The organism is Dyadobacter sp. HNCC25DJ183 (genome assembly GCF_056895175.1).
Window position 1 is genome coordinate 1 of record NZ_JBXHAP010000012.1, and the last position, 44,553, is coordinate 44,553.

37 protein-coding genes are annotated in these 44,553 nt (G+C 45.5%); 14 read left to right on the forward strand and 23 right to left on the reverse strand.

The window, feature by feature from the left end; translation table 11 throughout:
• Positions 1–114 precede the first annotated feature (114 nt).
• Together pdeM and AC1XTG_RS25240 are read right to left on the reverse strand one after the other, a co-directional pair.
• On the reverse strand, positions 115–756 hold the full coding sequence (gene pdeM, locus AC1XTG_RS25235; RefSeq protein ID WP_484843855.1) for a ligase-associated DNA damage response endonuclease PdeM: 642 nt from the start codon (positions 754–756) through the stop codon (positions 115–117).
• Entirely contained in the window at positions 746–3,250 is a 2,505-nt protein-coding gene (locus AC1XTG_RS25240; RefSeq protein ID WP_484843856.1) for a ligase-associated DNA damage response DEXH box helicase, read from the reverse strand. The genes pdeM and AC1XTG_RS25240 overlap by 11 nt, the downstream gene beginning before the upstream one ends.
• A 93-nt stretch (positions 3,251–3,343) precedes the next feature.
• Here AC1XTG_RS25240 and AC1XTG_RS25245 point away from each other — a divergent pair, with 93 nt between their 5' ends.
• The gene (locus AC1XTG_RS25245) at positions 3,344–3,532 is read left to right on the forward strand and encodes a hypothetical protein (RefSeq protein WP_484843857.1); all 189 of its coding nucleotides are present in this window, start codon (positions 3,344–3,346) and stop codon (positions 3,530–3,532) included.
• 89 nt (positions 3,533–3,621) lie between these two features.
• Here AC1XTG_RS25245 and AC1XTG_RS25250 read toward each other — a convergent pair whose 3' ends face one another.
• Both AC1XTG_RS25250 and AC1XTG_RS25255 read right to left on the reverse strand, forming a co-directional pair.
• Positions 3,622–5,220 (reverse strand): ATP-dependent DNA ligase, encoded by a 1,599-nt coding sequence (locus AC1XTG_RS25250; RefSeq protein ID WP_484843858.1) that lies wholly within the window; start codon positions 5,218–5,220, stop codon positions 3,622–3,624.
• Positions 5,217–6,362 carry a ligase-associated DNA damage response exonuclease gene (locus tag AC1XTG_RS25255; RefSeq protein ID WP_056291868.1) on the reverse strand — a complete coding sequence of 382 codons (1,146 nt, stop codon included), beginning with the start codon at positions 6,360–6,362 and terminating at the stop codon, positions 5,217–5,219. Before AC1XTG_RS25255 ends, AC1XTG_RS25250 begins: the two co-directional genes overlap by 4 nt.
• A 156-nt stretch (positions 6,363–6,518) precedes the next feature.
• Here AC1XTG_RS25255 and AC1XTG_RS25260 point away from each other — a divergent pair, with 156 nt between their 5' ends.
• Genes AC1XTG_RS25260 through AC1XTG_RS25270 form a run of 3 tightly spaced genes read left to right on the forward strand, consistent with a single transcriptional unit; the run spans position 6,519 to position 8,105 of the window.
• Positions 6,519–7,127 (forward strand): Uma2 family endonuclease, encoded by a 609-nt coding sequence (locus AC1XTG_RS25260; protein ID WP_056291865.1) that lies wholly within the window; start codon positions 6,519–6,521, stop codon positions 7,125–7,127.
• Between the two features lie 8 nt (positions 7,128–7,135).
• On the forward strand, positions 7,136–7,663 hold the full coding sequence (locus tag AC1XTG_RS25265) for a hypothetical protein (RefSeq protein ID WP_056291854.1): 528 nt from the start codon (positions 7,136–7,138) through the stop codon (positions 7,661–7,663).
• Between the two features lie 43 nt (positions 7,664–7,706).
• Positions 7,707–8,105 carry a DUF5618 family protein gene (locus tag AC1XTG_RS25270; RefSeq protein ID WP_056291850.1) on the forward strand — a complete coding sequence of 133 codons (399 nt, stop codon included), beginning with the start codon at positions 7,707–7,709 and terminating at the stop codon, positions 8,103–8,105.
• A 377-nt stretch (positions 8,106–8,482) separates the two neighbouring features.
• On the opposite strand, the gene AC1XTG_RS25275 is transcribed toward AC1XTG_RS25270, so the two are convergent.
• From AC1XTG_RS25275 to AC1XTG_RS25285, 3 genes are all read right to left on the reverse strand, one after another.
• Entirely contained in the window at positions 8,483–8,728 is a 246-nt protein-coding gene (locus AC1XTG_RS25275) for a hypothetical protein (RefSeq protein WP_056291848.1), read from the reverse strand.
• Between the two features lie 74 nt (positions 8,729–8,802).
• Complete coding sequence (locus AC1XTG_RS25280) at positions 8,803–9,012, reverse strand: hypothetical protein (RefSeq protein WP_056291846.1); 210 nt, start codon at positions 9,010–9,012, stop codon at positions 8,803–8,805.
• 110 nt (positions 9,013–9,122) lie between these two features.
• Complete coding sequence (locus tag AC1XTG_RS25285; protein WP_056291839.1) at positions 9,123–10,883, reverse strand: discoidin domain-containing protein; 1,761 nt, start codon at positions 10,881–10,883, stop codon at positions 9,123–9,125.
• Positions 10,884–11,045: 162 nt separating this feature from the next.
• Between AC1XTG_RS25285 and tyrS the strand changes: the two genes are divergently transcribed.
• Positions 11,046–12,341, forward strand: a complete 1,296-nt coding sequence (gene tyrS, locus AC1XTG_RS25290; RefSeq protein ID WP_484843872.1) for a tyrosine--tRNA ligase — start codon at positions 11,046–11,048, stop codon at positions 12,339–12,341.
• A 181-nt stretch (positions 12,342–12,522) separates the two neighbouring features.
• A complete protein-coding gene (locus AC1XTG_RS25295; RefSeq protein ID WP_056291829.1) occupies positions 12,523–13,143 on the forward strand; it encodes a DinB family protein in 621 nt (206 codons plus the stop codon).
• Between the two features lie 3 nt (positions 13,144–13,146).
• Here the strand turns inward: AC1XTG_RS25295 and AC1XTG_RS25300 are convergent, their stop codons facing one another.
• Positions 13,147–13,962, reverse strand: coding sequence for a metallophosphoesterase family protein (locus AC1XTG_RS25300; protein WP_484843859.1), 816 nt, complete (start codon positions 13,960–13,962; stop codon positions 13,147–13,149).
• A 111-nt stretch (positions 13,963–14,073) separates the two neighbouring features.
• Between AC1XTG_RS25300 and AC1XTG_RS25305 the strand changes: the two genes are divergently transcribed.
• On the forward strand, positions 14,074–14,532 hold the full coding sequence (locus AC1XTG_RS25305) for a regulatory protein RecX (protein ID WP_484843860.1): 459 nt from the start codon (positions 14,074–14,076) through the stop codon (positions 14,530–14,532).
• Between the two features lie 6 nt (positions 14,533–14,538).
• On the opposite strand, the gene AC1XTG_RS25310 is transcribed toward AC1XTG_RS25305, so the two are convergent.
• Positions 14,539–15,534, reverse strand: coding sequence for a ribonucleoside-diphosphate reductase small subunit (locus AC1XTG_RS25310; protein WP_056291821.1), 996 nt, complete (start codon positions 15,532–15,534; stop codon positions 14,539–14,541).
• A 245-nt stretch (positions 15,535–15,779) separates the two neighbouring features.
• Here AC1XTG_RS25310 and AC1XTG_RS25315 point away from each other — a divergent pair, with 245 nt between their 5' ends.
• Positions 15,780–16,664 carry a glycosyltransferase family protein gene (locus tag AC1XTG_RS25315; RefSeq protein WP_484843861.1) on the forward strand — a complete coding sequence of 295 codons (885 nt, stop codon included), beginning with the start codon at positions 15,780–15,782 and terminating at the stop codon, positions 16,662–16,664.
• A gap of 9 nt (positions 16,665–16,673) precedes the next feature.
• Positions 16,674–18,092 (forward strand): hypothetical protein, encoded by a 1,419-nt coding sequence (locus AC1XTG_RS25320; protein WP_484843862.1) that lies wholly within the window; start codon positions 16,674–16,676, stop codon positions 18,090–18,092.
• A 2-nt stretch (positions 18,093–18,094) separates the two neighbouring features.
• Here the strand turns inward: AC1XTG_RS25320 and corA are convergent, their stop codons facing one another.
• On the reverse strand, positions 18,095–19,039 hold the full coding sequence (gene corA / locus AC1XTG_RS25325; protein ID WP_056291813.1) for a magnesium/cobalt transporter CorA: 945 nt from the start codon (positions 19,037–19,039) through the stop codon (positions 18,095–18,097).
• 166 nt (positions 19,040–19,205) lie between these two features.
• Here corA and AC1XTG_RS25330 point away from each other — a divergent pair, with 166 nt between their 5' ends.
• Both AC1XTG_RS25330 and AC1XTG_RS25335 read left to right on the forward strand, forming a co-directional pair.
• Entirely contained in the window at positions 19,206–20,393 is a 1,188-nt protein-coding gene (locus AC1XTG_RS25330; protein WP_484843863.1) for an MFS transporter, read from the forward strand.
• Positions 20,383–20,988 carry an IMPACT family protein gene (locus AC1XTG_RS25335; protein WP_056291807.1) on the forward strand — a complete coding sequence of 202 codons (606 nt, stop codon included), beginning with the start codon at positions 20,383–20,385 and terminating at the stop codon, positions 20,986–20,988. The genes AC1XTG_RS25330 and AC1XTG_RS25335 overlap by 11 nt, the downstream gene beginning before the upstream one ends.
• A gap of 1 nt (position 20,989) precedes the next feature.
• Here the strand turns inward: AC1XTG_RS25335 and AC1XTG_RS25340 are convergent, their stop codons facing one another.
• The 3 genes from AC1XTG_RS25340 to AC1XTG_RS25350 form a co-directional block, all read right to left on the reverse strand.
• Positions 20,990–21,154 (reverse strand): hypothetical protein, encoded by a 165-nt coding sequence (locus AC1XTG_RS25340; RefSeq protein WP_200942872.1) that lies wholly within the window; start codon positions 21,152–21,154, stop codon positions 20,990–20,992.
• A 102-nt stretch (positions 21,155–21,256) separates the two neighbouring features.
• Positions 21,257–23,020 carry a RagB/SusD family nutrient uptake outer membrane protein gene (locus tag AC1XTG_RS25345; RefSeq protein WP_056291803.1) on the reverse strand — a complete coding sequence of 588 codons (1,764 nt, stop codon included), beginning with the start codon at positions 23,018–23,020 and terminating at the stop codon, positions 21,257–21,259.
• A gap of 36 nt (positions 23,021–23,056) precedes the next feature.
• The gene (locus tag AC1XTG_RS25350) at positions 23,057–26,317 is read right to left on the reverse strand and encodes a SusC/RagA family TonB-linked outer membrane protein (protein WP_484843864.1); all 3,261 of its coding nucleotides are present in this window, start codon (positions 26,315–26,317) and stop codon (positions 23,057–23,059) included.
• Between the two features lie 329 nt (positions 26,318–26,646).
• On the opposite strand from AC1XTG_RS25350, the gene uvrA reads away from it, so the two are divergent.
• Positions 26,647–29,499 (forward strand): excinuclease ABC subunit UvrA, encoded by a 2,853-nt coding sequence (gene uvrA / locus AC1XTG_RS25355; RefSeq protein ID WP_484843865.1) that lies wholly within the window; start codon positions 26,647–26,649, stop codon positions 29,497–29,499.
• On the opposite strand, the gene AC1XTG_RS25360 is transcribed toward uvrA, so the two are convergent.
• A complete protein-coding gene (locus tag AC1XTG_RS25360; RefSeq protein ID WP_484843866.1) occupies positions 29,500–30,234 on the reverse strand; it encodes a LytR/AlgR family response regulator transcription factor in 735 nt (244 codons plus the stop codon). It abuts the gene before it with no gap.
• Positions 30,231–31,301, reverse strand: a complete 1,071-nt coding sequence (locus AC1XTG_RS25365; RefSeq protein WP_484843867.1) for a sensor histidine kinase — start codon at positions 31,299–31,301, stop codon at positions 30,231–30,233. Before AC1XTG_RS25365 ends, AC1XTG_RS25360 begins: the two co-directional genes overlap by 4 nt.
• Before the next feature lie 354 nt (positions 31,302–31,655).
• Here AC1XTG_RS25365 and AC1XTG_RS25370 point away from each other — a divergent pair, with 354 nt between their 5' ends.
• On the forward strand, positions 31,656–34,562 hold the full coding sequence (locus AC1XTG_RS25370; RefSeq protein ID WP_056291789.1) for a TonB-dependent receptor: 2,907 nt from the start codon (positions 31,656–31,658) through the stop codon (positions 34,560–34,562).
• A 100-nt stretch (positions 34,563–34,662) separates the two neighbouring features.
• On the opposite strand, the gene AC1XTG_RS25375 is transcribed toward AC1XTG_RS25370, so the two are convergent.
• The 8 genes from AC1XTG_RS25375 to AC1XTG_RS25410 all read right to left on the reverse strand — a co-directional run bounded on the left by AC1XTG_RS25375 (position 34,663) and on the right by AC1XTG_RS25410 (position 41,355).
• Entirely contained in the window at positions 34,663–35,151 is a 489-nt protein-coding gene (locus AC1XTG_RS25375) for a hypothetical protein (protein WP_484843868.1), read from the reverse strand.
• Positions 35,152–35,230: 79 nt separating this feature from the next.
• Positions 35,231–36,163, reverse strand: a complete 933-nt coding sequence (gene hemC / locus AC1XTG_RS25380) for a hydroxymethylbilane synthase (protein WP_484843869.1) — start codon at positions 36,161–36,163, stop codon at positions 35,231–35,233.
• Between the two features lie 22 nt (positions 36,164–36,185).
• Positions 36,186–37,088, reverse strand: a complete 903-nt coding sequence (gene rimK, locus AC1XTG_RS25385) for a 30S ribosomal protein S6--L-glutamate ligase (protein ID WP_056291784.1) — start codon at positions 37,086–37,088, stop codon at positions 36,186–36,188.
• 16 nt (positions 37,089–37,104) lie between these two features.
• Positions 37,105–37,590 (reverse strand): ATP-dependent zinc protease family protein, encoded by a 486-nt coding sequence (locus AC1XTG_RS25390; protein ID WP_056291781.1) that lies wholly within the window; start codon positions 37,588–37,590, stop codon positions 37,105–37,107.
• A complete protein-coding gene (locus AC1XTG_RS25395; RefSeq protein ID WP_484843870.1) occupies positions 37,587–38,705 on the reverse strand; it encodes a DNA polymerase III subunit in 1,119 nt (372 codons plus the stop codon). The genes AC1XTG_RS25390 and AC1XTG_RS25395 overlap by 4 nt, the downstream gene beginning before the upstream one ends.
• A gap of 36 nt (positions 38,706–38,741) precedes the next feature.
• Positions 38,742–39,935, reverse strand: a complete 1,194-nt coding sequence (locus AC1XTG_RS25400) for a putative sugar nucleotidyl transferase (RefSeq protein WP_484843871.1) — start codon at positions 39,933–39,935, stop codon at positions 38,742–38,744.
• Positions 39,936–40,062: 127 nt separating this feature from the next.
• Entirely contained in the window at positions 40,063–40,314 is a 252-nt protein-coding gene (locus tag AC1XTG_RS25405; RefSeq protein ID WP_056291772.1) for a type B 50S ribosomal protein L31, read from the reverse strand.
• Positions 40,315–40,443: 129 nt separating this feature from the next.
• Complete coding sequence (locus AC1XTG_RS25410) at positions 40,444–41,355, reverse strand: sugar phosphate isomerase/epimerase family protein (RefSeq protein WP_056292310.1); 912 nt, start codon at positions 41,353–41,355, stop codon at positions 40,444–40,446.
• Positions 41,356–41,795: 440 nt separating this feature from the next.
• Here AC1XTG_RS25410 and AC1XTG_RS25415 point away from each other — a divergent pair, with 440 nt between their 5' ends.
• A complete protein-coding gene (locus AC1XTG_RS25415; RefSeq protein WP_056291769.1) occupies positions 41,796–44,240 on the forward strand; it encodes a ribonucleoside-diphosphate reductase subunit alpha in 2,445 nt (814 codons plus the stop codon).
• Positions 44,241–44,553 lie beyond the last annotated feature (313 nt).

Consider the following 44,553-nt stretch of genomic DNA (forward strand, 5'->3'; position numbering starts at 1 on the left):
CAAACTTAGGTCTGCTACTGTTTCAAAACTTTAATTTATTTATCCCAAACCTGTATCGGGTTTTCAGGACTAGTCACCCCCTCCTTTCTCCCTTTCCTCCTTACTCCTCTTCCTTCAACACACCGAAAATACCTTTGTTTCAGTCGTGATAAATATCTTCCGGTTTTTGGTTAAATCCATTTGAAACCCGCCAGTGAAAACGCCGAAACTGGGAAGAATAGCTTGGTGGTTATCGACTACAAAACAAGGTAAGCGCACGCTCTGTCGGCCTTTTCCATAAGTAGTAAAAACGGGATGCACGTGTCCGGCGAATACAAATTTATCCTCCACAGCCTCTGTTTTAGGGTGGTGGGTAAAAACGAAATTACCTTCCTCGTAATTATTTAAATGTACTTCCAGATCGGCTTCAAGGAAGAGGCTCACGGGCAAGATGTCGTGGTTGCCGATCACGATCAGCATTTCAATGTAATGATGCGTTTGCCGCCAGTCGCGGAAAAGCTCCCATTCTGCATTGTATTGACTGTGAAAAAGATCTCCGAGAAATATAATGCGGGCGGCGCCGGTGTTTTTTACGAGCTCATTCATTCTCGCAAAATTATTGTCAATCGCATTGGGAGGCAGTGCAATTCCCTCTTTTCTGAAATGAGTTATTTTGCCTAAATGCAGGTCCCCAATTAATAATGTCTGCGTTTCCTCCCAAAAAATGGCCTTTTGTGTTAATAACTGAAAATGTTCCCCTCTGATTTCAATCTGCATTACTGTACTGTTTGATCATTTTCTGGATTCTGTCTTCCAGCTTTTCCGAAGTTAATTGTTCTCTCAGCCGATCCACCATAATCGGGAAAGAAAATGGTGTCGGTTTCGGTGTTTTTTTTACGATAATTTTCTGCGTCGCAATCCGGTCCAGCGCCTGCCGCATCCGTACTTCTTCCAGCTGGTAGGTCAATACTTCCTGGTAAGCTTGCTTGATCAGCAGGTTATTGTCTTCGTATTTGGTCATTACCGTAAATAGCAACGAACTGGAAGCCTGCAATTGTTTTGTTTTGACATTTTTTCCCGGGTAACCCTGAAACATCAGTCCTGAAATCGCAGCAATCTCTCTGAATTTTCGCTTTGCCATTTCAGTTGCATTCACGCTCTGGTAAATATCGTCCACGAGGTTTTTGGTAGAAAACAGATCGTGATTCTGCAAGATACTTTCAAGGTCAACATACTGGTCACTAAGTAGTTCAAATCCATAATCATTCATCGCGACAGAAAACGTGATCGGGCTGAGTTTTGATAGCCGGTATGCAAGAATGATCGACATTCCTTCATGCACAAGGCGGCCTTCAAATGGAAAAATGAAAATATGGTGACCCTCCCGCGTTTCACATTGCTCGATCAGCAGTTCGTCTGTCTTCGGGATCATGGAGCGTTCGGCCTGCAATTCTAAAAGCGGCTGCATTTTGGCAAGCTCTTTTTCCTTGAATGGGTTTTCAATGGCGTCAGCCAGGCGCTCACGGATAAATGCCGATAACTGCGAAGAGAGTGGCATTCTTCCTCCCGCCCAGCGAACCAGAAATCCTTTCTTACCCTCCGCTTTTTTTACCGAAACCGTCATTTCGTGAATCCTGATAAACTCCACGGTCATACCCGCAAACGTAAATACGTCGCCAGGCTTCATCCAGGTTACAAAAGACTCTTCGACCGTACCCAGATACTTCCCGCTTTGCAGCTTCACCTTAATGCCCGTTTCTGAAACGATCGTTCCCATACTCAGCCGGTGGCGCAATGCGATACGCCTGCTGGTAACTACATAGCGCCCATTAACGCGCTCCACTTTTTTATATTCATCGTAGACCAGCAGGGAAGAGCTGCCGGTGGTGATATATCCCAAAAGCCACTCCCATTCCTGCCGGTTGATATACTGATAACCGTAACTGTCGCGTACTTCTTCAAATAATTCCGCTTCATCAAAACCTTCTCCCACTGCCAGCGTTATCATCCATTGAGCCAAAACATCAAATGCATGAGCCACCGGGGGGCGGTCTTCCAATATGTTTTTGGCAACACCTTCCCGGAGCGAAACCGCCTCGATCAGTTCCAGTGCATTGGTCGGACAGAAATAGATCTTGCTATCCACACCCGGCCGGTGGCCACTGCGTCCCGCCCGCTGGATAAACCGCGCAATGCTTTTCGGGCTGCCGACCTGAATTACCGTATCTACCGGCCGGAAGTCCACACCCAGGTCCAGACTCGCCGTGCAGATGACGAGCTTCAACCTTTCATCGTGCAAAGCCTCTTCCACCCAGTCGCGTATTTCACGGTCAAGTGACGCGTGGTGCAATGCCATAATGCCGGCAAACTCAGGATATTTTTCAATGATAGTCCGGTACCATATCTCGGTACCCGATCTGGTATTGGTAAAAAGCAATGTCGTGCTGCTCTGATTCACAATTTGAACCACCTGGTCCACCAACCGCGTGCCCATATACCCCGACCACGGCAGCGTTTCAACGCGATCCGGAATAATACTTTCTACTAAAATTTTCTTGTCGGTATTTGCCTTGATGGTCACCGCCTGCTCTTGCGGAAAACGCATTCCCAGCAGCACTTGTCTGGCTTCGTTCAGGTTTCCGATGGTCGCCGAAATCCCCCAGGTTTGCAAAGCAGGGTTCATTTTCCTTAGCCGGGCGAGTGCGAGCTCTGTTTGTGTGCCCCGTTTGCTGCCCATTAACTCGTGCCACTCGTCTACGACAACGGTATGCAGGTTTTTGAACAGCTCCGAATTGTTTTTTTGAGCAAATAAAATATGCAGACTTTCGGGTGTAATAATCAGCGCATCAGGCATTTGTTTTTTCTGCTCGCTGCGGTCTTTGGCATTAGTATCTCCGGTCCGCATTCCGACGCGCCAGGTCAGGTTCATTTCCAGCGCCGCCATTTCCATATTGCGGAACAAATCTTTGGATAAGGCACGCAGCGGCGTGATCCAGAGCACTTGCAGCCCTTTCTTAACTTTCGGCTCCTTTGATTTAGCTTTTGGGTCTTTCGCATTAGCTTTCGGTTCTTTACCAGGAAGAGAATTAATGTGCCTTATGAGAATGGGTACCCAAAGTGAATAGGTCTTTCCGCTCCCGGTAGGCGCATTCACCAAGCCGCTCTTTCCATCCAAATAAGCAGCCGCCGCTTCCTTTTGAAAATCCGCCCATTTCCAGTTTTTGGACTTAAACCATTGCTCAGCGATAATATGTCCACGGGATTTTGGCAAGGAGGTTCGGGTTGTTGTCAGTACTTATTGAATAATGTTTAGATTTAGCAAGCTAAATGAACGTTCTGTCTAATCAAATAAAACTATACCAATATGTGGACGACGATCGAAGGAGTTTATGAAAATGGTCAGGTAACATTAAGTGAGGAACCGCCGGTGAGGGATAAGGCGAAGGTTTTGATTACTTTCATTGAGGAAAAACATAGTTCCATTCACAGCGATCGAGAGCTGGGCACAATAAAAGGCACAATCAGAATGTCAGATGATTTGATGTTCCGCTAGACGATTTTAAAGAATACATGTAAATGCGATATCTTGCCTACTGGAGTTTCGCGAATATGGAGGTTATGTGAATGTGGTTTGTTAATTAATCATTTATACATCTCCAAAATCCCTTTCAAATTCTCCAAAGTATCTGCCTCTTCGGCTTTTTTATCTTTCCGCCATCTCAAAATCCTGGGAAAGCGCACAGCAATACCTGACTTATGCCGGGTGGATTCATTGATGCCCTCAAAGCCGATCTCAAAAACCAGCTCAGGCTTCACCGTCCTTACCGGGCCGAATTTTTCAAGTACATTTCTCTTAATAAAATAATCAACCTGCCCGATTTCCTGGTCTGTCAATCCGGAATACGCTTTGGCAAACGGTACCAGCTTCCCGTCTTCGCCCCACACTGCAAAAGTGTAATCGGTAAACAGCTCCGCTCTCCGGCCGGAGCCTTTTTGGGCATAGATCAAAACGGCATCAACGCTCAGCGGATCAATTTTCCATTTCCACCAATCGCCTTTTTTTCGTCCTACCTGGTAAGTACTGGCTTTTCTTTTGATCATAAACCCTTCTGCATTTTGCTCGCGGGAAAGTGAATGCAGGTTGGCCAACTCCTCCCATTCTTTGAAATCAATCAGCGGAGAAAGATTGAATATCCGTTGTGCTGGCATTTGGGCATGCAGTGCTTCCAGCTCTGCCCGGCGCTGCTGCTGCGAGTGACTGCGAACATCCACGCCATTTGCTTCCAGAATATCGTAAGCCAGAAATGCGACCGGCGCTTCTTCGAGTACCTTTTTAGATAAATTTTTCCGACCAATGCGCGTTTGCAGCACATTAAAAGGCATCGGGCGATCGTCCTGGTAAGTCACAATTTCACCGTCGAGCACAGTTCCATTCGGTAGCACATCCGCCAGGAAATGCAGCTCAGGGAATTTTTCAGTCGAAAGCTCTTCTCCCCGCGTCCAAATGAACAGTTCGTTATTCCGGTAAATGATCTGTGAGCGGATTCCGTCCCATTTCCATTCTGCAAACCAGTCTTCCGGCTGGCCCAGGTCGGCCACGGTTCCTTCAATGGCATAAGCAAGGAAAAAAGGGTAGGGGCGGGAAGCGTTGTCGTTTTCACCTTTGTCCAATATAAGCTTTTCAAAAGTCGTATCCGCCGGGTCCCACTGACCCATGACGCGGTGAGCGATTACATTGGAGTCAATTTCAGTCGCCTCTGCCAAGGCCCGCACTACAAGCGTTTGTGAAACACCGATGCGGAAACTGCCCATTAAAAGTTTGTTGAATACGAAGGTCTCGTGCTGCGAAAGCTGCATCCAGGCCTGAATAATGTGGTCGCGCTTTTCTTCGTCCGTCATGCCTGGCAACATACCGAGGTAGTGAAACCAGTCAGTCAGGGTTTTGTCAGAGTCAAAAGTCTGGTTTTTAGGTAAAAGCAAAGAGATGGTCTCGCCCAGGTCGCCCACGCTCTGGTAACTTTCCTGGAAAAGCCACATCGGGATATTTGCTTCCTGCGCAGCCCATTCTTTTACCATGGTCCGGTTGACCTTAAATGAAGGTCTCCGACCGGTAAAAAGGGTCAATGCCCATATTTTATCTTCGTCTGAGGCTGTCAGGAAATACTGTTTCAGCAACTCCACCTTTGCATTGGTTTTGTTGGTACGGTCGAGGTTCATGAAAAGTTCTGCGAATTGTTTCATAGTTCGCGGCCTCCTTCCACCCCTAAATCCCCTGTTGGGGACTTTTCTTTTGATGTATTTTCGATTTCATCGTCCAGTTTGGCTTTGTGTTGTTCGTAACTTTCACTTGCGACTGCTGCGTCCTGAACTACTTCTTCCTCTTCGTTTTCGTCCTCATTTCCATACATAGTGTGTACTTCTCCGGCTTCAATGCCATTTTCGTTCAACCACCGCGAAAAAATACTGGTATATCCGTGCGTTACAAACACTTTTTCGGCGCCTGTTTCTTTTACTGCCCTGTTCAGGTCAGGCCAGTCGACGTGATCGCTTAATACGAAACCCTGATCCACGGCGCGGCGGTTCTTGGCACCGCGCAGCGCCATCCAGCCCGAACAATAACCTAGGGAATAAGGATTGAATTTCTTGATCCACGTGCTGCTGTCTACCGAAGGCGGGGCTAGTACGAGTGCGCCGCGGAATAGCTTGCGGTCCGTCTCTTTGGTGACTAATGTTAATTCAGGTAAGTCGAAGCCTGCCTGACGCAGCCTGTCGTTTAATGTATAAATAGCTCCGTGGGCGTAAATAGGCTCGTCGGGTAACTGTATGTTCTTCAATATCCGCTGCATTTTACCCAAAGAATAGCCCATTAAAACACTGGCTTTTCCTTCGGCTTTATTCTGGGCAAACCAGGTATCTATCTCGGACATAACTTCATGTTGCGGCTGCCACTTGTATATGGGGAGGCCAAATGTAGATTCCGTTATAAAAACGTTGCATTTCACGGGTTCGTAAGGCACAGCAAAATGGTCGTCTTCCAATTTATAATCGCCGCTGGCAACCCATACTTCGCCTTTATGTTCCACTCTGATCTGCGCTGAGCCGATAATATGTCCGGCGGGGTATAGGGAAAAAGTAACGCCATTGATCACGAATTTCTCACCGTATTCAACAGTTTGCAAAGAAATATCCTGTCCCAATCGTAGCCTCAAAATAGGCTCACTGTCTTTGTGCGCAAGATAATGCTTGCTACCCCAGCGCGCATGGTCGCTGTGCGCGTGTGTTATAATCGCCTTATCGACCGGTATCCACGGATCAATGTGCGCATCGGCGACGGAGCAGTATATACTTTTCCCGGTAAATTGAAGTAGTGGTTGTGATGGCATGACTCTGAAATTATGAAAATTGTGCCAGCCTGATTAATGCTTTCGCAGGTGCATTGACTGCTTCTTCTTAAAAGTTAAGCCGCATGATAATCGGATTTGATTTACTAAATTGTGTTAGTGTAAATTGTTGAATCACTATAAAAACACTTTACACACATGGGACTCGCTCAAATGGCAACAAACACCTACACCGTACCTGAATATCTCGAATTGGAAGAGAAAAGCGAGATCCGTCATGAATATTATGACGGGGAAATCTTTGCTATGGCCGGCACAACACTGAATCACAATCGGATTGTTGATAGTGTCAGGACGCTCTTGAAGGGCATCTTCAAGCCAAGAGGCTGCGAGACATTTGCTGAAAACGTGAAAGTTGAATGCACTCCAAATTTCACTTATTGTTATCCAGATGCCATGGTCACCTGTTCAGCTGAGGATCTTGCCAGTACATATATTGTTCGCAATCCCAGTATTTTGGTTGAAGTTTTGTCCAAAAGCTCCGTCAGCTATGACCAGGTCTTTAAGCTAAAACTCTACAAGCAAATCGCCTCGCTGCAATATTACCTTCTGGTCACACAATATGAATGTTATGTGCAATTGTACACCCGGTCTGGCGACAGTGATATCTGGAATTACCAAACTTTTGCTAACCCGACAGACCAGGTTCCATTTGACAATCTGGGATTTTCATTATCTGTTGCCGCGATTTACGAGGGCATTACTTTTTTGCCGGAAGAGGCGGAAACCACGCTTCCGCGGGATTAGGCCTTTAAATGAAAAAGATCGAATATTCAGATATTCTGCATGAGCACGTTTACCTCTATTACAAAGGCGACCGCCATTATCCTGTCAGCATCATTTCAGATCAGGATCGCTGGCTGGCAGATTGGGTAAAGTGTACGCGCTATTATGTGCAGGGATCATTTGGAGAAAGCTACAATGACTTGTTAGCGGAAGCACTTCAAGATTTAAGGAGTGTTTTGTTCGATGAAGTTGCAGGCTTCAAGTACCTCGTTTTAATGAATACCCAGCGCGTCGAACCTTTGGATGCCACGAATTTCTGTACACTCGCCAGCCATTTGGTTGATTCCAGAAATGCACTTATTGTAATTGCCGGGGAAGATTTGTTGAAAGATGTACAGAATGTTCCGGTTGAATATGACAAAGCAACTGGCTCAGGTAACATCGATTATCTCAGACTGATTTTAGATTTATGCCCTTTGGGCGCATCTGTTTGCAAAATGAGTGGAGATGGTGGTGATGATTATATCGCCTTTGATCTCTTCTCGAAGAATAAATAATTTGTCCAGTAAGAATGGACGGTTTGTCACACCATTATCATTTATGTCAGCAAAAACACACGAAGAAAGATCCGCTGCGGAGGAAGCGCAGCGCTATTTGGAGAATGCACGCACCATTCTCAGCGAAAAGGCTGGGAAGAAAGACGGATTGTATGCCGATGTAAAATACGTCAAAATGGCCTCGGGCACGGCTTATTCAGCGGCGCTGCTTATTTTGGATGAATTTCTGAAGCAAAAAGAAGGTATTCATTTCAAGAAACCGACCAGCATTGAAGATTATATTGTAGGAGTTGGCAAGTATGATAAAAAATTGCTTAGACTTTTAGTAGATGTTTATGACGAACTGCATTTGGCTGGCTACTATCACGGTACTAAATCCGTTAATACAATCCAGCTGGGTCTTAGCAATGTGACTAAGATGTTGAACTACATCGCACAATAATCGTTTTTCTATAAACAGGAGGCCCCTCTGGGGCCGCTATTTACGCCGTCCACATTTTTCTATAAACAGGAAGCTCCTCTGGAGCTGTGATTGCCGTATCCACATTTCACAAAGGTTCCTGAGGAGCCGCCTGTTTTCAATTACTGAATGCATTTGAGATGGTCGCTAGCAAGTCATATTTAGCTTAGTTACAGGGGGCTCCTCCGGAGCCGCGATTTTCACGTTAGCACATTTTCTATAAACAGGAGGCTCCGCAGGAGCCAATGCACTTGCTAAGCGCGAAAACCGTTCCGGAGGAACGCCCTGTTTATAGAAACAACATATTCCTATAAGCACAAAAGGCTCCTGAGGAGCCTCCTGTTTACAATGATTGTGAATTATACAACGCACTTGCAAGTTGTGTCCAGTTTCGTCAGCATAGTCGCAACTCTCAGCTGGTTCACAATATGCACGCGCATCTCAGAAGTAACATTTTCCAGATCTGAACTGAACAAGAAGCTTTCAACCATATAGTGCATTGATTCCACCATTTCACTGACATGGTCGGTTGCGAAAAAATCACGAATGATCTCGTTTTGTTTAACTAAGGCTTCGTCCGATAAGCTGGTTTTTAGTGTGTTCATAGTTTTAAGTTGTTTATAGTAAATAACTGAATTTGTAGGATTCTCGATTAATTTTAGGCAAATAAAAAGCCGCTTTACGGCTCATAGACAATCAAAGTCTCAATTCTAAAATTTCCGAATTCAATTAAAATGTCTCGCATTCGTTTTTCGGAAATTCCCTGATTATAGGTATAGTCTCTCCAAGCCACAACAGGTTTGCCCTTTTTCACTGCTGGCGGTAATGATGGATATACATTCTTTATCCACCAATCAAACGCTTCCGGGATAGTTTCGAACTTCTTCATGTAAATGTAATCAATAATCGAGTTTCCTACAAAAACTTTGTTATTTATTTTGGTGAAAATAGTGAAAGATATCTTTGCATATGTTAGTCGCTGCTTACCATGTTGATTTGCTACCTAATCCCAACAACCTTACTCACTCCGGAAACCCCATTCTCATTAAAAGCTTCAATATTGAAATAATAAGGCACCCCTACATTCAATGCGCGCAATTCAAATGCATTCGGCTCGTCGTGCCAGAACTGGTAGGTTTGGTATAATTTATCTGGTGAGATTCCCCAAAGAACATTGTATCCAATCGCGCCGGGCACTTTTTCCCATTTCAAATCCACATTCCGGGCGTCTTTTTGGCGAACAGCTGTAAAGCTTTTTGGAGTAGCGGGCGCTTTTCCAAAACCATTTCCAAACACACGAAACTCGCTGATTGCGAGAGTGGGCGAGGCTACGTAAATGTGCTCGTAGCGCACATATCGGGCTTTTACGGGTTTTGCGAGTTCAATGTAAGCTACTGGCCGGTCGCGTTTTGGTTCGTTGGAAAGATCTGCCGCTGGCTCCCATTTCTTGCCATCTTTCGAAGTCAGGATCTTGAATTGCGTGTAAACTTTTTCGGGTTTGTTGTCAAAGATATTGGATTTATAATCGGTGTAATTTACCTGAATTGCCTTTACTTCCTGTTCGGCTCCGAGATCGATCGTTAGGTTTTCCCCGGGCTTGTTTTGCTTTGCAGCCCAGAATGTACGCGGGTTTTCATCGGTAATCTTCGCGGCCGACATTGAATCTATTGTCGATGAGGCTGTTACTGGTTTTTTGTAGGATAAAAGCATCCAGCCCGTGAACTGTTCGTCGCCTTTGCCGGACCAGGTTTTGGTCGTCATTTTGTGCGGGAAATCGCCGAAACGCGTGTTGGCGAACATTTGTCCGTCTTTGTCAAAGCCTGCCGGGTACATCACAATGCGCCGCTCCATTCCCCAGTTCAGCCCGATCCAGGTGGTGCCGGTATTCCAGTAATTTCCGTAGTTATCCTGAAAAGTATTCCCGTGACCGGCGCCAGTCGCGAAGCCGCCTGGCTTGTAGGAAACGGGGTTGTAAGGCGCGTAAGTAAACGGCCCAAGCGGATCGTCGCCCACGTAAGTACCATTTGCATATACATTGTATTCCGTGCCTGGCGCGCCGTATTGGAGGTAATATTTGCCTTTATGCTTCGTCATCCAAGCGCCCTCGGTGAAGGGTTTAAATGGATCCGAGTGGTTTGGCCCAAAACGTTCCCAGCCGTGATCGTACTGATTTAACCAAAACATCGCTTTGTAATCACCTTTGAATGCAAGTCTTTTGGAATAATCGAGCTCGGAGCCGAAAATTGGGTACACATTCGACGAGCCCCAGTACATATACCATTTATCAGTGTCGGGATCATGAAAAAGCGCGGGGTCCCACGGGCCAATATCTTTCGGCAGTCTCGGCGTCCAGCGGTTGTAAAACTCCCAAATGCCTTTTTCCGGCGCTACTGAGTACAAAATAGGTCTGGATTCGAATGTGGATTGGAACAAAAACAAGGTATCCCGCACCGAAACGGCTGCGGGCGCGCACATATCTTCAAAAGGCCAACGATTGGCAGTGAGGTACTTCCAGGTTAGCATATCTTTCGAATGCCAATAGCCGCCGGAAATGGTGACGAACAGGAAATATTCGCCTTTGTGGTTGATTATCACGGGATCAGCGCCGGAGCGGTAGCTGATATTTTCGTTGAGCTGCTCGAAATTGTATTTGTAATCGATATCCATCGGGTTGCAGTAGGTGGTCTGCGCCAGCACTTGCCGTGCACACAGCAAGGCCAGAGAGAAGATCAATAGTGTGGTAGTCAGTTTTTTAAGCATGTGAGGATATTGCATTTAAATCTTTTATCAATACCAAAATAACAGTTTTTGGGGGAAATATGAGGTGCGACTTCCAAAACCTTGTGGATAGCGCAGCATTTCAAGTCTATAAATTTTACCTTTGCGCTTCGATTTGAAAATGTACTTGAACTCACAATGGAAATTGATTTTATCGAGGAACTGCGCTGGCGCGGAATGCTGCACGACGTCATGCCGGGCACACAGGAGCAACTGAATAAGGAAATGACTGCCGGTTACATTGGTTTCGATCCCACTGCTTCCTCTCTGCATATTGGCAACCTGGCAACAATTATGCTGCTTGTGCATTTCCAACGTGCTGGTCACAAGCCGTTTGCACTTGTAGGTGGCGCGACCGGGATGATCGGAGACCCTTCTTTTAAAGCAGCTGAGCGTTCGTTTCTGGATGAAGATACATTGCGTTTCAATCAGGAAGGGATCAAAAAACAACTGGAACAATTCCTTGATTTTGACTGCGGCGAAAACTCTGCCGAAATGGTCAATAACTATGATTGGTTCAAAGATATTGGCTTTTTACAATTCCTGCGCGAAGCTGGTAAGTACCTGAGCGTTAATTATATGATGTCCAAAGATTCGGTTAAGAAACGTCTGGAAACGGGCATTTCCTTTACCGAGTTTTCGTACCAGCTTTTGCAGGGTTACGATTTTTACTATTTATATAAAACCAAGAATATCCGTCTGCAAATGGGCGGCTCCGATCAGTGGGGTAACATCACGACCGGCACCGAAATTATCCGCAGAAAAGAAGGCGACGAAGAAGGTTATTTCAAAGCCTACGCGCTTACCACGCCACTTTTGACGAAATCCGACGGTTCAAAATTCGGTAAATCCGAAGGCGGAAACATCTGGCTCGATCCTGAAAAAACGTCTCCTTACGAGTTCTACCAATTCTGGCTCAACCAGGCAGACGAAGATTTGCCACGTTACCTGCGGGTATATTCATTCAAAGGCCGCGAGGAAATCGAAGCCCTCGAAAAAAGCCACGCCGCCGAGCCGCATTTGCGCATTATGCAAAAAGCATTGGCCGAAGAGCTGACTACACGCGTGCATTCTGAGAAAGCATATCAGCTGGTGATCAAAGCTTCGGAAGTTTTGTTTGGAAAAGCTACGCTGGAAACTTTGCAAAGCATTGAGATCGATGAGTTTGACACGATTTTTAACGGCGTACCGCAAACTGAAATTAGCCGGGAGGAATGGAATGGAACAGCAAATATTCTGGATCTGGTTTCAATAGTTACCAGAGCCGAGATTTATCCTTCAAAGGGCGAAGCCCGCCGCGCGATCCAGCAGAATGCAGTGAGTGTAAACAAGGTAAAGGTTACGTCTGAGGCGCAGGCGCTGAGTGACTTTTCGTTATTGCAGGATAAGTTTTTGTTGATTTCCAAAGGGAAAAAGAATCATTTGATTCGGGTGGAGTAAAGTCTCTTTACGAACGATCATTTTAGTAAAAGAAGCTCTTCCCGAGCTTCTTTTTTTGTTTGGAGAAACTTACTAAAGTTTTTTGAGCCGATAAAAAGACGACCGCTACCGATAGGTCAATCTCCAAGTAAGCGAATGTGCGAATTACTACCTTGATAGCTTTCGAAACGAGAAGCAAGCTATGAAACATATCTTAATTGTACTTACGCTGTTGTTAAGCGGAACATCATTTGCTCAAACCAAAAGCCCAATCTGGACGGAGCAGGAGCGGCAAATTTTGTTGGAAGGGTTACAGTCTTCGCAAAATGACCTTCTTAGTGAGGTAAATGGCTTAACCAAGAAACAAATCCGTTTCAAGCCCGACAGTGTAGGTTGGTCTGTTGCGGAAATCATAGAGCATTTGGCTATCTATGATGAGTTGCTTTACTGGGATTTGTTGAACAAACAATATTCACCAGAAATGCCTGAGTGGGTTGATAAGGTGAAAGGTCTTGATTCGGTGATGACAGCGTATACCGACGATCCGATCAAGTTGAAGGCTCCGTTTATCGCTCAGCCCCTAGGTCGTTTTGAAAATGAAAGAGATCTGATAGCCTATTTCAATCGTTTTCGAAATGAATTGATCGCGCTTATCAGAGAAACCAAAACTGATTTTAGATTACATTTTGTTTTTCGTTCAAAAGATGCAGGAGTGTGGCGGGTTAGGGATCTGCAACAATATACATTACTCTGGATTGCGCATACGCAGCGGCATACCAATCAGATTAAGAGCGTAAAGGCGCATCAGAACTATCCCAAATAGAACTTAGCTTTTCCCCGAAAACGTATTCAAAACCGGCGCAGCCGTAGGGTTATATTGGTACGATTGCCAGGTGTGATCTTCATAAATTTCCACGACGCGGTAGCCTTTGTAAGCTGTTCCCCAGTTGCCGCCGAAGTGGGCATCGAAGAAATAGGGTTTTTTGCCGTATTGTTTTGTGCTGTCCTGGTCGTGGTCGTGGCCGTTGAAAATGGCTTTTACGTTGGGGGTATTTTCAAAAAGGTCGATTACTTCCTTGCATTCAATTCCATTCACGGTCCATTTGGCCGGGGTAATGTGCAGGAAGACGAAAATGCCCTTCTTTTCTTTGTATTTGGCAAGTTCCGTCCTTAGCCAGGCAGCGTCGGGACAAACGTATTCACCCTTTTCGTTGGAAGTATCACCTACCACAAATGCGTATTCGCCTTTGGCAAAACTGTGATTGGTAGGGTAGCCCCAGGTGCTTTCCCAAACATCGAGTCCTACTTTATCGTGGTTACCGCGACTCACAAAAAAAGGTACACTAAGCCCGGAAATGGCTTTTTTGAAGTCGTATAACAATGTCGGCTCGTCGTGGATCAGGTCGCCGTTGATAAAAAGAAAATCAACACCTTTCTGCATTTTTTCCCGGTTTATCCAGCTGATCAGGTCACTGTGGAATTTCTGAAATTCAGTGTTTGGCTGACCGTAATGCCCGTCAGAAGCGACGATAAACCGCATTGCAATTCTCGCTTTTGGAGCGGCGTTCAAACTATTAGAAAAGAATGGGAGCGTGGAAACAGCAGGTACAAGTTTCAGAAATGACCGTCGTTCGAGATTCATTGGTAGCCGGGTTTAATAAGTAGGTCGGGGTGTTATTAGTTTCAAAAATAGTTATTGATCGGAGATATTTTCTTTATTCTTGCATTGCATTAACAATAATTAATATTCACGATGGACCGCCTTATTCTCCAAAAAGCAGCTTCCTATTGCGCCTATCAGGAGCGGACGCAGGATGAAGTGCGCCAGCGGCTGCGAAAATGGAATGTGTGGGGCGACGAAGCCGATGAGATCATCGCAGAACTGATTTCACAAAACTACCTCAGCGAGGAGCGTTTCGCCAAGACTTTTGCTGGGGGTAAGTTTCGCGTGAAAAACTGGGGCAGGATCAAGATCAAACAAGAATTGCAGCGCCGCGGAATCAGTAAGTACAGCCTCGATCAGGGAATGGCGGAGATCAAGGATGAAAGTTACCTGGCAACTTTAAAACAGCTTCTTGAAAAGAAAAAGACTTTACTGGAAAGAACCGAATCAAATCCGTTGGTCCTGAAACAAAAATTGGCCAGATATGCTCTGGCCAAAGGGTATGAGGGAGAATTGGTCTGGAAAGAAATAGAGGCTTTGTCAGCATGACAAACCTTAGAAGTCCGAATCGAACGAAATTCTGTGACCTGAATCTTTGTCTTTCACGCCGCTCATTACGCCGGCTTTCTGATATTCTCCTACGCGTTTTTCGAAGAAGTTAGTCTTACCAGGAAGTGAGATCAACTCCATGAAATCGAATGGGTTAGCCGAACCGAATTGCTTTTCGCAGCCCAGTCTTTCAAGCCAGAAGTCGGCGATGTATTCAATATATTGTTTCATCAGATCAGCATTCATTCCGATCAGGGAAACTGGTAACGCTTCGGTAATGAATTCTTTTTCAATCTCCACCGCGTCCAGCATGATTTCGATTACTCTTGCGGGATCGAGCTGGTTGACGATGTGTCTTGTGTAAAGGAGACAAGCAAACTCACAGTGCAGACCTTCGTCTCTGGAAATCAATTCATTGGAGAAAGAAAGTCCGGGCATTAAGCCACGCTTTTTCAGCCAGAAAATAGAGCAGAATGAGCCTGAGAAGAAGATACCTTCTACTGCTGCAAATGCAATGATTCTTTCCGCGAAAACCGGACTATTGATCCATTTCAACGCCCATTCTGCTTTTTTGCCTACGCAAGGAACAGTTTCAATTGCGCGCAAAAGGCGGTCTTTTTCAACTGCATCTTTAATATAAGTATCAATCAGCAGCGAGTAAGTTTCGGAGTGGATGTTTTCCATTGCAATCTGGAAACCATAGAAACACTTCGCCTCCGCATATTGGACTTCACTGAGGAAATTAACTGCAAGGTTCTCATTTACAATGCCGTCTGAGGCTGCAAAGAATGCAAGTACGTGCGAAATGAAGTGGCGTTCCCCATCGTTAAGATTTTCCCAGTCCTTCATATCCTGCCCCAGATCAATCTCCTCGGCAGTCCAGAATGAAGCCTCATGTCTTTTGTACATTTCCCAGATATCGGAATGTTTAATAGGAAATAAAACAAACCGCAATGGATCTTCTATCAGCAGGGGCTCCTGACGCGCAAGTTCTTGTGACATAATTAGTTTGAGTATATACGGGGATAAATTTTGAACAACCCGCTGTGTGTCGCTGGCCAGAGATAGCAGCAGCCGGGATTAACAAATCTACATGCTTTGGCCCGAAAACTCAAGGACGGACAAGTCAAATGGATAGACTTATTTCTCACTATACTTGCCGGGAATGACTTAACTTTGCCTTTTTCAATACCTTAATTGTCGGTAGAAAAGCTGCGGATCGTTAGTCAATTTAAACCTATATACTGTTGAAAATTTCCGGATTTACCATCATCAGAAACGCGGTTATTAACGATTATCCTATCGTCGAGGCAATCATTTCTATTCTTCCGGTTGTCGACGAAATGCTTGTGAGTGTTGGAGTTAGTGAAGACGGTACACTGGATTTAATTAAGTCCATTCCCTCTGGTAAGATCCGTATTGTTGAATCAGAGTGGGATATGTCGCTGCGTGCTGGTGGAAAAGTGCTGGCTGTTGAAACAGACAAAGCTCTGCAGCAGATTTCGCCCGATAGTGACTGGGCATTTTACATTCAGGGCGATGAGGTGGTGCACGAGAAGTACCATCCGGCCATTCTTGAATCCTGCAAAAAATATGTAAACAGTCCGGAAGTGGAAGGGTTAGTTTTTGACTATCTTCACTTTTACGGGACTTATGATTATGTGGGCGACAGCCGAAAATGGTACCGCCGTGAAATACGCATTATAAGGAATGAAAAACAGCCGAAAGAAACGCCCATCACTGCATTCAGGGACGCGCAGGGTTTTAGGCGTGGCAGAACGAAGTTGAATGTAAAGCATTCCGGCGCCGCCGTATATCATTATGGGTGGGTGAAAAGTCCGGTCCAGATGAAGACTAAAATGAAGAATGTAAGTCGCTTCTGGAATGAGGATAATGAATGGGAAAAGATCCTGCAATCGGAGGATTTTTTCAATTATGAGGAATTTGATTCTATCCGCGTATTCGACGGAACACACCCAGCTGTGATGCGGAAACGCATTGAAAGTCAGACCTGGAAAGTGGATCTGGATATATCAAAAAAGAAATTCCGGCTGAAAGACGCGCTTTTGTACTGGTACGAGAAAAGGACAGGCCGCCGGTTATTTGAGTTTCGCAATTACAGGTTTTTGTGAACTATCTAAATGCTGGAAATATCAAGAGGCAAACTATTTGCTATCCTATCGTTTTTTGTTGCACTCACTTTGCTATCCTACTTTCATCGGTACCCTACCGGCGACGATGCCTGGTTTGGGGAACAGTCCTATTGGCTTGAAAGGGAAGGCGTAATCCGGTCGGAATATTTCAGGGGCTTATTGGGATGGGAAAAGCAAATTCTGGTCAGTCACAAATTCTTCCTCCTTTTTGGCTCGGTACTGATAAAGTTCTTTGGCCACCATTTACCTGTACTGCAGTTCACCGGATTGATCTTCTTCTGCATTGTACTTGCTGAGCTGGTTTATTACGTCAGGATCAGGGAGCAAAGCCTCCGGACCTGGTACCTGCCTGCAGTGTTGATTCTCATATTTGCCAACAGGTTATTGATAAAAATGAGCTTTGAGAACCGCCCCGAAATGATGCTGGCCGCACTTGGCTTTGGCTCATTTTTGTTGATTCAAGGTAAGCAGAGACCAGTTTTACGAAATATGTTAGCAGGTATCTTCGCCGCAATGGCTTTTTTGTGTCACCTGAATGGGATCATTTTTCTCATCGCAGGCTTTGTAACACTCATTAATTCCAAACAATACAAATCAGCCTTCGTATTCACGATTTCCGGTGGCATTGTGGCATGTCTGTACTGGCTGGATGTAGCTTTGGCAAACAATGGTTTTTCGATCTGGAGTTATCAGTTTAGCGGAGATCCTGCAACTCAGGATGCGCTCGGCTTATCCTCTAAGTTGTTACAGCTGGCAACATATCCGCGGCTTTTCTTCCATTCACCCGAACAGATTTCAATTTCGTTACTGTTTGCATTTCTGCTTTGGAAGCAATGGGGGTTCGTGTCACAACTGCCGGTAATGCTAAGAGTCTACTCGCTCACGCTTTTCTTTTCGTTTTGGCTGATTACCAAAGCAAATGGAGCTCTTTATCTGGTACTTTTCATACCGTTCATGTTGGTACTGATTTACGAACTGTATAAACTTCGCCCGTTCTCAAGTCCGGCATTGAAGTTGATTATGGTTGCGTATTTTCTGATCAGTGTGTTTGGAATGGGACAGATCATTTACCGTAATTTCACAATGGAGTACCTGCCGCTTTCTTATGAAAAGCTCAGGCCGCACATTGAAGATCAGTATGTTGGATTCGTTCCGTTAACATTCTTCTTCAATGAGTATGAGGAATATCCCCGCTTGTTGACGCACGAAAATTACAAGCTTCAATCGAAGAAGAAGGGAATGACGACGCTCAAAATGGCCAGGTGGGCGTATAAAAATGGTGCAAACTTTATTGTAATGGACTATAAATTCCGACCTGAACCTTACTATCCTGCCGCAGGCGCAAAATCAATCCCGTTTTACAAACTATCCTTTTTTGACGGCAGATTTGCCATTTATAAGAAATAGCATCAAATCCACCTCTTCCGCCTGAAAAACCAAAGTACAATCGCGGAGGAAAAGACCATTAACAAGAGCGAAACCCAGAAGCCCCAGGGTTCGCCGGTAGAAGGGATATGGTTATAATTCATTCCAAAAATCCCTGCAATGAGGGTCGGCGGCATGAAAATGATCGTCACTACCGTGAATATCTTGATAACCTGGCTTTGTTCAAGGTTGATCAAACCCATAAATGTGTTCTGCAGATACTCGAGCCGCTCGAAATTGAAGGTAGTGTATTCCAGCAGTGAATTGATGTCTTTCAGGATAATGCGCAAATGTTCTTTACGGTCCTCAGGGAAATATTGGCTCCGTAAAATCCCGGATAAAACGCGTTGTTTGTCGATACTTGTCTCGCGGAGCATCATTGTGATTTCCTGCAAGCCGCTGATCCGGATCAGTACTTCCTGACGTGCTTTTTGTTCGTGGGTAAGGTCTTTACTGATCGCAGAAATGTCCCTGGAAATACCTTCCAGCGAATCAGCATCTGCTTCAATGCGGGTTTCCAGCAACAAAAGCATAAAGTCTACGCCGCCCTGAATACTCTCGGGGCTCACCTTCATTTTCTTCACTGTATCCGCAAACGTTTTTGAGTCGCCGCGGCGGTATGTAAACAGTACATTCTGGTGCAGTAGAAAGGACACAGGATAAGTCTCATACCCTTCCCGGTCGATTTTCAGGAAGTTAGAGTTGGCATTAATGGTCTCATTTTGTTCAAAAAACCGTGAGCTGCTTTCAATCTCAACGATTTCCTGGGGGGTCTGGAAGCTGATATTGCATTTACTCTCAACCCATTCCTCTTCCTCGGCAGAAGGGGACTGTAAGTCCACCCAAATCAGGTTCTTCACTTTGCCAAGTTCGCGAAAATCATTTTCGCGTTTAATCAAACGTCCCTCTTTATAGAATATGCGTACCATGTTTTAAAGTTGGGAAAAAAGAATGTCCCGCGAAAGACGATGCAGATTTTTCCGCAGGAAAGATGAGGTGGTTAGTTGGGGTAACGCGGAATTACTGTGCTTAACCTGCCACCCAAGTCTTAGTAAGCGTTCAATATTCTTCCAGGCAAAATTGTACCTTTGCCGAATGCAAAGTACCGCAACAAAGAGCATCTTCACTACGCAGTTCTGGCTGCTGGGCCTCAGTTCCTTTCTCTTTTCTTCCAGCTTTAACATGCTCATACCCGAGTTACCGGGATATCTTTCTCAAATGGGCGGTGCGGATTATAAAGGCGCAATCATCGGTTTATTTACATTGACGGCAGGTTTGTCAAGACCCTTCAGCGGGCGTCTTACTGACCGTGTCGGCAGGGTGCCAGTTATGGCATTTGGCTCGCTGGTTTGCTTTGTATGCGGACTGCTATATCCCGTATTTACAACCGTAATGCCGTTTTTACTGCTCCGGCTCGTGCATGGTTTCTCTACGGGCTTCAAGCCAACCGGGACCGCCGCATACGTAGCGGACATCGTTCCTGCAAACCGCCGGGGCGAGGCAATGGGTATCCATGGCATGTGCATGGGAGTCGGATCGGCTTTCGGGCCTGCTGTGGGAAGTATGATCAGTCAGTCGTTTTCGTTGAATGGGTTGTTTTATACCTCCTCTGTTTTCGCATTGCTGTCGATCGCGATTCTGATGAATATGAAGGAAACGCTGGCCGAAAAACAGCCGCTTTCCAGGGACGCATTCAAGCTGAGCTGGCGTGATATCTTTGAACCTGACGTATTCAGTCCGGCACTGATCACCTTCCTTTGCTACTTTGGATTTGGCGCAGTAGCGACCATTACACCCGATTTTAGCGAGCATCTCGGTCTGCAGAACAAAGGATACTACTTTATGGTATTTACAATTTCGTCCATTCTTGTCCGCATTTTTGCTGGTCAAATCTCTGATCAGCACGGTCGCATGCCGGTCACTATTGTCGGCGCAGCTATATTGATCGTGTCCATGATAATTACAGGTTACGCAGATACTGCCCTTCTGTTTTTAGCAGGCGGAGCTGTTTTCGGGATATCAATGGGCATTTTATCTCCGGTACTTTCAGCGTGGACAGTCGACTTGAGTGGAGATCATAACCGCGGCCGATCCATCGCAACTATGTACATTTGCCTGGAAGCCGGCATTGGTATCGGCGCATTTCTTTCTGCGGCTCTGTTTGCTAATAAGTCAAAGAATTTACCTCTTGTATTTTTCTCAATGGCCGGATTTGCTGCTGCGGGACTGATCTACACTATATTCATTTATCAGCAGAAAAAACGCAAAAGCCGTGTTATTTGACGATACTTTTCAAACAATTGCTGCACCAGCCGATGGATTTTTCAAGGATAAGGGAAGCAAATTTCACGGTTATGCATTCCCGATCTCAGGCGACGCAGATGCCAGGCAGCATTTAGGAGAGCTCAGGGAGCTGCATCCCAAAGCAGTGCATCATTGTTACGCCTATCGGTTGGGTACGGATAAAATGAGTTACCGCATGAGCGATGATGGGGAGCCTTCGGGTACCGCGGCCCGGCCTATCCTAAATACATTGTATTCACGAAACGTAACCAATGTGCTGCTAGTTGTTGTCCGGTATTTTGGCGGGACACTCCTGGGAGTTCCGGGTTTGATCAATGCCTACAAAGCCACGGCTGAGGATACATTAGATGCAGCAGATGTGGTAACCAGGCATTTTGTAAACAGGTATGAAATTGCATTTTCCTACCCGCAAATGAATGAAGTAATGCGGATAGTAAAAGAAATGGAGCTCCCTGTATTAAGCCAGCAGTTCGAGATGCATTGCGCCATGAAGGTGGAAGTGCGGGTGTCTGCAACGGAACTATTCGTCACAAGATGCCAGAAGATCGAAGGTCTAACTCTTACATTACAGTAGATTAGTTGTTGTCTTTCAGCATTTTAATAAAATCATCCTCGTAGTCTTTCATTGCTTTCAAGAGCTCTTTCAGTTCTTTTTCCTCAGGGCTTCCCTTTTTCGCCCCAAAAATTTCATCAGCGCGTTCCGACGCTTTCTCGTAATCACTTTCGTTCTTGATAATCATTATTTGCCTGGTCTAATTGAGATAAAGATATTCATAATGCCTGAAACGCAAAAGACCTGCCGAAGCAGGTCCTTGCGTTAGTTTGGTTAAAAATGCAGATTATCAATATCCCGGATTCTGAACCAGAACGGGTTGTCCATTCAGCTGGCTGTTCAGGATCTCGTCCTGAGGCAATGGATAGTAAAGGTTTTTGGAAGTAAATGTTTTTCCGGCCATATAACCTCTTTTGCTGAAAGTACGTCCGGAAGGCTCTTTCCCTGGAACTGCTTCTTCGGCAGCATATTTGTTCAATACTTTCTCGGCGATACCCCATCTTACCAGATCAAAGAAGCGGTGACCTTCCATTGCAAATTCAAGTCTCTGCTCCATGCGAACTGCATTTCTTGCAAAATCAGCACCTCTGCTTGCAAATGTACCTGCTGGGTAAGGCTCTACTTTGTAAGTCACGCTCGCATCCTGTACAGAGCCGGTTTTAGCGCGCAGGCGGATTTGGTTTACATAACCCTCAGCCGCAGCCAGGTTGCCAAGCTCCACTTCGCATTCTGCCAGCCAGAGCAGCACGTGCGACAATTTGATCAGGCGGAAGTTGTTGTTAACATTCCGCTTGCTGGTCGAGTGCGTGGTGCTGTTTTCTTCTGCCAGATAGTACATCCATTTTTTTCCGGTAAATGGACCTGCATAGGTCTGGTCACGGATCCAGGAAGAACCCGGCATTGGGCCCCAGTCAAGGAAGTTAACGCCGCGGCGGCCAACAGTCCAGTCAAGACGAGGATCAACCGGGATGGTTTTGTCCAATGTAAATGCAGCAGAAGCAGCGATTCCCTGGTCGTTTGGAAGGTCCACTTTGTTGTAAGTATCCAGCGATCCGTCGGCTGCGTTGCCGATCATCGGAAGTCCATTTTCAGTTTTAAATGCATTTACCAGGTTGTGAGAAGGCTGATAAAATCCACAGCAGCCTCTACCAGGAGCATTTGCCGAGTAAGGCCAGTTCAGGTTATCACCGGCGTTACCGTTGTTTCCGTTAGTACCGTCATTTACTGAAAATTGTACTTCGAAAATTGACTCGCTGTTGTTATTACCTGTTGTTCTGTAATTGTCGTGATAATTGGCAACCAGCTTTTTACCTGAGTTTTTAACCACATCTTCGAGCAAAGTTTTTGCCGCAGCCCATTTTTTCTGGAACAGCAATACTTTGGCAAGGTGCGATTTCGCTGCCCACTGGGTAGCTCTTCCTTTTTGCGCCTGAGTCGCGGGTAAGTTGTCCGCAGCGAACTGGAAGTCAGCTTCGATTTTAGGCCAGATATCATCCTTGTTGGGGATTTTGGTGGAATTCGGGTCCGCGGCTACATAAATGGTCTCATCGATGTAAGGTACCATATTCCACATTTTCTTGGCCTCAAAATGGTAGAAGCCTCTCAAAAAGCGCGCTTCTGCGATTACCTGATTCTTTTCAGCATCAGTCATATCTTTTACCAATTCTCCATTGACCACCTGAATCACTTCGTTGCAACGGGCAACTCCATCATACTGGTGCCACCATTTTCCAAGGAAATAGGTGTTGTCAGAAAGCCAGTTGTATTGTTCAATGAAAGACTGCTCAGGCTGGTCACCCGCATCAGTTCCTTTCACCGCATCGTCACTCGCGATACCGCCGAAAACGTAGTTCGAAATGGTTGACTGGCGGCCGGTGTTACCTGAACCCACGCCGTCGAGCAGAGAATAGGCGCCGATCAGCAATGCATTTACTCCGTTTTTATTGCTCAATTGCTCGCGTGACGCTCTTCCCTGTGGTTTTAGGTCAAAAAAGCTGTCGGAGCAGGAGAAGCTGAGTCCGACGAGGAGTACTAATAATGTTATTTTTTTCATCGTATTATCTATAATAATTTGATTGTCACGAGATTTTTAGAAACCAAACCGAACACCTACCAGGTACGATTTTGAAACCGGGTATGCACCTTCATCCACACCCATGTGCGTGTCCTGGTTATCGTTACCTGATCTTCTCAGGTTGATATCAGGATCAAGTCCGGTGTATTTGGTGAATGTGAACAAGTTCTGTCCCTGCAGATACACCTGCGCCGAGTTAAGTTTGATTTTCTTCAGGAACGCGGAAGGTACTGTGTAGGTAAGCTGGATGTTCTTAATCCGGAAGTAAGAGCCGTCTTCAAGGAAGTAAGAGGAAACCTGCTGGCTAGTAGCATCACCTGAATTAAGGCGTGGCAGCTTCGCATTGTCACCTGGTTTTTTCCACGAGTTATAAAGCATATCCTTTGATCTGTTACCCTGGAACACATTGAAATCAGTCCAGTATCTCACGTAATTAAATATCTCGTTGCCGTAAACACCCTGTCCAAATACAGTCAGGTCAAAAGCTTTGTAACCTACATTCAGGTTAACACCGTAGTTGAAATCAGGGTGTGGGCTCCCGATGATGGTTCTGTCAGCAGCAGTAATGATACCGTCGCCATTTACATCCCTGAATTTAAATACACCTTCACGAGTATACGAACCGAATTTTGGAGCTGCATCTGCTTCCGCCTGATCTTTGATCACACCATCCACGAAGTATCCATAGTAACTCGCGATAGGGTAGCCCGCTTTCGTTGCAGACATTGCCGGAAGGCGCGTTGTGAAACCGAAAATGGTAGAGTTAGGGTTGTCATTCAATTTGATCACTTCGTTTTTATAGTGACCAAAGTTTACGCCTACTGCGTAGTAGAAATCATCTTTGCGGTCGCGGAAGTTAACCCCGATATCAAATCCTCTGTTACGTACCTCACCAATGTTGGTATAAGGAATGGTTCCTGTTCCGGCTGTTCTCGGAATGGCGATCTGGGTAAGCATATCCGATGTTACGCGGTTGTACAAGTCAAGCACTACTTCCATCTTGTTGTTCAGCAATACCGCATCAAGACCAATGTTGGTAGAGGTATTGGTTTCCCATTTACCATTTTGGTTACCAAACTGCACCAGGTCAAAACCACCTACGATAGAAGTTCCGGTACCATTGATATCGTAAGCATTGTTCTGAGGATCAGGTGCGTACAAAGTGTATGCATTCGATACGTTCGGGATCAGCTGGTTACCTGTTTTACCCCAGCCAAAACGAACTTTCAAATCATCCAGAACTTTCTTGGTCGGCTTCATGAAACCTAGTTCCGTCATACGCAGACCCAGCGAGAATGCAGGGAAGATACCGTAGCGATTTGCTTCCGAAAAGCGCGATGAACCGTCACGACGCAATGTGAAATCAGCAAGGAAAAGATCTTTGAAACCGTAGTTGATCTTGCCAAACTGAGAGAAAAGGGCGGTACGTGTAGCGCCTGCGCCTGCATTGGCCAAACCGGCAGCCGAACCTGCATCCAGGTAACGGTAGTCAAGATCGTCAAATGCAAAACCGCTTCTGCTAGCCTGGAATCCCGCTGCGTATGTTTTTACAGCTTCTGTCCCTACCAGCACGTTCAGGTTGTGCGAGCCAATAATTTTAGCATAATTCAATGTATTGAACCAGGTAATGGAGCGATCAAGGTTATTGATCACGTTCATGCTGTTTGCATTTCTCGCCTCAGCTGCTTCAATGTCACGGTGAAAATACTCAGAACGGTTGGATTGGTTGTATTCCAGACCAAAGCTCGTGCGGGCTACCAATCCCGGAAGGATGTCCACCTGTGCAAACATGTTTCCGAACACGTGGGTACCTCTTGTAATGTTATCTTTTTCACGGTACAAACGAGCGAGCGGGTTTGGCGCATTACCCAGGTTACTACCGCGGCTTCCTGCAAAACCATTGTAAGCAGAGGTATTTGTACCGCCGAGTTCAGCAGGACCGCCTGTGATATCAAATACAGGGATGATCGGGTGTACACGGATCGCGAACATGATCGGGTTACCTTCGTCATTGTTTGTGATTCCCTGTCTTTCGTCATAAGAGAATGTAAGGTTTTCTCCCACAGTGACTTTTCCTTTCGTGAACTCGGTATTGGCACGAACCGAATAGCGTTTGTAGTTAGTATATCTTAGGATACCATTTTGCTTGAAGTAATTGGCCGAGATCGCATACTTGGCTGTTTGCGAACCACCCGAGGCACCGATCTGGTAATTGGAAATGGGCGCCGGGTCAAAAATAACATCCTGCCAGTCAGTACCTTCCTTGTTTGCCTTGGTAATGTTAAATGCTGTTTTACCCAGGTTCGGGTCAGCAATATCATTGGTATAGGTATAGTTGGAAGGCAGTTCTCCGTAAACATTCGGGTAAATGTAATCGGCGATCGTCTGGTTTCCATTCTCGTCAAACTTATACTGTACAGAAGGAGAAGTGGCAGAAGGGTTTTTACCTGCGCCAAGATCTGCCTGATACAGATACTCACCCAACTCTTTGGTATTCAGCAGATCAAGCATTTTGCCTGGCCGCTGTGTACCTGTGTAAAAATCAAATGTAATGTTCGGTGCACCTGGCTTGCCTTTTTTGGTTGTAATAATCACAACCCCGTTCGCAGCACGAGCACCATAGATAGAAGCAGCAGAAGCATCCTTCAACACTTGCATGGACTCAATATCGTTCGGGTTGATCTGATTAAGCGTTCCCTGCGTAGGTACTCCGTCAATTACATACAGCGGACTGTTGTTGTTGATAGAACCGAAACCTCGGATACGAACCATTGTTCCACCGCCCGGTGAGTTATCATTACCAACTGTAACCCCGGCCGCGCGGCCCTGCAGCATTTGCGTAACGCTGGCACTTGGCACTGCGGTTAGTTCTTTGGGGTTGATAACGGTAACCGCGCCGGTGATATCCTGCTTCCGCTGAGATGCGTAACCGGTTACAACAACCTCGGTCAGACTTTTAATATCATCGGAGAGTTTTATGTCGATAACAGTCTTTGAACCTACTGTAATTTCTTGTTTGATATACCCGATTGAAGAAAAAACAAGGACTGAATTGGCTGATTTTGCGTCGATAGCATACCGCCCGTCTGCGTCAGTGACAGTCCCGGTGTTGGTACCTTGTAACTGAACATTCACGCCGGGGATACCGGCTCCGTCAACTGTAGAGGTGACTTTCCCTGTAACTTGTCTGTCTTGCCCGTAAGACGTACCACTGCTTAGCAGCGCCCATAGCAATAACGTTACGGAAGTCAGAGCGACTCGTAAATTTTGTTTCATAGAATAGGGATGTTAAAATGTTAATTATGTATTACTAATTATCAATATACTACCAAAAGTAGAAATTCAATTGACAATTCTACAACTGTTTTTGAATGAAACGGTGATAAAATATTAATATACTAATGGTGACAACTGAGGGGGATCATTGTTTCGTGCAAATTGGGAACGTTTGCATTGCAACAGAAAATCCTTTAAAACTTCAATTTGACATTGCCGGAGATTGCATCTGAATCTTATGATAATTATGCAACTGAAGGTGTAGTTTTGTGGTTAAATCAGTTAAGCTACATCAACAAAAAAATTATTCATCACCATCATCTAAGGTATTGGAACATCTGAATGCAACAGAACTTGCTGGTCAGGATCTCATTGAAGTAGAGGGCGCCCGCGAGCATAATCTTAAAAATATCGACGTTAATATTCCCCGCAACAAGCTGGTTGTGGTGACCGGGATCAGTGGCAGCGGTAAGTCTTCGCTTGCTTTTGATACCATTTATGCAGAAGGCCAGCGGCGTTATATGGAGAGTTTTTCTTCTTATGCGCGCGGTTTTATAGGTGAAATGGAGCGGCCTGACGTGGATAAGATCAGCGGTCTTTCACCCGTCATCAGCATTGAACAGAAAACAACCTCCCGCAACCCGCGGTCTACGGTGGGTACCGTTACGGAAATCTATGATTTTCTGCGACTTCTGTATGCAAGGGCAGGCGAGGCTTATTCATATGTAACCGGCAGGAGAATGATCAAGCAGTCGCAAGACCAGATCGTTAATCAGCTTTTATCGCAGTTTGTAGGTAAAAAGATCATCCTGCTTGCTCCGGTTGTAAAAGGCCGGAAGGGACATTACCGGGAACTGTTCGTGCAAATTACCCGACTAGGCTATACGAAGGTGCGGGTAGACGGCGAAGTGCTCGATATTACACCGAAAATGCAGCTTGACAGGTATAAGGTCCACGATATTGAAATCGTCATTGATCGTATCATTCCCAAGAGCGAATCGGAAGATAGCCAGTCGAGGTATAGGCTCAGCCAGTCGGTAGCGACGGCGATCAAGCAGGGAAAAGGCGCATTGATGGTTTTGGATGATAAGGGAGAAACATACTATTTCTCTCAAAACCTGATGGACCCGGAGTCGGGGATCAGCTATGATGATCCTGCACCGAATGCATTCTCATTCAATTCACCTTACGGCTGGTGCCCTACCTGCCAGGGTTTGGGAATGATCGAGGAGATTACCGAAGAGTCTATCATTCCTGATAAGTCTTTAAGCATTAGTAAAGGCGGTATTGCGCCAATGGGGGAATACAGGGAGGCCTGGATCTTCAAGCAGCTCGAAGTGCTTTTGAAGAAATACAAGATGACATTGCAGACCCCACTTGAAAAATTTCCGGAAGAGGCGATCAAGCTGGTGCTTTACGGAAGTGAGGACGCGGTGCCGGTACCTTCTAAAAAGTACCCGGGCACAGAATGGGAGACGAAATTTGACGGTATCATCAACTTCCTGAAAAGGCAGCAGGAAAGTGGTAATGATAAAATTCAGGAGTGGCTGAAAGATTTTATGTCCATTCAAACTTGTCCGGAATGCAATGGAAAGCGGCTGAAAAAAGAATCGCTCCATTTCAGGATCGACGGGAAGGATATTGCTGAACTCTCAAACAGGGATGTACGTGAGCTGGCTGATTGGCTGGTCAATCTGGAAGACAGGCTGGAAGAGCGGCAGCGGGTAATCGGACACGAGGTTTTGAAAGAGATCAGAAAACGTGTCGGATTTCTGCTGGATGTTGGACTGGATTATCTGACCCTGAACCGCGCATTGCGCACATTATCAGGCGGGGAAGCACAGCGGATCAGGCTTGCGACCCAAATTGGTACACAGCTTACCGGTGTTCTTTACATTATGGACGAACCAAGTATCGGCTTGCACCAGCGCGACAATGTAAGGTTGATCAATTCGCTGAAAAGTCTGCGTGATCTTGGAAACACGGTACTGGTAGTAGAGCATGACAAGGATATGATGCTCGCATCTGACTATATCCTTGATATTGGTCCTGGTGCGGGGCGGCATGGAGGTAATGTAGTGGGGGCGGGTTCACCTGAGGTTTTCCTGAAAAATGGGTCTCTTACCGCTGAATACCTGAGTGGCAGGGAAGCCATTGAAATACCTAAAAAGCGTAGAAAAGGATCAGGTAACTCCATTACGCTGAAAGGCTGCACCGGTCACAACCTTAAAAATGTGACAATGTCGTTTCCGCTCGGAACGATGATTTGTGTTACCGGAGTAAGCGGAAGTGGGAAGTCTTCGCTGGTTCACGAAACGCTCTTTCCATTGCTGAATGCCCATTTTTATAAATCAAGAAGAGAGCCGCTGCCTTATAAATCGGTGGAGGGTTTGGAGCATATTGACAAAGTAATAGAAGTGGATCAGTCGCCGATCGGGAGGACCCCGAGATCTAATCCGGCTACCTACACGAATTTATTTACAGATATCCGTACCCTTTTCGCCGAGCTGCCAGAATCAAAGATCCGTGGCTACAAGCCGGGACGTTTTTCATTCAATGTAAAAGGCGGTCGCTGTGAAGATTGTGAGGGTGCGGGAATGAAAAAGATTGAAATGGATTTTCTTCCAGATGTTCATATCAATTGCGAAACCTGCAAAGGCAAACGCTTTAACCGGGAAACACTGGAAGTGCGTTTCAAAGGTAAATCCATTGCCGATGTACTGGATATGACCGTGGAAACTGCATTGGAGTTTTTCGAAAATATGCCAAGATTACTCCGTAAAGTACAGACGCTCAATGATGTTGGTTTGGGTTATATCACCCTCGGCCAGCATGCAACCACATTATCTGGCGGTGAGGCACAGCGTGTGAAGTTATCGGAAGAGCTGTCAAAAAGGGATACCGGAAAAACCTTGTATATCCTTGACGAACCAACAACCGGACTCCATTTTCAGGATATCCGCCATTTGTTGAATGTTTTAAACAAACTTGTGGAAAAGGGGAATACAGTATTGATCATCGAGCATAACCTGGACGTGATCAAAGTCGCTGACCACATTATCGACGTGGGACCGGAAGGCGGCGCCAAAGGCGGGCGCATTATTGCGGAAGGTACACCCGAGAAAGTCGCGAAAGTAAAGGGGAGCTTTACAGGTTACTTCCTGCAGGAAGAGCTGAAATAGCTACATCCATTTACTCAAAAACTGATTGAAGCTCTCTTTGTACTGGTCGCTTACCGGAATGGTGATCGACCCGATTTGAATCGTATTCTTTGTTACCGCACTGATTTTGTCGAGGTTAACAATAAAGGAACGATGTACGCGCATGAACTTGGAAGCGGGAAGTTTTTCTTCCAGCGCTTTCAGGCTCGTGAGCGAAAGAATGGGCTTGGGGTCTGATTTCAGGTGGACTTTTACGTAATCTTTGAGTCCCTCCGTGTACATAATATCATCGTAGGAAATCCGCACAAGCTGGTATTCAACTTTCAAAAACAGGTATTCATCCTTGTTTTCTACGGAGCCAGCCGATGATGCCTTTTGCAAAAGGTCGGCATAAGCCTGCGCTTTTGATGCAGCACGGAGGAACTCTTCATAATTAAAGGGTTTTAGGAGATAGTCAAGTGCGTCGACCCGGAAGCCATCGAGGGCATACTGGTTGAATGCGGTTGTAAAGATGATCCTGGGGGCTCTTCCTCCTGCTTTTTCGATCACGCGGGCTAGTTCGATACCCGTGAGATCCGGCATTTGGATGTCCAGGAAAATAAGATCTATTTGCTGATTGTGGATTACCTGCAATGCTTCTACTGCACTCGAATATCTGCCTGTAAGTGACAGAAAAGGCGTTTTTTCAATAAAGGCACAAACCAATCCCAGTGCCAGCGGCTCATCGTCAACGGCGATGCATTGTAATACATTCATGCCGTTTCTAATTCCAGATGTACTTCAAACTCTTTTTCAGCTTTATTCTCGTTCACTTCCAGCTGGTACTTTCCGGGATATAGCAAATCGAGGCGGCGCTGCGTATTAGCCAAACCAATCCCGTTACTTTCATCCAGGATCGCCCTTTTGTCCGTAAACAATGTATTTTTCACTTCTACGAAAATCTTGTTGCTGTTTTGGCTGATCCGTATATCGATCCGGCTCGGCTGCACGGCACTTACTCCATGTTTGAATGCATTCTCAATGAAAGGCAGGAATAGCATCGGCGCAATGGAAACATCGTGCATCGGATTTGGCGGGTCGAGGTGTACTGTTACTTTATCAGTCAGCCTGAGTTGCATCAGCTGAATGTAATCCTGGGCGAATGCAATTTCCTGGCTCAGCAACACGGTACCGTGCTGGGTTTCGTAAAGCACGTAGCGCATCATTCTCGAAAGCTTGTGCAAAGCTTCGCGGGCTGCTTCTACGTCAATCACCGTCAAAGCGTAAATGTTATTCAGGGTATTAAAGAAAAAGTGGGGGTTAATCTGCGCTTTCAGAAACGAGAGCTCAGAATTGATCTTTTCCTTTTCGAGGTTCTGACGGTACTGCTTATCCATTTGCGCGGTGCGTACAGCAGCGATGCCGGTACTTAGCCCGATTACCATTAATGCAGTAATCATTGCGAAATTATCCAGCTTTTCAGCCCGTTTCTTTTCTCCGTTCGCTTCTCTTGCCAGCCTGAATGCACTTTCCATCTGAGTTCCAAAGCCTATATAGCTTTTCACCTGCTCCATTGTAAAGGCAATGATCAGAACCGAGATCACATTCAGGAGAATGAATTTGACGTATTTGTTTTTGGCAAGAAAGTGAGGAAACCAGAAGTAGTAGTTAATATAAAAGATAGACACAAGCAGTGTAAACAAAACTGCCTGCTTGATCCAGAATGCAATCGGAAACTGAATCTGCCAGTTGAGTGGCTGCCACATCAGAAACATGGCCAGGAACCCCCAACCTAAAAGGTGCAGGAGCAATGGCGGGTATTTTCTAGCGGCACGCGTATCCATTTTCATCATTTGGTTTATATGTCAATGATCCCGACATATAAACGCAATCTTACAGGGAAATTCTCTAATCCCCTATTTCAATCGATCAAAGCAGGACGAATACCGACTGAATCAGGTGCAGAGTCTATTAAACCGAAATGCGCAACAGTGGGGCGGGAATTGCCTGATTGCACTGATTTGTTGGGGATTAGGGGTTTTTGTAAAGCAGATCCATCGACAGTCGTAAGCTACTTAGTCGTGTGAAACCCGACTTTGATCGGTACATTACCTGTTTCTATCTATTCCTTTTTTCTACGCCGTTTTTAGGTACTTATTTTGAAACTCGGATAGTGGATCATTATATACAACCCAACCATGAACTTTAATTTACGATTAACACTCCTGACATTATTTTCGGGAATTACATTTGGAGCCTACGCACAGTTTGGCGGCGGAGGTGGCGGAGGCAGGCCAGGCGGCGGCGGCGATTTCAGGGGCGGCGGCGAGAGACAACGTCAGACTGCTATTCCCGGGACAGCCGAAGATACCCGCAGCGGAAGCGGGAAAATACGTGGAACCCTGATCGACTCAGTGAGCAAAAATCCGGTGGAATTTGCTGCATTATCGCTCGTGGATATTAAAACGAACAATCCGATCGACGGTACCACAACTGACGAGAAAGGACAGTTTGCAATGTCGAAAGTAGCATCCGGAAATTTCAAGATCCTCATTTCATTTATCGGGTATAAAACAAAAACCATTAACGATATCAAAATCGACAGACGATCGGACATTGATCTCGGAAATGTGACATTGGCGCCGGACGTGGTCCAGTTGAAGGAAGTAGAAGTAGTAGGAATGGCCCAGCTCGTGGAAGAGAAGGTTGACAGGCTCGTTTACAATGCAGAAAAGGACATTACCAGCAAAGGCGGCGACGCTTCTGACGTAATGAAAAAAGTCCCGATGCTGACTGTGGATCTGGATGGAAACGTTTCACTCAGAGGTAGCTCCAATGTTCGGGTTTTGATCAATAACAAACCTTCCACGATTATTGCGACGAGTGTTGCCGATGCATTGCGCCAGATTCCGGCGGATATGATCAAGTCGGTTGAGGTTATTACTTCTCCATCTGCGCGCTACGATGCCGAAGGCTCTGCGGGTATTATCAATATTGTTACCAAAAAGAGCACGATCCAGGGCGGTACGCTTAACCTGGATACGGGTATTGGTAACCGTGGCTCTAACCTGGGACTTCGTGGTAACTACCGGGTTGGTAAAATGGGTTTCAGTTTAGGCGGTTTTGGCCGTTTCAACTACAATATGCCTGGTAAATCGGAGAATATCCAGAATGGAAAAGTGGATAACTTTCAGGTACGTCAGACCAGTGAGTCAGATAACAAAATGGCATTCGGGTCTTATAACCTGGGATGGGATTATGAGATAGATTCAAAAACCTCTCTTTCAGCAAGTGTGCGCTACGGAATGCGGAACCAGCGTAATATGCAGGATCTGACCACGCTGAACCGGTCTGCTGCGGGTACGGAGAAAAACAGCTTCCGAGATGTAAATTCAAAAGATTTGTCAGGAACGTGGGACGTGAATGTGGATTATATCAAAACACTTGCGAAACCTCAACAGGAATTAAGCATTTCGACACAATTCAGCCGTAACAACCGTACAAACGACTATACCGCAGATGTATACAACCTGCTGGGTGGCGTGAGCACAAGAGAATTGCTTGGCACTGAATTGAACGATAACAACAGCCATAACCAGGAAAGCACGGTTCAAATTGATTATCAAACGCCGATCAAGGACAATCAACTTTTTGAATTTGGTGGAAAAGGCATTTTCCGTCAGGTAGTGAGTAACATTGTGTATGGAGGCCTGATAGCAGCCCGCCCAAACAGCGCGCTGGATTACGACCAGAATGTGGGCGCAGGTTATGCTTCTTATACGTTTACTACCAAAAGCCGCTTCACTGTGAAAGCAGGCGCGCGCTACGAATATACCAGCATCGACGCGACGCAGGGTGAGCAGGGTGCATTAAACCTGCCCGCTTACAGCAACCTGGTACCTAGCCTCAATCTTTCGCAGACATTTGGCAAAGGTCAGACTGTGAAATTGGGTTATAACCGCAGGTTGCAACGTCCGGGCATTCAATTCCTAAACCCTAACATTAATTCTGCCAACCCGAACAACATTTCGTTCGGTAACCCCAATCTCCGCCCCGAGCTGACGGACCAGATTGAATTGGGTACCAGTTTTTTCAAGAACTCCTTGTATATCAATGTGGCAACATTCGCGCGGTTTACCAATAATTCCATTGAAAGTATCCGTACAACAGACGCAAATGGGGTGATTTCGACAACTTATGGAAATATTGGTGAGAAGAAAAACTATGGTGTCAATGTCTACGGAAACCTGACATTGTTCAAAAGATGGCAGATCGGTGGTGGTTTTGATTCTTATTATTCCAATCTCAGGAATAACAGCGGCGACGCTTCACTGCGGTCTAGCAACAGCGGGATTGTGGTTAGCGGACGTTTACGTAGTAGTTTGACCATTAAAAACGGTTGGGGATTGCAGCTCGGCGGTTTTGCAAGAGGACGCGACGTTCAGTTGCAGGGAACACAGGCTGGCTTCCGTATGTATGATCTGGGTATCCGCAAAGACTTCAAAAACAAACGCGGCGGCATTGGTTTCGGAATGGAAAACTTCCTGGCACCTTCAATGAAAATGCGTACAAGCCTTGAATCGGCCACATTCACGCAGGAGAATACGAATTTCCTTTTCAACAGAGGATTCCGCGTGAACTTCAATTACCGCTTTGGTAAAATGACTTTTGTTGAGCAAAAATCTCGCAGAAGAAAGTCGGTTAACAACGACGACCAGAAAAGTGAAGGGGGCGGAATGGATGCAGGCGGAGGCGGACAAGCTGCGCCAGCGGTTTCTGTTCCCGGTATCTCTCCTGCAAGAGGCGGAGCTGGCGGCAGGCCGCAAGGAGGAGCAAGGCCTGCAGGCGCAGATAGTACTGCAAGACCAATGCGTCAGGGAATGCCGATGCAGCCAGGTACAAGGCCGGATTCAACAATGAGAAGAGACTCAACCGCGCGTCCTGACTCAACAATGAGACCGGCAATCATACCGGATTCAACTGCAAAGCCAGTTGTTCCCGCTGACTCGACTATAAAGCCGGACAGTACAGCACTACCTGTACGTACGGATTCAATCCCCATGAAACCTGCTGTTCCAGCAGATTCAATTCCCAAGAAAGACTAACCAGAATAACCCTTAACAGCAAAAAAGCCCGGACACAGTGCCGGGCTTTTGCGTTGTAGTGAGGATAAGCTTGCTTAAATTCCAAAATTTGACTGCCAGACTATTTAAACTTCTTGAATTCCAATAATCCGCTATATGGAATTACCTCTTGCGTAGTCAGATCTTGCATCCAAAGTGTAACATATAGCATATCGGGTTGGATAGTACCGTGTCCAAATATTTTGAAATTTTTATGTCCATTAATTGTGAAGTCTGGGTCATGAAAATTGGAATTCTGAAAATCTAAAATCCAACCAGAATTATATGTCCTTACTAATACACTATCAATAATGCGATTGGTGATCTTAGGACTTTTGCTATTTAAGTCTTCTGTCAATGTCTCCTCAACTTTAACATGACTTTCATCTACTTCGATCAATTTCCAAACTCGATTTTCGTTACGTCTGACTGACTCTTCGCTTGTTAGTTGATACTGACCAACAACTTTGTCTAAATCTGGATTTGGTGCAATGCCGTCCGAATTCTTGTTTGAGCAAGCAAGAGTCAGACCAATAAACAGACAAACACCAAGTAATTGAAATATTTTCATTGCAAGTATTTTAGAGTTTTGCAATGATATTGATTCTTGGTCTTCCTCTTTATCCTAGTGTCCGAAATGCATTTTTGGATTATCTAACGGGAATTTGCTCTCTGATTTGAGCCAAAATCCGGTTCGCGCCTGCTTCCAGTAGCTCGTTGGCCAATGCGGTACCGAGTTCCTCCGGGAAGGTTTGTGCGCCGGTTTGCGTTTTTCGGATCAACTCACTTCCATTCAGGCTGATAATGCCCCCGGTGATATGAATCTGTTCGCTTTGCAAAGTGGCCATTGCAAATACGGGGATGCTGCAGCCACCCTGCAATGTTTTCAGGAAAGCTCTTTCAGTCAAAAGGCAGATTTCTGTTTCTGCATGGTTGAGGAGATCTTTCAGAATGGCTTTTTTCTCTTCACTCAGAGAAGTAGCACATTCAATCGCAACGCTGCCCTGGCCCACTGCGGGAGTGAATTCATCCAGTAACAAATGCTCGGCGATTTTATCATCATATTCCATCCTATGCACCCCGGCGTAGGCAAGGAGCAATGCGTCGCACTGGCCTTCTTCCAATTTGCGAAGACGCGTTTGCAGGTTGCCGCGCATATCTACCGTTTTAATATGAGGGTAAAAGTGCCGGAGTACGGCGACGCGGCGCGTAGAAGAAGTACCTACTGTAAATGGTTCTCCACTTTTAAGAGATAATGCAGTGTTGTGGCTTACCAATACATCATTCGCTTTTTCTCTTTCGGTAAATGCGACGATTTCAAATGCTTCGTCCAGCTGCGACTGTAAATCTTTTGCGCTGTGAACTGCGATATCTATTTCGCCACTTCTCAGCTGGTCTTCCAGCTCTTCGGTAAAAACTCCTTTACTGCCGATTTTAGACAAGGACCTGTCAAGAATTTTATCTCCTTTGGTCTCAATAATAACGATTTCAGATGCAATGCCGCCCGCTTGCAAGAGGTCCCGGACGTAATACGCCTGCCAGAGAGCGAGCCTGCTGCCGCGCGTTCCTATTTTTATATGCATGATGTTTTATTACTTAAATCCTTTAAACTCCAACAGTATCCCCTTCATCTGTAACAATTTTGTCTTCAATGTAGCTAACAATTAAAGAGGCTATATCAATTCCACTGATTTCTTCGATGCCGCGCAGCCCCGGGGATGAATTTACTTCCATTACCAGCGGGCCCCTTTCGGATTGTAACATATCTACTCCTGCAATCTTGACGCCCAACGCTTTGGCAGCTGACACGGCGGTGTGCTCTTCCTCTGGCGTCAATTCGACCAGGCTGCCCTGGCCGCCGCGGTGCAGGTTACTGCGGAAATCACCGTCGGCACCTTGCCGGCGCATGGCTGCAATTACCTTGTTACCAATGACGAATGCACGAATATCTGCTCCTTTTGATTCGGCAATGTATTCCTGAATTAAAAAGTTGGCACGCAAGCCGTAAAAAGCTTCAATTGTAGACTTTGCAGCTTTGATCGTCTCCGCCAGTACCACGCCTACCCCCTGCGTTCCTTCCAGTAATTTGATTACAACAGGTGGCCCGCCGACCATGTGGATCAGCTCGTTGACTTGCGAAGGGTTTTTGGCAAAAACAGTTTTAGGAATACCAATGCCCGCTTTTGCAAGAACCTGCATACTTCTCAGCTTGTCACGTGATCGTAATATCGCCTGGGATTTGACCGTGGTGAAAACTTTCATCAGTTCCAGCTGGCGTACTACTGCACAGCCAAATGCACTGACCGAAGTTCCGATCCGCGGTATAGCCGCATCAATTTCAGGTACCGGTTTTCCTTTATATATAATGGAAGGCTTGCCACCTTCAATCATCACAAAGCATTTAACATGGTCAATGACAATGGATTCATGACCTTTTTGTTTGATTGCCTCCACCAAACGTCGCGTCGAATAAAGGTCTGCATTGGTGGATAATACGGCGATTTTCATAAAAGAATTTGAGAGATTAGCTGTGATGACGAGGGTTTTCAATGTCTGATTTCAAATGATCCGGGGCATTTGAATGTCTTGATGCCGACAGGTTTTTCTGGGAAACATCAATGATAAAACGGTCTTTTAAAAGTTTCCTGCCAAGCAGGATCGGATACTGCATTTTCTTCCTGTTGGCGAGCGAGAATTCCGTGCGGACCTTTTTACCAAAAATCCTGATCCCGGTTTTGATCACATACCGTTTTTCCTCCTTGCCTGATGAATTCCTTACAACAGTTTCTTTATAGTTATCCACAATGTAAGATTGCTGCGGCGCTCCTTTCTTTTTATCAAGGTAAAATTGAAGCCGTGTTTTGTCGCCTTCTTTAATAAGCTTAACGCGGGAACAATGGATTGCGGAGGTAGTTGCGCCCGAATCAATGCGTACGGGCACATTAAACCAGCCCAAGTCAGGCAGGTCTACAATATCGGTTGCGCCGATCAACTGCACCTTTCCTTTCATTTGCGTTCAAAAAAGTGAGCTATCGTAAGAGAAAGATCCAGAAAGACCATTTTGGCGCGTACGTTGCGCTCAATGTGGTAATGCGCCGTATTTACTTCTTCAATCATTTTTTCCAGCGCGCCGAAGTTGACGGTTTTGGAGAAGTTCTGAACGAACGTAAGCTCCTCCTCCGGTACCCGCAGCAAGTCGCCTGCGCCGTGACTCCAGATCAGCATATCGCGGAAAAGCCTTAATGCATATTCCAGCAAGCCTTTTTGCTTTTCTTTGTTCATTGTATCATAGCTGTCGGCGAGTTTGACAAGGTGCGAAACATCGTATCTGTAACAGGAACGCATCCAGCCAGCAAACCAGGTCGACCTATCGTCTTCATCCTCATGCACCAATTTCAAAGCTTCTGACAGGTTTCCGTCGGAAAGGTAAGCTGCCTGGTTAATAGCAGCTTCGTTTGCATTGTATTTCCGCAGGTATTCCCGCACTTCCTGATCTGAGAATGCCGGAACCGTAATGCGCTGGGTTCTTGAAATGATGGTGGTCAATAGTTTGTCAGACTGATCACTGACAAGCAGAAAAAGTGTTTTCTCCGGCGGCTCTTCCAGGATTTTCAAAATGGCATTCGATGATGCCGCATTCATGATATCCGGTTTCCAGATCAGCAGGATCTTGTATTCACCTTCGTACGATTTTACAGAAAGCTTCCGCAAAATACCCCTGGCTTCTTCCACTGAAATATTACCCTGTTTGTTATCAGCACCGATTTCATCCAGCCAGTCGGGAAGTAACCGGTACGGATTTTCGATCAGGAATGTACGCCACAGCGGGAGAAATGCCTCACTTGTCTTCCCATCGACCTTTTTTGAAGTGGCAGTCGGGAAAATGAAGTGCATATCAGGATGGATCAACTTTTCCATTTTTGCACAGGAGGCGCATTTACCGCAGGCATCTTCTTCCTGTTTGTTTTCGCAATTGATATAGGTCGCGAAAGCCAGCGCCATTGAAAGTCCGGCGCCTCCCTGCGGGTAGTCAAACAGCTGTGCGTGGGCCAAATGGCTGTTTTTAACCGAGCGCGTCAGCGTGGATTTTATTGCTTCAAGCCCAGGGATGTCTTTAAAAAGCACAGTAATCGAAATTAATCTTATTCAATGGCAGCATTGTCAAAAAACACGCTGGTTTTTGGTTTGGTCAAAAACGGCTTTCAGGATCGCTTCGTCTTTTTCCTCAAAAGTAATATTCCGCCTATTTACTGTGTCTGATGCAACTGCCAGTGCTTTTTGCAAGCGGTATTCGCAAAAACCTTCGGCAGTACCTCCCCACGAAAATGATGGAACGTGTTTCTGCTGAAAACCGCCACCGAACACATTGACACTTACGCCTACGACGGTCCCGGTGTTGAACATGGTCGATATACCCGCTTTGGAATAATCCCCCATGATCAGTCCACAATTTTGCAGACCGGTATTTTCGAGCTGATTGGTTGCATAGCTGTGCAGCTTCACTGCGCTATGGTCGTTTTTCAGATTTGAATTGTTGGTATTCGCACCCAGGTTACACCATTCTCCCAGCACTGAATTACCTAGATAACCATCGTGGCCTTTGTTACTATATCCGAAAAGAATGCTGTTACTTACTTCGCCGCCAGCTTTGCAGAAAGGCCCTACAGTTGTATTTGGGCGGATTTTAGTTCCCTGCGCCAGCACAGAAGCTTCTCCCATAGCAAATGGGCCCTGAATGGTCGAGCCTTCCTGGACCAATGCATTTTTACCAATATATATCGGTCCATTCTCTGCATTCAGAATGGCTGCTTTCAATACTGCGCCTTTTTCAATAAATACCTGTGCAGGATTGTAAATATGTGTAAACGGATCGGTAACCGGTTCCGAAGTCCTGTTTGACGTTATCCTTTCAAAATCAGCTTTGATCTGCGCGGCATTGAATGCGAATATATCCCAAACCTGACGGATCAAAATGAATGAGCCCGGGTAGGCAACTGGTGTAAGTTCATTGACGCCCAGCGCCGGTTCCCACGGACCGTCAGTTCTGACAATAAGTACTTCATTGTTCCGGGATGTCAATACTGTATTGATTGCAAGATCCTGCGCTGCGGCGATCAGCTGGTTGTCCGGGCACAGTCCGCCATTAACGTACCAATTATCCTGCGAGATATGCAGCGGGAACTTGGGGCGGAGGTAGTTTTCAGTCTGGAAAGAAACAGGTGATTGTAATGCGCGGCTCCATTTCTCAGCAATTGTGTCAATACCGCAACGGATTCCGGCAACAGGTCTCGTGTATGTAAGTGGCAACAGTTGCTTGCGGAGTACCGGGTCGTCAAATAGGATTATAGCGGGCATATTTTTTCAGTATGTGTTGCCAAAGTTCGCGCATTTTATCGGTTAGGACAAAAAAAGAAGCAGCCTCCTGAACATTTGCCAGGAGACTGCTTTCATAAATATGTATCGGCTACGAAGCTGCTTGTGACTAAGCTTCTTTCTGTCCGTAACGTTTTCTAAACTTGTCAACACGTCCGGCTGTATCAACCAGAACATTTTTACCAGTATAGAATGGGTGTGACTGAGAAGAAACCTCCACTTTGTAAACAGGGTAAGTTTTACCGTCTTCCCAAGTGATATTTTCGCTGGTTTCGATCGTAGAACGGGTAATGAATTTAAAATCGCTCGACAAATCCCAGAAAACTACGTCTCTATAATTGGGATGAATATCTTTTTTCATTGGTATATGGTATTATATGTTTCGATACAATTCTCAAAAAGGATTGCAAAAGTATACATTCTAATTTTTCAAACCAAGTTTTAAAACTGTATCTTTTTAAATATTAGTATCATACGCCGAGTGTGCATCTTAAACTTCGCTCAGCTGCTGCTTTAAAACCTCAATCCCGCGCTTTGCTTCTTTATCGAAATCGGTGTAAGTGAAGCATTCAATGGAAAGTCCGCCCTTGTAATTGATCTTTTTCAATGCGCTCAGATAGGGTCTGAAATCGTCCCCCTTCACACCTGGCGGTGTCCGGTTTTCCTTTTCGGCAATGTGGCAATGGACAATGTGCTTGCCGTACTTCACGATCTCGGTTGCGGGTTCGTCTTCCTTTAACATGTGAAAAATGTCGCATAGCAACTTCACTCTTGGGCTTTTTACAGCTTCAACAATCTCGACTCCTTCTGCCAGGCTGTTGATAAAGTTTGTCTCGCCCCGGTTTAGTGGCTCTACCGCAATGGTAACGCCGTACTTTTCAGCAAGCGGTGCCATTCTTTTTGTCAGATCGATGTGTTGCGCCTTTGCGGTTGCTTTGTCAAATCCTTCCGGGATAATCCGTGAACCGCCGCTTCCAAACACAACATATTGGGAGCCGCATTCTTTGGCACGTTTCAAAACAACTTCTGTCCGCTGCAAAATGGCTTCGTGGTTCGCTTCCGGGCCCAATGTTTTTAATGCAGCTGGAAGCAGGATCACATAAGATTTGATAGGGAAGTTATCTTGTTTCAGCTTTTGGAGGTTCTTTTCATATTGTTGATCTCCATCTGCGGGAATCAGGAACCCGGCAACAGACTCCTCTATATATGTACAACCGGATTCTCTCAGGAAATTGGCTTTGTCGTAGGCGGCATATACCCCTAGCGGGATGTTGTATTCGGGCTTGAACGGCGACTGTGCGAATGCTTCATGCACATTGGCTCCGACAGCCAGTCCTGCAATGATTCCGGAAGACCTTTTCAGAAAGGTTCTTCTTGCTTCATTTTCGATTTTGTGTTGCATATGATGGTTAAGGTTTAATGCGTTCCTGTTGTACTTATTTGATGTAAATTTTTGAACTGAAAAATAAAAGTTTACAAATTTTAATTTTGCAATTAACAAATGAGAATTGTAAGATATTCATTTACAGATGTTAATGTTGAGCTTGTGTGAACTTCTGGTCTGCTTGGTCGAAAAAAAGTTTACAAATTTTTATGTTGAGAAATATTTTAAAAATTTTTTCCAGAACCATTTCCATGTCTGCCGGGCTAAATCACTAGTAATAAGTTTCTTAACAATTTCATAATTTGTACTCTGCTCAGAAGGCTTGATTTTCCCTCAAAAGTGTGGTTGTGAATGCGCTCGAATTAATGTTATTTCAGGAGATTTTTAGAAATCAACTCCGAGTAAAGTTCTTAGAATATACATCACTAACTTCCTAAAAAACAAGCTATTATATGTCTATGTATGTAATAAAGCGTGACGGTCGCCGCGAATCCGTGAAATTCGACAAGGTGACGGCCCGCATTGAGAAACTAAGCTACGGCTTGGACACCAAGTACATCCAGCCTGTCGAGGTTGCGAAAAAGGTAGTGTCCGGTATTTATGATGGTGTAACTACGGCCGAGCTGGACAACCTGGCTGCAGAAACTGCCGCATCTATGACCACAAAGCACCCGGATTACGCTATTCTGGCTGCCCGTGTAGCAATCTCAAACCTGCATAAGAATACATTGAAGTCGTTTTCGGCTACAATGAAACGCTTGTATACATATATAGACTCTAAAACCGGCGAGAATGCGTCCCTTATCTCTAAGGAGGTATACGAAGTTATCCGTCAGAATGCGTCTCTTTTTGATTCTACTATTATATATGACCGCGACTATGCCTATGATTATTTTGGCTATAAAACCCTTGAAAAATCGTATTTACTGAAAGTTGACGGAAAAATTGTAGAGCGGCCACAGCATATGCTTATGCGTGTTGCCGTGGGAATTCACCAGGATGATATCCAGGCTGCGATTGAAACCTACCATTTGTTGTCGGAAAAGTGGTTTACACATGCTACTCCAACCTTATTTAATGCAGGAACACCGAAGCCACAAATGTCTTCATGTTTCCTTTTGACGATGAAGGAAGATAGTATCAGCGGCATTTATGATACACTTAAGAACTGCGCTCTTATTTCACAGTCTGCAGGAGGAATCGGATTGAGCATTCACGATGTGCGTGCGACTGGTTCTTATATCAAGGGTACCAATGGACAATCCAATGGTATAGTGCCAATGTTACGTGTTTTCAATGATACAGCAAGATATGTTGATCAGGGAGGTGGCAAGCGCAAAGGTTCTTTTGCTATTTATATGGAACCCTGGCATGCAGATATCTTCGACTTCCTGGACTTGAAGAAAAACCACGGAAAGGAAGAGCAACGTGCGCGCGACCTTTTCTATGCGCTCTGGATTCCTGATTTGTTTATGAAGAGAGTTGAGGCAAACGATACGTGGTCACTATTTGATCCGCACGAATGTCCCGGATTATCTGATACGCATAGCGAGGAGTTTGAAAAGCTCTATGAGCAATATGAATTAGAAGGTAAGGCGAGGAAGACTATCAAAGCGCAGGATCTTTGGTTCGCGATCATGGAATCGCAGATAGAGACAGGTACACCTTATATGTTGTACAAAGACCACGCGAACAGCAAATCCAACCAAAAGAACCTGGGTACGATTAAGTCCTCAAACCTTTGCACCGAGATTATCGAGTATACTGCGCCTGATGAAGTGGCAGTGTGTAATCTGGCGTCCATTGCATTGCCGAAGTTTGTTGAGCAGGGTGCGGATGGATTTATGCATTTTGATCATAAGAAGTTGTATGAGATTACCAAGGTAATCACGCGCAATCTTAACAAGATCATTGACCTCAATTATTATCCGGTTCCGGAGGCAGAGAAAAGCAATAAACGGCACAGGCCAATCGGTATCGGAGTACAAGGTTTAGCTGATGCGTTTTGTATGATGCGCATGCCTTTCGATTCGGACGAAGCGCGCCAGTTGAACAAGGAAATTTTTGAAACTATTTATTATGGATCAATGGAGGCTTCAATGGAGCTTGCTATCAAAAATGGTCCGTACGAAACCTGGGAAGGAAGTCCTATCTCTAAAGGTATCTTCCAGTTCGATATGTGGAATGTAACACCGGAGAGCAATCGGTGGAATTGGGAGAAGCTGAGAACGGAGGTGGTTAAACACGGTGTTCGTAACTCGCTTCTGCTTGCACCAATGCCAACTGCATCTACCAGCCAGATTTTAGGGAACAATGAATGCTTCGAACCATTTACTTCTAACATTTATGTAAGACGTGTTTTATCGGGCGAGTTTGTTGTGGTGAATAAGTACTTGCTTAAAGATCTTGTTCGTCTGAATCTTTGGAATGAAGAAATGAAGAATAACCTTGTCCGGGCAAGCGGTTCAGTTCAGGCTATTCCGAACATTCCTCAGAACATTAAGGATCTTTATAAAACAGCATGGGAGATCAAGCAGCGAAGCTTGCTGGATATGTCTGCGGATCGCGGGGCTTACATCTGCCAGTCTCAATCGCTGAATATCTTTATGGAGGAAGCCAATTTCGGCAAGTTGACATCAATGCATTTCTACGCCTGGAAAAAAGGCCTTAAAACGGGGATGTATTACTTGCGTACACGTGCCGCATCAGATCCGGTTCAGTTTACGGTTAGCAAACAGGCAGAAGTGCTGCTTGAGCCAGCGACAGCTGTGGTTACAGAGAAGGAATTAAATTATGTTCAATATGCAGAGGAACATGCCAAGCCGGTAATGCCAAGAGACAATCGCTCCGATATGCAATGCTCATTGGATGATCCGGAGGGCTGCGAAGCTTGCGGTTCATAATTGAATGAAAATTCTGAAAGCGGTTCCTGTACTCTACGGGAGCCGCTTTTTGCATTATAGGTGTTGATCTTTCAAATAAATATTGAAGTTTTCGGGGAAAAAATAAGATTCTTAAAAACGGACTTTCTATCGCTTTAAATGGAGTGAAAATATCTTTAAAAACTTTCGTTGCTGGATAGAATTCATTTTCAGTGGGTTAATATTGCTGGTGAAAAAAGTTTAAAAAATATTTTAGCGGGGTGTTGCATTTAAAAAAATAAGGCTGCACTTTTGCACTCCCAATCGGGAACAACGGTAGCGAAAACGATCGCAA

Coding starts and splice junctions, on each gene's coding strand:
- AC1XTG_RS25305 (WP_484843860.1), top strand. CDS start 14,074: ATGGACCGCCTTATTCTCCAAAAAGCAGCTTCCTATTGCGCCTATCAG.
- AC1XTG_RS25275 (WP_056291848.1), bottom strand. CDS start 8,728: ATGAACACACTAAAAACCAGCTTATCGGACGAAGCCTTAGTTAAACAA.
- AC1XTG_RS25330 (WP_484843863.1), top strand. CDS start 19,206: ATGCAAAGTACCGCAACAAAGAGCATCTTCACTACGCAGTTCTGGCTG.
- AC1XTG_RS25320 (WP_484843862.1), top strand. CDS start 16,674: ATGCTGGAAATATCAAGAGGCAAACTATTTGCTATCCTATCGTTTTTT.
- AC1XTG_RS25300 (WP_484843859.1), bottom strand. CDS start 13,962: ATGAATCTCGAACGACGGTCATTTCTGAAACTTGTACCTGCTGTTTCC.
- AC1XTG_RS25410 (WP_056292310.1), bottom strand. CDS start 41,355: ATGCAACACAAAATCGAAAATGAAGCAAGAAGAACCTTTCTGAAAAGG.
- AC1XTG_RS25370 (WP_056291789.1), top strand. CDS start 31,656: ATGAACTTTAATTTACGATTAACACTCCTGACATTATTTTCGGGAATT.
- AC1XTG_RS25400 (WP_484843871.1), bottom strand. CDS start 39,935: ATGCCCGCTATAATCCTATTTGACGACCCGGTACTCCGCAAGCAACTG.
- AC1XTG_RS25360 (WP_484843866.1), bottom strand. CDS start 30,234: ATGAATGTATTACAATGCATCGCCGTTGACGATGAGCCGCTGGCACTG.
- hemC (WP_484843869.1), bottom strand. CDS start 36,163: ATGCATATAAAAATAGGAACGCGCGGCAGCAGGCTCGCTCTCTGGCAG.
- AC1XTG_RS25375 (WP_484843868.1), bottom strand. CDS start 35,151: ATGAAAATATTTCAATTACTTGGTGTTTGTCTGTTTATTGGTCTGACT.
- AC1XTG_RS25365 (WP_484843867.1), bottom strand. CDS start 31,301: ATGGATACGCGTGCCGCTAGAAAATACCCGCCATTGCTCCTGCACCTT.
- AC1XTG_RS25260 (WP_056291865.1), top strand. CDS start 6,519: ATGGGACTCGCTCAAATGGCAACAAACACCTACACCGTACCTGAATAT.
- AC1XTG_RS25310 (WP_056291821.1), bottom strand. CDS start 15,534: ATGTCACAAGAACTTGCGCGTCAGGAGCCCCTGCTGATAGAAGATCCA.
- pdeM (WP_484843855.1), bottom strand. CDS start 756: ATGCAGATTGAAATCAGAGGGGAACATTTTCAGTTATTAACACAAAAG.
- AC1XTG_RS25295 (WP_056291829.1), top strand. CDS start 12,523: ATGAAACATATCTTAATTGTACTTACGCTGTTGTTAAGCGGAACATCA.
- AC1XTG_RS25340 (WP_200942872.1), bottom strand. CDS start 21,154: ATGATTATCAAGAACGAAAGTGATTACGAGAAAGCGTCGGAACGCGCT.
- AC1XTG_RS25405 (WP_056291772.1), bottom strand. CDS start 40,314: ATGAAAAAAGATATTCATCCCAATTATAGAGACGTAGTTTTCTGGGAT.
- AC1XTG_RS25390 (WP_056291781.1), bottom strand. CDS start 37,590: ATGAAAGGAAAGGTGCAGTTGATCGGCGCAACCGATATTGTAGACCTG.
- AC1XTG_RS25270 (WP_056291850.1), top strand. CDS start 7,707: ATGTCAGCAAAAACACACGAAGAAAGATCCGCTGCGGAGGAAGCGCAG.
- AC1XTG_RS25345 (WP_056291803.1), bottom strand. CDS start 23,020: ATGAAAAAAATAACATTATTAGTACTCCTCGTCGGACTCAGCTTCTCC.
- AC1XTG_RS25255 (WP_056291868.1), bottom strand. CDS start 6,362: ATGCCATCACAACCACTACTTCAATTTACCGGGAAAAGTATATACTGC.
- rimK (WP_056291784.1), bottom strand. CDS start 37,088: ATGAAAATCGCCGTATTATCCACCAATGCAGACCTTTATTCGACGCGA.
- AC1XTG_RS25245 (WP_484843857.1), top strand. CDS start 3,344: ATGTGGACGACGATCGAAGGAGTTTATGAAAATGGTCAGGTAACATTA.
- AC1XTG_RS25350 (WP_484843864.1), bottom strand. CDS start 26,317: ATGAAACAAAATTTACGAGTCGCTCTGACTTCCGTAACGTTATTGCTA.
- corA (WP_056291813.1), bottom strand. CDS start 19,039: ATGGTACGCATATTCTATAAAGAGGGACGTTTGATTAAACGCGAAAAT.
- AC1XTG_RS25415 (WP_056291769.1), top strand. CDS start 41,796: ATGTATGTAATAAAGCGTGACGGTCGCCGCGAATCCGTGAAATTCGAC.
- AC1XTG_RS25280 (WP_056291846.1), bottom strand. CDS start 9,012: ATGAAGAAGTTCGAAACTATCCCGGAAGCGTTTGATTGGTGGATAAAG.
- AC1XTG_RS25285 (WP_056291839.1), bottom strand. CDS start 10,883: ATGCTTAAAAAACTGACTACCACACTATTGATCTTCTCTCTGGCCTTG.
- AC1XTG_RS25265 (WP_056291854.1), top strand. CDS start 7,136: ATGAAAAAGATCGAATATTCAGATATTCTGCATGAGCACGTTTACCTC.
- AC1XTG_RS25250 (WP_484843858.1), bottom strand. CDS start 5,220: ATGAAACAATTCGCAGAACTTTTCATGAACCTCGACCGTACCAACAAA.